The 57,671-nt window shown below is 25.2% G+C and carries 60 protein-coding genes (1 of these 60 only partly in view); 58 read left to right on the top strand and 2 right to left on the bottom strand.

The window, feature by feature from the left end; translation table 4 throughout:
* The 16 genes from AAHM92_RS03645 to AAHM92_RS03570 all read left to right on the top strand — a co-directional run.
* Positions 1-1,483 carry the 3' portion of a cysteine peptidase family C39 domain-containing protein gene (locus AAHM92_RS03645; protein ID WP_500222057.1) on the top strand. The gene continues 539 nt to the left of window position 1, outside the view, so the window shows 1,483 of its 2,022 coding nt (coding positions 540-2,022); the start codon falls outside the window, past its left edge; the stop codon is at positions 1,481-1,483.
* 19 nt (positions 1,484-1,502) lie between these two features.
* A complete protein-coding gene (locus AAHM92_RS03640) occupies positions 1,503-1,865 on the top strand; it encodes a hypothetical protein (RefSeq protein WP_023789746.1) in 363 nt (120 codons plus the stop codon).
* A gap of 25 nt (positions 1,866-1,890) precedes the next feature.
* A complete protein-coding gene (gene ybeY / locus AAHM92_RS03635) occupies positions 1,891-2,361 on the top strand; it encodes an rRNA maturation RNase YbeY (RefSeq protein WP_500222055.1) in 471 nt (156 codons plus the stop codon).
* 21 nt (positions 2,362-2,382) lie between these two features.
* Positions 2,383-2,787 (top strand): diacylglycerol kinase family protein, encoded by a 405-nt coding sequence (locus AAHM92_RS03630; RefSeq protein WP_023789742.1) that lies wholly within the window; start codon positions 2,383-2,385, stop codon positions 2,785-2,787.
* A 12-nt stretch (positions 2,788-2,799) separates the two neighbouring features.
* A complete protein-coding gene (cdd, locus tag AAHM92_RS03625) occupies positions 2,800-3,204 on the top strand; it encodes a cytidine deaminase (protein WP_500222053.1) in 405 nt (134 codons plus the stop codon).
* A gap of 88 nt (positions 3,205-3,292) precedes the next feature.
* Positions 3,293-4,030 (top strand): hypothetical protein, encoded by a 738-nt coding sequence (locus tag AAHM92_RS03620; protein ID WP_500222052.1) that lies wholly within the window; start codon positions 3,293-3,295, stop codon positions 4,028-4,030.
* An 11-nt stretch (positions 4,031-4,041) separates the two neighbouring features.
* Positions 4,042-4,755 (top strand): hypothetical protein, encoded by a 714-nt coding sequence (locus AAHM92_RS03615; RefSeq protein ID WP_500222050.1) that lies wholly within the window; start codon positions 4,042-4,044, stop codon positions 4,753-4,755.
* Between the two features lie 125 nt (positions 4,756-4,880).
* Positions 4,881-5,552, top strand: a complete 672-nt coding sequence (locus AAHM92_RS03610; protein ID WP_500222049.1) for a hypothetical protein — start codon at positions 4,881-4,883, stop codon at positions 5,550-5,552.
* 11 nt (positions 5,553-5,563) lie between these two features.
* Positions 5,564-6,703: a hypothetical protein gene (locus AAHM92_RS03605; protein WP_500222047.1), complete on the top strand. Its 1,140-nt coding sequence runs from the start codon at positions 5,564-5,566 to the stop codon at positions 6,701-6,703.
* Between the two features lie 19 nt (positions 6,704-6,722).
* A complete protein-coding gene (era, locus tag AAHM92_RS03600) occupies positions 6,723-7,625 on the top strand; it encodes a GTPase Era (RefSeq protein ID WP_023789730.1) in 903 nt (300 codons plus the stop codon).
* Between the two features lie 9 nt (positions 7,626-7,634).
* On the top strand, positions 7,635-8,417 hold the full coding sequence (gene recO, locus AAHM92_RS03595) for a DNA repair protein RecO (protein ID WP_500222046.1): 783 nt from the start codon (positions 7,635-7,637) through the stop codon (positions 8,415-8,417).
* A gap of 118 nt (positions 8,418-8,535) precedes the next feature.
* Positions 8,536-9,903: a glycine--tRNA ligase gene (locus AAHM92_RS03590; RefSeq protein ID WP_500222044.1), complete on the top strand. Its 1,368-nt coding sequence runs from the start codon at positions 8,536-8,538 to the stop codon at positions 9,901-9,903.
* Positions 9,904-9,917: 14 nt separating this feature from the next.
* On the top strand, positions 9,918-11,840 hold the full coding sequence (dnaG, locus tag AAHM92_RS03585) for a DNA primase (RefSeq protein ID WP_500222042.1): 1,923 nt from the start codon (positions 9,918-9,920) through the stop codon (positions 11,838-11,840).
* A 2-nt stretch (positions 11,841-11,842) separates the two neighbouring features.
* Positions 11,843-13,246 carry a sigma-70 family RNA polymerase sigma factor gene (locus AAHM92_RS03580; RefSeq protein ID WP_500222040.1) on the top strand — a complete coding sequence of 468 codons (1,404 nt, stop codon included), beginning with the start codon at positions 11,843-11,845 and terminating at the stop codon, positions 13,244-13,246.
* A 1-nt stretch (position 13,247) separates the two neighbouring features.
* A complete protein-coding gene (locus AAHM92_RS03575) occupies positions 13,248-13,937 on the top strand; it encodes a tRNA (adenine(22)-N(1))-methyltransferase (RefSeq protein WP_500222038.1) in 690 nt (229 codons plus the stop codon).
* Entirely contained in the window at positions 13,937-14,731 is a 795-nt protein-coding gene (locus tag AAHM92_RS03570) for a Nif3-like dinuclear metal center hexameric protein (protein ID WP_500222036.1), read from the top strand. Before AAHM92_RS03575 ends, AAHM92_RS03570 begins: the two co-directional genes overlap by 1 nt.
* Before the next feature lie 84 nt (positions 14,732-14,815).
* On the opposite strand, the gene ispH is transcribed toward AAHM92_RS03570, so the two are convergent.
* Complete coding sequence (ispH, locus tag AAHM92_RS03565; RefSeq protein ID WP_500222035.1) at positions 14,816-15,685, bottom strand: 4-hydroxy-3-methylbut-2-enyl diphosphate reductase; 870 nt, start codon at positions 15,683-15,685, stop codon at positions 14,816-14,818.
* Positions 15,686-15,796: 111 nt separating this feature from the next.
* On the opposite strand from ispH, the gene AAHM92_RS03560 reads away from it, so the two are divergent.
* From AAHM92_RS03560 to AAHM92_RS03505, 12 genes are all read left to right on the top strand, one after another.
* Entirely contained in the window at positions 15,797-16,534 is a 738-nt protein-coding gene (locus tag AAHM92_RS03560) for a hypothetical protein (protein WP_500222033.1), read from the top strand.
* 81 nt (positions 16,535-16,615) lie between these two features.
* Complete coding sequence (locus tag AAHM92_RS03555; protein ID WP_500222031.1) at positions 16,616-18,964, top strand: hypothetical protein; 2,349 nt, start codon at positions 16,616-16,618, stop codon at positions 18,962-18,964.
* Between the two features lie 479 nt (positions 18,965-19,443).
* The gene (locus AAHM92_RS03550) at positions 19,444-20,298 is read left to right on the top strand and encodes an HAD-IIB family hydrolase (RefSeq protein ID WP_500222030.1); all 855 of its coding nucleotides are present in this window, start codon (positions 19,444-19,446) and stop codon (positions 20,296-20,298) included.
* Between the two features lie 5 nt (positions 20,299-20,303).
* The gene (locus AAHM92_RS03545; protein WP_500222028.1) at positions 20,304-21,404 is read left to right on the top strand and encodes a nicotinate-nucleotide adenylyltransferase; all 1,101 of its coding nucleotides are present in this window, start codon (positions 20,304-20,306) and stop codon (positions 21,402-21,404) included.
* Positions 21,404-22,081 carry a 5'-methylthioadenosine/S-adenosylhomocysteine nucleosidase gene (gene mtnN / locus AAHM92_RS03540; RefSeq protein WP_500222027.1) on the top strand — a complete coding sequence of 226 codons (678 nt, stop codon included), beginning with the start codon at positions 21,404-21,406 and terminating at the stop codon, positions 22,079-22,081. The genes AAHM92_RS03545 and mtnN overlap by 1 nt, the downstream gene beginning before the upstream one ends.
* A gap of 90 nt (positions 22,082-22,171) precedes the next feature.
* Positions 22,172-22,906, top strand: a complete 735-nt coding sequence (locus AAHM92_RS03535) for a class I SAM-dependent methyltransferase (RefSeq protein WP_500222026.1) — start codon at positions 22,172-22,174, stop codon at positions 22,904-22,906.
* A 38-nt stretch (positions 22,907-22,944) separates the two neighbouring features.
* On the top strand, positions 22,945-25,932 hold the full coding sequence (locus tag AAHM92_RS03530) for a DEAD/DEAH box helicase family protein (RefSeq protein ID WP_500222024.1): 2,988 nt from the start codon (positions 22,945-22,947) through the stop codon (positions 25,930-25,932).
* Between the two features lie 103 nt (positions 25,933-26,035).
* Positions 26,036-27,358 carry a DNA (cytosine-5-)-methyltransferase gene (dcm, locus tag AAHM92_RS03525; RefSeq protein ID WP_500222022.1) on the top strand — a complete coding sequence of 441 codons (1,323 nt, stop codon included), beginning with the start codon at positions 26,036-26,038 and terminating at the stop codon, positions 27,356-27,358.
* A complete protein-coding gene (locus AAHM92_RS03520; RefSeq protein WP_500222021.1) occupies positions 27,351-27,662 on the top strand; it encodes a hypothetical protein in 312 nt (103 codons plus the stop codon). The genes dcm and AAHM92_RS03520 overlap by 8 nt, the downstream gene beginning before the upstream one ends.
* Positions 27,652-28,140: a GmrSD restriction endonuclease domain-containing protein gene (locus tag AAHM92_RS03515; protein ID WP_500222019.1), complete on the top strand. Its 489-nt coding sequence runs from the start codon at positions 27,652-27,654 to the stop codon at positions 28,138-28,140. Before AAHM92_RS03520 ends, AAHM92_RS03515 begins: the two co-directional genes overlap by 11 nt.
* Positions 28,127-29,821 carry a GmrSD restriction endonuclease domain-containing protein gene (locus AAHM92_RS03510; protein WP_500223120.1) on the top strand — a complete coding sequence of 565 codons (1,695 nt, stop codon included), beginning with the start codon at positions 28,127-28,129 and terminating at the stop codon, positions 29,819-29,821. Before AAHM92_RS03515 ends, AAHM92_RS03510 begins: the two co-directional genes overlap by 14 nt.
* Positions 29,808-30,464, top strand: coding sequence for a hypothetical protein (locus AAHM92_RS03505; RefSeq protein ID WP_500222017.1), 657 nt, complete (start codon positions 29,808-29,810; stop codon positions 30,462-30,464). The genes AAHM92_RS03510 and AAHM92_RS03505 overlap by 14 nt, the downstream gene beginning before the upstream one ends.
* A gap of 62 nt (positions 30,465-30,526) precedes the next feature.
* Here the strand turns inward: AAHM92_RS03505 and glnA are convergent, their stop codons facing one another.
* Positions 30,527-31,873, bottom strand: a complete 1,347-nt coding sequence (glnA, locus tag AAHM92_RS03500) for a type I glutamate--ammonia ligase (protein ID WP_500222015.1) — start codon at positions 31,871-31,873, stop codon at positions 30,527-30,529.
* Between the two features lie 913 nt (positions 31,874-32,786).
* Between glnA and AAHM92_RS03495 the strand changes: the two genes are divergently transcribed.
* The 30 genes from AAHM92_RS03495 (at position 32,787) to AAHM92_RS03350 (ending at position 57,585) form a co-directional block, all read left to right on the top strand.
* Complete coding sequence (locus AAHM92_RS03495; protein WP_500222013.1) at positions 32,787-33,146, top strand: hypothetical protein; 360 nt, start codon at positions 32,787-32,789, stop codon at positions 33,144-33,146.
* Complete coding sequence (locus AAHM92_RS03490; RefSeq protein ID WP_500222011.1) at positions 33,139-33,768, top strand: AAA family ATPase; 630 nt, start codon at positions 33,139-33,141, stop codon at positions 33,766-33,768. The genes AAHM92_RS03495 and AAHM92_RS03490 overlap by 8 nt, the downstream gene beginning before the upstream one ends.
* Before the next feature lie 17 nt (positions 33,769-33,785).
* Positions 33,786-34,529, top strand: a complete 744-nt coding sequence (locus AAHM92_RS03485; RefSeq protein WP_500222010.1) for a ThiF family adenylyltransferase — start codon at positions 33,786-33,788, stop codon at positions 34,527-34,529.
* Entirely contained in the window at positions 34,510-35,028 is a 519-nt protein-coding gene (locus AAHM92_RS03480; RefSeq protein WP_500222008.1) for a hypothetical protein, read from the top strand. Before AAHM92_RS03485 ends, AAHM92_RS03480 begins: the two co-directional genes overlap by 20 nt.
* On the top strand, positions 34,994-35,416 hold the full coding sequence (locus AAHM92_RS03475; RefSeq protein WP_500222006.1) for a hypothetical protein: 423 nt from the start codon (positions 34,994-34,996) through the stop codon (positions 35,414-35,416). Before AAHM92_RS03480 ends, AAHM92_RS03475 begins: the two co-directional genes overlap by 35 nt.
* Positions 35,400-36,053, top strand: a complete 654-nt coding sequence (locus AAHM92_RS03470; RefSeq protein ID WP_500222005.1) for a hypothetical protein — start codon at positions 35,400-35,402, stop codon at positions 36,051-36,053. The genes AAHM92_RS03475 and AAHM92_RS03470 overlap by 17 nt, the downstream gene beginning before the upstream one ends.
* Positions 36,054-36,097: 44 nt before the next feature.
* Entirely contained in the window at positions 36,098-36,508 is a 411-nt protein-coding gene (locus AAHM92_RS03465; protein ID WP_500222004.1) for a hypothetical protein, read from the top strand.
* Between the two features lie 4 nt (positions 36,509-36,512).
* Positions 36,513-37,283 (top strand): ParB/RepB/Spo0J family partition protein, encoded by a 771-nt coding sequence (locus tag AAHM92_RS03460; protein ID WP_500222002.1) that lies wholly within the window; start codon positions 36,513-36,515, stop codon positions 37,281-37,283.
* 1 nt (position 37,284) lies between these two features.
* Entirely contained in the window at positions 37,285-37,533 is a 249-nt protein-coding gene (locus AAHM92_RS03455; RefSeq protein WP_500222001.1) for a hypothetical protein, read from the top strand.
* Between the two features lie 287 nt (positions 37,534-37,820).
* Positions 37,821-38,213, top strand: coding sequence for a hypothetical protein (locus AAHM92_RS03450; RefSeq protein WP_500221999.1), 393 nt, complete (start codon positions 37,821-37,823; stop codon positions 38,211-38,213).
* A gap of 150 nt (positions 38,214-38,363) precedes the next feature.
* Positions 38,364-40,310: a type IA DNA topoisomerase gene (locus AAHM92_RS03445; protein WP_500221998.1), complete on the top strand. Its 1,947-nt coding sequence runs from the start codon at positions 38,364-38,366 to the stop codon at positions 40,308-40,310.
* Complete coding sequence (locus AAHM92_RS03440) at positions 40,297-40,665, top strand: hypothetical protein (protein WP_500221997.1); 369 nt, start codon at positions 40,297-40,299, stop codon at positions 40,663-40,665. The genes AAHM92_RS03445 and AAHM92_RS03440 overlap by 14 nt, the downstream gene beginning before the upstream one ends.
* A gap of 298 nt (positions 40,666-40,963) precedes the next feature.
* Positions 40,964-41,827, top strand: a complete 864-nt coding sequence (locus AAHM92_RS03435) for a hypothetical protein (RefSeq protein WP_500221995.1) — start codon at positions 40,964-40,966, stop codon at positions 41,825-41,827.
* A 120-nt stretch (positions 41,828-41,947) separates the two neighbouring features.
* Positions 41,948-43,549 (top strand): relaxase MobL, encoded by a 1,602-nt coding sequence (gene mobL / locus AAHM92_RS03430; RefSeq protein WP_500221994.1) that lies wholly within the window; start codon positions 41,948-41,950, stop codon positions 43,547-43,549.
* Positions 43,550-43,995: 446 nt separating this feature from the next.
* Positions 43,996-46,221: a type IV secretory system conjugative DNA transfer family protein gene (locus AAHM92_RS03425; RefSeq protein ID WP_500221992.1), complete on the top strand. Its 2,226-nt coding sequence runs from the start codon at positions 43,996-43,998 to the stop codon at positions 46,219-46,221.
* Positions 46,222-46,267: 46 nt separating this feature from the next.
* Entirely contained in the window at positions 46,268-46,825 is a 558-nt protein-coding gene (locus AAHM92_RS03420; RefSeq protein WP_500221990.1) for a hypothetical protein, read from the top strand.
* A 142-nt stretch (positions 46,826-46,967) separates the two neighbouring features.
* On the top strand, positions 46,968-49,655 hold the full coding sequence (locus AAHM92_RS03415) for an Mbov_0397 family ICE element conjugal transfer ATPase (RefSeq protein ID WP_500221988.1): 2,688 nt from the start codon (positions 46,968-46,970) through the stop codon (positions 49,653-49,655).
* Positions 49,645-50,283: a hypothetical protein gene (locus tag AAHM92_RS03410; RefSeq protein ID WP_500221987.1), complete on the top strand. Its 639-nt coding sequence runs from the start codon at positions 49,645-49,647 to the stop codon at positions 50,281-50,283. Before AAHM92_RS03415 ends, AAHM92_RS03410 begins: the two co-directional genes overlap by 11 nt.
* Entirely contained in the window at positions 50,273-50,515 is a 243-nt protein-coding gene (locus AAHM92_RS03405; RefSeq protein ID WP_500221985.1) for a hypothetical protein, read from the top strand. Before AAHM92_RS03410 ends, AAHM92_RS03405 begins: the two co-directional genes overlap by 11 nt.
* 36 nt (positions 50,516-50,551) lie before the next feature.
* Positions 50,552-51,019, top strand: a complete 468-nt coding sequence (locus AAHM92_RS03400; RefSeq protein WP_500221983.1) for a hypothetical protein — start codon at positions 50,552-50,554, stop codon at positions 51,017-51,019.
* Between the two features lie 24 nt (positions 51,020-51,043).
* Positions 51,044-51,754: a lipoprotein gene (locus tag AAHM92_RS03395; RefSeq protein WP_500221981.1), complete on the top strand. Its 711-nt coding sequence runs from the start codon at positions 51,044-51,046 to the stop codon at positions 51,752-51,754.
* Between the two features lie 267 nt (positions 51,755-52,021).
* Complete coding sequence (locus AAHM92_RS03390) at positions 52,022-52,291, top strand: hypothetical protein (protein ID WP_500221980.1); 270 nt, start codon at positions 52,022-52,024, stop codon at positions 52,289-52,291.
* A gap of 28 nt (positions 52,292-52,319) precedes the next feature.
* Positions 52,320-52,781, top strand: a complete 462-nt coding sequence (locus AAHM92_RS03385) for a hypothetical protein (protein ID WP_500221978.1) — start codon at positions 52,320-52,322, stop codon at positions 52,779-52,781.
* Positions 52,782-52,959: 178 nt separating this feature from the next.
* A complete protein-coding gene (locus AAHM92_RS03380) occupies positions 52,960-53,832 on the top strand; it encodes a hypothetical protein (RefSeq protein ID WP_500221977.1) in 873 nt (290 codons plus the stop codon).
* 49 nt (positions 53,833-53,881) lie between these two features.
* Positions 53,882-54,082 carry a hypothetical protein gene (locus AAHM92_RS03375; RefSeq protein WP_500221975.1) on the top strand — a complete coding sequence of 67 codons (201 nt, stop codon included), beginning with the start codon at positions 53,882-53,884 and terminating at the stop codon, positions 54,080-54,082.
* A gap of 217 nt (positions 54,083-54,299) precedes the next feature.
* Positions 54,300-54,725 carry a hypothetical protein gene (locus AAHM92_RS03370; protein WP_500221974.1) on the top strand — a complete coding sequence of 142 codons (426 nt, stop codon included), beginning with the start codon at positions 54,300-54,302 and terminating at the stop codon, positions 54,723-54,725.
* A gap of 143 nt (positions 54,726-54,868) precedes the next feature.
* Entirely contained in the window at positions 54,869-55,105 is a 237-nt protein-coding gene (locus AAHM92_RS03365; RefSeq protein ID WP_500221972.1) for a hypothetical protein, read from the top strand.
* A 24-nt stretch (positions 55,106-55,129) separates the two neighbouring features.
* On the top strand, positions 55,130-55,438 hold the full coding sequence (locus AAHM92_RS03360; protein ID WP_500221971.1) for a hypothetical protein: 309 nt from the start codon (positions 55,130-55,132) through the stop codon (positions 55,436-55,438).
* 15 nt (positions 55,439-55,453) lie between these two features.
* A complete protein-coding gene (locus AAHM92_RS03355) occupies positions 55,454-56,959 on the top strand; it encodes an Mbov_0396 family ICE element transmembrane protein (protein WP_500221969.1) in 1,506 nt (501 codons plus the stop codon).
* 74 nt (positions 56,960-57,033) lie between these two features.
* Positions 57,034-57,585 carry a hypothetical protein gene (locus AAHM92_RS03350; protein WP_500221968.1) on the top strand — a complete coding sequence of 184 codons (552 nt, stop codon included), beginning with the start codon at positions 57,034-57,036 and terminating at the stop codon, positions 57,583-57,585.
* The last annotated feature ends 86 nt before the right edge of the window (positions 57,586-57,671 follow it).

Below are 57,671 nucleotides of genomic sequence, written 5' to 3'. Positions count from 1 at the left end.
TAATTTTTTAAAAATTTACTCTTTAAATATAGGTCTAGAGGATTTTGATGATCTTAAAAAAGTTTTTTTGGCATTTAGCCTTTTGTTTGTCTTTCAAATAGTTATTAATTTTGTGGTAAATAAAATAATTTTTTATATACAATCCGACCTGAATAAGCGAATTTTCATTTTTTATAAGGATAAAATATTAAGCATTAACATAGAAGATTTTGGTTCTGTTTCGAAAGAAGAATGACTAAACAAACTTAAATATATAAATGTAATGTCGTCATTCATTGTGCAAACTACATTGACTATCCCAATACAGTTTGTTCTCTTCTTTATGTCACTAATAATGCTTTCTATGATTTCAAATTTATTATTAGCAATCATTTTACTAGAAAACTTGGTATCGGTATTTTTATCCTTTGTTTTCTTTTACTTCATTAGAGATACTAGTATTAAGGCTAAGAGAAAGAATATAATTTTTGGATCAATGTTTAGAGAAATTATTGATGGATATAACGAGATAAAATTTAAAAAAATGTCTTCATATTTTTCAAGAAATATTGAAAACAACTTCAGCGAAGTTAATAACATAAGTAAGTTGTCTAATAATCAAACGAGTTTGAATAGTCTGACATCCAGCTTATTAAGTAAGTTTTTCTTTCTTGTTATTTTTTATATTTCTGCGTATATGATAACAAATAATGTGTATAAGTTTAATGAACTTTTGTTTTATATCTCTATTTCGCTTTATATAAATAGTTTTACTAATTCACTAGCAGGATTAATATTCAACTATCAAGAGATAAAAATTGCTTCTAGTGAGCTTAAGTTCATTTTTGATAGAAGTATTGACAAGAAAATTGAGAGCTTAAATAGTAAAATAATTTCAATTAAATGTGAAAATATTTACAAGTTCAAAAATGAGTCCTGTTTGATCAAAAATGTTAGTTTTGAGTTTAATAAAAATACTTTTATAAAAGGTAATTCAGGATCAGGAAAGACTAGTTTACTCAAATTAATTTCAGGTAATATTCAAAATTTTGAGGGCAAGGTTTCATATAACAATGTTAGTCATTCTCTATTAAATGAAGAAAAATTAACCTCAAAAATTTGTTACATAGGACAATATGACTATTTATTCAATGATACAGTTTGAAAAAATCTACAGTGTTTTCAGAATTATATAAATATCGACTACTTTAAGGATATGAATTTTTTAGGAATTTTAGAATCTCATAATATTGACATCCACAAAACAATAGTTGATAATGGGAGCAACTTGAGTAAAGGTCAAAGGCAAATGATTAATTTTTTAGGTTTGTTTTTTGTGGAGAAAGAGGTTTATTTGATAGATGAACCTTTAAGTAATGTTGATCGTAAAACAGCAAGAGTGTTGTTAGAAAAATTTATAGAGTCTAAAAAAAATAGTTTAATTATAATGACAGATCATAATCTTGATTATCAGAATTTATTTGAAGAAAGTTTGGTGTTGTAATATCTCTAATAGGGTTTTAATGTATTTATATTTATCAATTGTAGTTACAATAAGTTTAATTGGAGTTTTATCTTTTATCAAAAAAAGCGATGTTTCTTTAGCTACTATTTATATCAAAGAATCAATGAAAGAAACAGGTGAAGTAGTCCAAGAACCATATATTTTAACAACAGAGAAGATTAATATTTCAAATATTAAATCGGTAAAAGTGGAATTTATGAATGGTTACCAGAACTTTGGTAATGAAGTTTTAAAGTATAAAGATGGTTTATTAACAATAAAAGAAGAGGTTGTAAGTAATATAAAAAAACTGAATGGTAAAATTTGGTTATACAAGGAAAAAATATCTTTGCTAAAATACCTATTAAATAGTTTCTTTTAATTGATATAATTTATTTGGTGACTTTATGGACGATTTAAATTTTATTTATGATGATAATAGCGAAGAATTAAAATACTATGAATCTGTATTTTCTCAGTTAGTGAGAATCACAAAAGATGTTCTTAACATTAATAATAGTTTAAGTATGTCTATTAATTATATAAAAGATGAAAAATCACTTGAATTGAATAAGAAGTATCGTAACAAAGATTATATTGGAGATGTTATCTCTTTCCCGATTGATGATGATTATGGATTGTATGAGCAATTAGATTTTAGGGAAATTGGTGATATTTTTATAACTTATCAAGAGGCAAAAAGAAAAGCTGACCAATACAATCATGACATTAAAACTGAAATGTGTTGATTATTTGTTCATGGATTGTTACATATCTTAGGCTATGATCACGAGTTGAGTGATAAAGATGAAAAAATTATGTTTGCGCTTACGGATAAAATATTAAATAAAATAAATGTTAAATATAAAATAGTATAATAAATTTCATAGGAGATAATTATGTCGAATAAAATTAAGAAAAAATCCAAAGTTGGAATAAGAGTTAAAAACAAATTTGGAAATGCAGCAAGAGGGATTGCTACTGCATTTAAAGAAGAATCCACTTTAATTGTGTACTTATTCGCTATTTTGTTCTGTATAGGATTTGGAATTTGATTAAAATTAAGTTACATTCAGTGGTCTATAATTTTGATTACAATCGGTGTTTTAATTGGTTTCGAATTTGTTAACACTTCTATAGAAAATTTTGTAGATTTACTAAGCTTTGAATATAATATACAAGCAAAAAAAATAAAAGATATATGTGCTGCTGCTAGTATAATAAATGCATTTATTTCGGTTGTTGTAGGATTTTTGATTTATCTACCGATGTTAATTGAAAAAATATCAAGTATGATCAATTAAAAGGAGTAAGTTATGAGTTATACATTCGACAAAGTATATGAAGAATTAAAGGAACTAAGGGTCTTTTCGTATTCTCCATACTCAAATTTTAGGGTTTCTTGCATCATTTATTTAAAAAATGGCAAAAAAATAAAAGGGGTTAATGTTGAGAATGCTGCATATAACCCATCTATTTGTGCAGAAAGAACAGCAATTTCACAACTAGTTACACAGGGTTATAACAAAAATGATGTTGATTTTTTAGCATTATACACTGATTCTAAGGGTTTTGGTTCACCTTGCGGTACTTGTAGACAAACATTGATGGAGTTGCTTGAACCAGAACAAAAAATGTGGGTTTATAATGCTGATAATTTTTTAGGTGAATTTACATTGAACTCGTTTCTGCCTTATTTTTTTTCAAAAAATAGCTTGTAAGTTAACATTTTAACTAAAAGTCCTATAAAATAAATTAATAATTAAATTTAACTACACTTCAGTGTAGTTTTAATTTAACGGAGGAAAAATGGCTACTAAAACTTTAAATCTCTTTAAAAAACCTATTGTTTGAAATGAAATAGGCGCAAGAGCAATTAGCGGTTATGCTATGATTTTGGGAATACCTTGCTCATTTCAAGAAATTAACGATTTTATAATTAATAGAGAATTTTTAGACCCAAATGAAGATCATGGATTTGAAGATGAAATTGTTAATATGGCAAAGTCTTGGGAATCTTTAAAAGAATTAATATTGGAAACTAAATACAATATTGAAAGTAAAAATGTGGAATCAACAATTGAAATTAGTCAACTTTTAGACGTTTATACAAAATTAGATCCAAAAAAAACTTATAGAGATTATTTTTTAGGTGAATCGGATGAAAGCAAAGAATTCATCCAGTCTATCAATGATGTCTTAAAACATTTATCAATTGAAGAAAGTCATGAATCTACTTTAGAATATATGGCAACTTTTTTTATCGAACAATGTATCAAAAAACCATTAGGTGAGTTTACGGACCCATTTATTTTTTCACTTATTGAAGGACTATTGATATTTAAAGATGTATCACCGCTAGTCTTTATAGATGAAGACGAGTTTTTTAATGAAATATATAATCAACATACTAAAACAGTGGAGATTTGCTCAACTATACCGCAAAATCGATGAATTGAAAATACGATATTCAGACAATATGTTAATTTATGAATTAATAAGTCAGAATATTATTTAGAAATTAATAAAGAAAACTTTGATTTTTAGTGGAGGTCTTAATGAGTAAGAATATTTATGATATACCTTGAGATAAAATTGACAATAATATTTTATGCAATTTGTCCTATTTAGAGGGTAGAACTTTCTTGTGAGAGGAATTCGAAGACTTCATTTCTAATAATACTGGCATACAAGATGATAAAGAAGATTTGTTTGAAGAAGAAATTTATAATTTATTAAATTCTTGAACACTTGTAAAAAAACTAATTATTTTTGAGATTGAAAACAAATTAAATTATAAGTATAGAAAAGTAAGATTGATTCATGATATGCGAAATGTTTACTCCAACATTGATCCTTCAAAAAGAATGATTTATAGATTTAATATTCTTAAGCCCTCTGGTTATAAATTTTTGAAGGACTTATTTAAGCTATTTAAAAAAGTAAGTAGTGGAGATAATTATTTTTCTACAATTCAAACATTACTATATTTTTATATTGATAATACAATGAATCACACATTTGGTAAGTATTCCAGAGAATTATTTTGTCTTCTTTTCGAAGCTTGCTTATTAATAAAATTCAAAACACCATTGATATTCAGTCAAGACGAAGTTAAGGCTTTATCCGATATATGTGAAATTGTCAGAAAAAAATGTTTGTGCATTGAAAAAAGACATTGAAGTAACCTGATAGAATTTAGACAACTATTGAATACATTAGTTTCAACCTACGAGCTCAATAAAATAAATTATGTTCTTGGTGAAAGTTAATTAACATAATCAATATTATTACTTTAAGATAACTAAATATCAAATAAGAATAAAATAACTAAGAATTTTCTTAGTTTTTTTTATATAATGAATAATATGTCACTCGTAAACAAGGAGAAATTATAATGTTTCAAGAAAATACAATAGTAACAGATATTTTGTCAATTATTGGCCTTGTTATAATAGTTTTATCACCATTTTATTTCTCAATGTTACATCGTAAAATACTAAATGGTCGTTTACACACGAAAGTTGATGGCGAAAAACTTTTTGAAAAGTTGAAATATGATTTAAAATTATCAAAAATAACAGGTGTAGATAAAAAAAGATTATACAGAGATGTTGATTATGCAAAAACTATATTCCGAGGTGCAATGGAATATAACTCAAGAGAATTAGTATTATATTTCAATGAGTTATTTGCAAAAAGGTTCATACACAAAACAATCAATAATAAGTCGTTAGTTCACTTTTTGATATGGATTGTAACTATCGGAATTATTATGGGTGGATCTCTATTTGATCTTTGATATTGATTAACTAATATGAAGTCTATGGATAAATCTTCTGGGATTGTTTCAATATGAGTTATGTTTTTTATAGCTTTTATTGGTACAGGTATTAATAAATTTTTAGAATTTTTCAAAGTGAAAACTGTTGTTAATGATGAAGTACGAAGAATAAATTTAGCTAAAAAAGAAAAAGTATGAAAGGATTATGTGATTGTATTTTGGTGTTCAATCGGCACTGGTGTTTTTGGTTTTTTACTTATATTCATCAATATATTCATCACGTAGGAGGATAAAATATGGGACATATGAGTAAAAATATTGAGGGTAAACTTGGTGAAGTTTTCACAAAGAGATTTTTAAAATCAAAATATGTAAATATGGTCTCAGAAGGAGATTATTTAGCTAGATTAAGTAGTTGTTGTAAGGCTACTTGAGCTATGATATTTCAATGTCTTTGAATTGCATTCTTTTTATATGCAAGATTTATTGTTGGTAAGCAATATAATAATTCGCTTATAAGTAATGAGGCTATGTCTTGACTATATAAAGAACAATTATCAGTCTTAAATAGTTATATATACATACAAATTTACCATATATTTATATTATCAACTGTTCTAATTGTCATGTTGAATATGACTATGGGTGTTGGTACAACTATTTACACCGTCTTTTTTAACCTACTATTTATTTCAGAAGCTTTATTGTATGGAAGTTTTATATTTATATTAGATTGAACAGGTTTACTTCATTCATTTAAAAATATTTCTTTCATTTGGGAAGTATTAAAAACTCAATGGTTATGATTGCTTTGCATTTTTATAGCAGTTTGATCATTTATTCCTATGTGTTCTATATTTAAGGATGTTAATATGCTTAATAGAGAATGAATTAGGGTAGATAGATATAGAAAAACAGAGGATAAAGAGAACGCATTTGTATTTAAAACATGAGTTACCCCAGGAGAAATCAAATCTAGAAAAGGGATGATTATTGCAGGGTGATTCGCTATCTTAACGGCCTCAATTTTCGAACTATGTGATGTGTTTATTGATACTAATTTTACTGTAATGAAATATATTATATTGATTTTCGGGTATGTAGTTTTTCTAGGTGCCTATGTAATACCATATAGTAAAATAAGTTTAATTTTTTATTGAGTTAATCAAACATTTTTGTTATGTTTATTTATTTATAGCTTATATTTGGTACAAAATAAGGCTTACATTAGTGGCTATAGATATTATTATGCATATCTTGCGATCTTTATACCTTGGTTTTTAAGTTTTAAAGCATCGATTCGTTACACATGAACTATCAAAGATAGGGAAGAAATTAAAGCAATAGTTCTTAATAGTTTTGAAAGTCAAGATGAATTTGAGGAATTTTTAGAAGAAAGAAATAATAAATTAAAAGAAGCTGCCACAACGATTTAGCTTCTAAGGAGAAAAAAACGTGGACAATATTAAATCAGGATTCATAGCAATCATAGGTAGACCAAATGTTGGAAAATCTACCTTACTTAATACTTTATTATCTAAAAAAATAGCCATTGTAACAAATAAGGCACAGACTACTAGAAACAGAATTAATGGAATTCTAACAAAAGAGGACTGCCAATATGTATTCGTTGATACACCAGGGGTTCATAAACCTCACAATGAGTTGGGTAAATATATGAATAAAGTAGCTTTGCAAACTACTAAAGGTGTAGACCTAATATTGTTTTTAGCACCTTCGGATGAATTTATCGGAGAAAATGATAGATTTGTACTAAACGCTCTTAAAGAAAGAGATCTACCAGTGTTTTTGATTATAACTAAAGCAGATTTAGTTGATGAAAAAAGTATGGACATTAAAATCAAAGATTGAAAAAACCAAGGTTTTAACTTTGCTCAAATTATAAAAGTTTCTTCTACTATGAACTTCAATTTGGATGTTTTACTAGAAAAAATAAAAGAAGTTTTACCTGAAAATGGTGTTAAGTTTTACCCTGATGACCAATATACAGATCAACCCGAAAGATTCATGATACGTGAAATAATAAGAGAAGAAATATTGCTCCAAACTGAACAAGAAATTCCACATAGTGTTGCTATATTAATAGATAAGTTTGAAGAAAATAAAAATATTATAAAAGTGATTGCATCTATTATATGTGAACGCACTAGTCAAAAAGGAATTATTATTGGAAGCAAAGGATGCAAAATCAAGTCCATTGGTATTGAATCTAGAAAAAAATTAGAAGAACTTTTTACAAAGCAGTTTTATTTAGAGTTGTTTGTTAAAACTAAGGAAAAATGAAAACAATCTGCCTCCTTATTAAAACAACTTGGTTATGATAAGGATAGCTATTAAAAACTTCAAATGAGTGCTATTAAAATAGATGCTTTTGTAATAAGTAACGAAGATTATGAAGAATTTGATAAAATTTTGATGGTTTTTACGAGACAATATGGAAAACTTAATTTATATGCTCCTGGTGTTAATAAAAGCACCTCTAAAAACAGCTACTCTGTTCAAAATTTCTCGTATAGTCATTTTGAAATATTCAAATCCAAGAGAAGCGATAAGTATAGTAAATTAAAAACTGGATACTTAATAAAAGATTATTATGCTATAACAAAAAGTTTCACCAATTATGTCTATTGTTCAATAATTATGAAAGTTACAGAACAAATATTCGAATTTGGTCAAAAAAACTACAAGTTTTTTGATGCATTAGTAATTTGTATGGAAAATATGGAGTCAAACAGAGATGCATTTAAAAACTACTTAATGTTATTGTTTTTTCTACTTCAAAATAGCAGGTATAAATTTCATATTTCAAAATGTAGTAGATGCAGAAAAACTAATAATCGCTTTGTTAGGTTTGAACATTCTAATAAAACTTTAATTTGTTATAAATGTATTTGACCCGAAGAAGTTAAGCAACCTATATCTTTCATAGATTTAATAACAACTTTCGATAGTTTGTCTTTTTTTGAAATCATACAAAAGAAATATAACCCACATGATTTAATTGTTTTACACAATATATTATTGGATTATTTCGAGTATGATTTAGGCTTTTATATACCACCTTCAAAATTATTGAAGAACACTTCCGCTACGAACTTAAACCAGAAGTTCATCGATTTATATAAATAACACTTATAGTAGGTTGACAAAAACTAGGTATACATAGACAATCAATAGGGTACAAATAGTGTGTAAATCAACAAACGATATCAAGTTTGTTTTTTTATTTGTAAGGAGTTTAAAAGAAATGAAATTAGAAATTGATAAATTAATAGCACATCTAAAATCGCAAGGATTTGTGTTTCAAGGCTCAGAAATTTATGGAGGTTTAGCTAATTCATGGGATTATGGACCGTTAGGTGCAGAAATGAAAAATAAACTAAAAAAAATGTGATGAGATTTTTTTGTTAGAAGAAATCCTCATAATATTGGATTAGATTCTTCAATTATTCTTAATAGTAATGTTTGAAAAGCTAGTGGTCATTTAGGTAACTTTAATGATCCTTTACTTGATTGTAAAAATTGTAATTCTAGATGAAGAGCTGACAAACTTATTGAAGAAAAGTTTCCAGATATGAATGTTGGTGGTTGGAAAAACGAGGAGTTAGAAAACTTTATACAAGAAAAGCAAATAGCTTGTCCAAAATGTGGTAAGTTAGATTTCACAAATATAAGACAGTTTACTTTAATGTTTAAAACTAATCAAGGTGTTGTTGAAGATGACTCTTCAATTGTTTATCTTAGACCAGAAACTGCACAAGGTATTTTTACTCAGTACAAAAATTGTCAAAGGTCTTTAAGAATGAAATTACCATTTGGAATTGGACAAATCGGTAAATCTTTTAGAAATGAGATAACACCAGGTAACTTCATATTTAGAACTAGAGAATTTGAACAAATGGAATTAGAGTTTTTCTTTTCTCCTGATGATAGTTTTGATTGATTTGATTATTGACAAAATAAAGTAGTTTATTTTTTGGAAAATAAAGTTCAGCTTAAAAAAGAAAATTTCATTTTAAGAGCACATAGTGAAGATGAACTTTCACATTACTCAAACAAAACTACTGATATTGAATTTAAATTTCCTTTCGGAGTTGGTGAATTATGAGGAATTGCTCATAGATCAGATTATGACCTTTCTCAACACCAAAAGTTTAGTGGGGAAGACTTGTCATATTTAGACCCTTTAACTAATAAAAAAATAATACCACACGTTATTGAGCCAAGTGTTGGTGTGGAAAGACTAATGCTGGCTATTTTATGTCAAAGTTACTATGAAGAATCTTTAGAGTCTGGAACAAGAGTTGTTTTAAAATTACCTTATGCATTAGCACCATACTCATTAGCTGTTATGCCTCTTCAAAAACAACAAAAAGAAGAAGCTTATAAATTATATGAAAATCTTTTATTGGATTTTGATGCAACATTTGATGAAACAGGTAATATAGGTAAGAGATATAGAAGACAAGATGCAATAGGTACTCCATTTTGTATAACTATCGATTTCGACACTGAAAATGATGGTTGTGTAACAGTACGAAATAGAGATACAATGGAACAAGAAAGAATTAATGTAAAAGATTTAAAATCATACTTATTGAATAAACTTTCTTAAGAGGAAAAAGATAAATGAAAATCTCACAACAACAGATTGACAACATTATACAATTAACAGATATCAGTGAAGTGATTGGTAAATACTTAGATTTACAAAAAAAAGGTAGAGATTACAGGGCTGTTTGTCCATTTCATGATGATTCATCTCCATCTTTAATGATATCTAAGGAGAAAAAAATCTTTAAATGTTTTGTTTGCGGCACAGGTGGCAATGCAATAACTTTCTTACAAGAATTTAATAATATAAGTTTTTATACGGCATTATCTTTACTAGCAAAAGATTTAAACATAGTTATCGAGGGGTTAAATAATTTAGAAGATAAACCAAAAGTCTCTTCTTTCGAATCAAGATTATTCGATTTGAATAAAGAAGCCGCTAAATTTTTTAATGGATTATTACTTACTAGTGAAGCAAAAAAAGCTCGTAACTATCTTACAAATAGAAATATATCTTCACAAGAAATAGAAAAATTTAAGATTGGTTACTGCCCAGGTAATTCAAATTTGTATTCATTTCTTAAAGGCAAAGGTTTCACAAAAAAAGAAATAGAAATATCAGGACTTATTTATACTCAAGGAGTTAATCAAGTACCGTTTTTTAAAGATAGAATAATTTTCCCTATTACAGATATAGATTCTAATATTATAGGTTTTTCTGGAAGAGTAGTAGATCCAAATGATACACCTAAATATAAAAACAGTAGTGAAAACAATGTATTTAAAAAATCTCAGTTAGCTTATAATTTAGAAAATGCAAAAAAAGAGATTAGAATCAAAAACGAGATTTTAATATTGGAAGGTTTTATGGATGTTATAAGTTTAGAAAGAATTAATATAAAAAACTCTATTGCAATCATGGGAACAACTTTCTCAAACTTTCATCTAGATTTGATAACAAAAGTTACTAAAAACATAAAACTCTTTTTAGATGGTGACAAACCAGGAGTTATGGCCGCGCTAAAAATCGCAAAGTTTCTTATGTCAAAGAGGTTAAATGTAACAATAATTCAAAATGATACATCTAAGGACCCTGATGAATTAGTTACAGCAGGTGAAGTAAATTTAATTAATCAAATGATAGCTAATTCAAAACATCCAGTAGACTTTGCAATTGACTATTTTGTTAAAGAAACTGATTTGAATGACACATTACAAGTCGATAATTTTATTAAAAACGTTATTGATGTTTTACAATATGAAAAAAATGAAATTATTTCAGCTAAGAACATCAATAAAATTTCTGAGTTAACAAATATAGATAAATCTCTTATAGAGAAAACTTTAGCAAAGACAACTCCAAATATATTTGTTAAGGAAGAGAAACCAAAAGCGGAATTCATTCCTCCATATATTATTGGTAATGAAACACAAGATAATGGATTTTTTATACCAAATTATGAATTGCAAGAAAAAACACTAAACTTAGTTACTAAAAAAAGTTTTGATAATAACTTAAATAAACGGGATTTTAATAGGATTAAATCTGCAAAAAATAAAGCTGAGTCGGCAATAATTTTAGAACTTTTAAGAAGTGATGAAAATGCTAAGGTTATTGAAAAAAAATTAAATTTATTTGAATCCAGTTCATTACGAACGATAGCTAAGTTTATAATAGAACAATACCGAGAAAATAAATACAATGGTAATGATTTTGAAATAATTGCTAACGCGGCTTCACAAATAAGCCGTAAATTTCAAGAAATTCTATATAATATAAATAACTTGAACTTTGCTTGAGTTCAGAATAGGTTATCGGAAAAAGCAATAGAAGATATTTTTGATACAATCGAGATTTATCGTTTAAAATTAGAAGAAGAAAATTATATCAATAAATTAAAATCAACTAACAATTATCAATTAAAGAAAGACCTTATGTTGCAAATTGACAATATTAGAAAACAAATACAGGTTGTAGAAAAAAAGAGAGGAAATTAACAATGGCATTAAATTTAAAGAAATTTGAAACAATGGAGGAATTTAAGGAGTATCTTTTTAGTTATTTAGAAAAAAATGATAATGAAATTGCTCAAGAAGAAATACAAGAAGTCATCTTTAAAAAGTTCAAAGATGTAGATGACGATGAAATTGGAGAATTGTTTCAAGAACTAGCTTCTAGAAATGTAGTTTTTACCGATGAATTGATAGAAGAAGAGGATTTAGAAAAATTAACTTCGAACCTTGAAGAAGAAGATGGTGAATCAGCTTCTGATTTAGCTGAAGGTTTTGCAAAAAGAAAAAAACAACAAAAAGATATCAAAAGCGCAAACCAAAACAGCGGTCCTGTAAAATATAGGGTTGGTGGTATCAGTAATGAAACAAAAATACAAGATATCATAAAGTCATACTTTAATCAAATTGGTTCATCTAAGATTTTGACAAAAGATGAAGAAGTTATATATGCGAAAATGTTAGAAGATGATGATCCAGAAATCAGAAAAGAAGGTAGAGACAAACTTATAACTTCTAACCTTAAGCTTGTAATTTCTGTAGCTCGTAAACACTTGAATAGAGGTTTAGATTTTGCCGACCTTATTGAAGAAGGTAATATTGGTTTGATGAAAGCTGTTGATAAATTTGACTATACAAAGGGTTTCAAATTTTCTACTTATGCAACTTGATGAATTCGTCAAGCTATAACTAGAGCAATCGCTGACCAAGCTAGAACAATACGTATACCAGTTCACATGGTTGAAACTATAAATAAATTAACAAGAATCGAAAGACAATTAACTCAAGAGTTAGGACGCGAACCAACATCTAAGGAAATAGCAAAAAACTTTGGTAAAGGAATAACACCTCAAAAAGTTGTTGAAATTAAAAAGTTATCAATAGAGCCAGTTAGTTTAGAAAAACCATTCGGTGATGAAGATGATACTCATTTTGGTGACTTCGTTGAAGACAAAGACATTTCTTCTCCTGACGATTATGCAGAAAAAGAAGCACTAAGAGAAGTTATTGATGATGTATTTGCAGAACTGCTTGCACCTAGGGAAGAAAAAGTTATAAGAATGAGATTTGGAATTCTTCCAACTAAACTTAGAACTTTGGTTAGATTGGCAGAGGAGTGCGAAGATGACTCTTATGAACAACTAAAAGAAACTATCAGTGATTTAGATATACACTATGATACTTCGATTGAAAAAATTCAAAGATATAGACATCCGATGATTCAATTGCATTTATCTAAGTATGATTCACCAAAAACTTTAGAAGAAGTAGGTAAGGAACTTAAAGTAACAAGAGAGAGAATACGTCAAATTGAAGCTAAAACTATTAGAAAGTTTAAGCCTTCTGCTTCAAATCCAAAAGCGAAGGTATTAAGAGATTTCTTTAAAGGTTAATATGAATTTTTTACGACCCAGGTTATTAACTATAGCAAGCTTGGTTTCTGATGGAGAAGTTGTAGCCGATATAGGTACTGATCACGCTTACTTATCTATTTATTTAGCAAAAGCAAATAAGGCCAAAAAAATATATGCTACTGATATTGCAAAAAAACCACTAGAAGTAGCTAAAAATAATATTGATAGTTTTAATGTTTCAGACAAAGTTGAAACATTATTAGAAAACGGAATTTCTTGAACAAAATCAAGAAATATAAAAATCTCTTCTTGTATTATTGCTGGGGTAGGTTCTTCAACTATTTTAGATATACTAAAAAATGATAATGACAACATCGATTGTTACATTATTTCTTCTAATACTAATCTAGAACCGATAAGAGAATGGGTTAAGAAGAATAAATATTACGTAGAAAAAGAAGTAATAGTTTTGGATAATGATATTATTTATGAACTAATGAAAGTAAATAAATACGCTGGTCAAAAAATAAGAACAAAACAAGATTTAGTTTTTGGTCCAATTTTAAAAAAAGATAAACAAAATAAACTTTTTTTAGAGCGTTGAATGAAAGAAGAACAAAAACTACATTTACTTCTTAATAAAATTCCAGAGCATACAAAGAAACATAAACAATATAAAAAAAGAGAGCGTTTCATAAAAAAAATGCTAAAGAAGGAGATTAATAAATAATGCCAAAAATTAAAGTCAATAATCTAATAAAATATCTTAATGACATTTTTCCACAAGTAACTGCTGCTGAATGAGACAAGGTCGGTTTTCAAATTGAAGAAGTTTACAATCTACCAAGTCAAGATGAAATAGATACAGTTGTAGTTTGTTTAGATGTTACTAAAGAAGTTATTGAGAAAGCTATTGAACTTAAATCTAATTTTATAATATCTCGACATCCATTTTTATTTAACTCACTTGAAGAAGAAATGAAAAACCCAGCTAAACGTAGAATGCGTAATCTACTTATAGAACACGAAATTCAAGTATTTTCTATTCATACAAACTACGACTGTAGTGTTAGTCAAAATATAATTGAATTATTGTCTACCCAGTTTAATATCAAAAAAGTCGAAAAAGTTGGAGAAACTAATGAAGGTTATAAAATAAATCTATTAAATGACGTAACTCTAAAAGAGTTAGTTGATAAAATGAAATTTATATTCGGCCGCAAACAAGCAAATCTAACAAAAAATATAGACTTAGACAAGTTTGTTAAAAAGTTTTATTTAACTACTGGTTCGGGAGCATCAACCATGAGTTATTTGGAGCTTGAGAACGAAGTATTTATAACTGGTGAAGCAAAATGAGATCAATGGTTATATGCAGATCAAAATAATATTGATTTAATAACTGTTGGTCATTACATGGAAAATCATTTTATTGACGATATTAAGAACAAGTTACTTAAAACATTTAATGATGACTTAAAAATATGTGCATTTGATATTAAAAATACATTCATAATCTATTAAAAAAATAAAAAAACCTAAAATAAAAATTGGTAACCAGAAGCATTCCCTTTTAGTACCAATTAATATTTATAGGTTTTTTTCTTTCTAAAGCTCTTCTAAAAATTTAATAACTTGATTTTGGATTATACTAGATGTAGATGCACCAGCTGTGACTGCTACTGTTTTAATATTTTTTAAGTCATCTAAATCTATATTATTTTTTGTGTCTATTCGTAAAGTTTTTATTCCTTTACTCAAACCCAACTCAACAAGTTTGAGAGTATTGTTACTTCTTTCATCTCCAACAACATATAAAAGGTCAACCAAATTAGAATCTAAATCTAAGACAGCTTGTTGTCTAACTAATGTTGCCTCACATATATCATTTTTATAAAGACATTTATCATACTTACTTTTAATTGCTTTATAGATTTCTTCTGTATCTATTATTGACAAAGTGGTTTGATTTGTAACAAATATATTTTCATTTTCTATGTTGAGATTTTTAACTTCTTCAACGGTTGTTACTAAATGAACTTTTTCTTTATTTATACTTGTTAAAGCAATTGTTTCAGGGTGATTATGTTTACCAATAAAGATTACATCGTAACCTTTACCTAAATATTCATTAATTAAAATTTCGGTTTCTAAAACTCATTCACATTTAGTATCTATCGTGATTAATCCTAAATCTTCTGCTAATTTTATAACCTTTGCATTTGTACCATGCGCTGAAAATACAACCACACTACCTGATGGTATATTTCTTATTATTTCTTCTCTAGGAATTTTTCAGTCATCTATTGCTATGATACCTAATTCGCTAAGTTCATTAACTATTATTTTATTATGCACTAACAAACCTATCATATATACTTTTTTATCTGGGTACATTTTTAACGCATCTTTTGCCATTTTGATAGATTTAACTACTCCTAAACAAAAACCTCTTGGGGTTACTTTAATTACGTTCATTTGTATACCTCGCTAAAATTATTTTATAAGAAATATGTAGATATTTTAGTGTTTATTTTATTAAATGTAAAAAAATCCTTTAAAATATACTTATATTGATTGGAGAAAGTTATGAAGAAAATAATAGATTTTAATACAAGATTAAAACCTTACAAGAGTCTTTATAAAATATTTTGGTTATCATTCACACTTGTTGTCTTATTTCTATTTCAATTAATAATGCTTTCACTTACTATTGTTGTTCCTCATATAAACTCTGGTTTTTTTTATTGATCTCGTGGTGTTCATTCTTTGTTGTTGGATTCTCGTTCAGAACCACATTCTAGTCAAGGATTTATTTTTGCTGCAACTGTTTTAGGTTTATTTCCTTCGATTGCTATAATACCTTTTCTATATTTTATTTCTGCAAACTGATATATTAATGAGAAGTTAAGCGAAAAGTTTATAAACACCCCGAAAGTTAAATATATGAAATGGAGCAAGTTCATTCATTTCGCTATAATAGGAAGCGTTTTTATATTAATTCCAGGATTGATCTCACTAATGAATGGGGGAGGGTTATTACCTCACCATACCTATAAAGCAATAAGTGGTGCGTTTAGTGATGATTTTAAAATAAGAACTGCTGGAATTGCTGCATTTTTATATTATGGTGTTGGTTGTTTATTTACTTCAATAGTGGTTTTTTGAGCATTAGGGATGATTTTAAAATGAATACAAATAAAAATAAGTGCAATATTAGGGAAATGGCTTGAAAAATATCGTGAATGAAAAAGTAAAAAAAGAGACCTGAAAATAAACAAAATAGAAGCTAGAATACAAAATAAAAATAAAAAAAAGAATAACTAGTCTTAATAAATAACACCAATATCAATCTAAAATTAAACATTTAAGATATAATATTGTTAATAAAAAGGAGTTGTTAAATACATGAATAAACTGATAATGTTACTAGGTTCAATTTCTATATCTAGCGCTTCTCTTTTAACTGTAGTATCTTGTGGAAGAACAGGCAGAATGAATGTTATTACAAGTGAACAAGAAAAAATTACTTCATTAACTAGTTTGAAAAAAAGCTCATTAACCGAAAATAATGTAAAATTAGGTGGAAATATCTCAACTGAAGAAATATGAAAATTAGTTGAAGCTCTTAAATTAACTGAAGTAATAAAAAATAATCCCACAGCAACAGCGATGATCGAAAGTCTTCGCTCTTTTGTTATGTCTAATATGTTATTGTCAGAAATTGCAGCAAAAGTACCGGGATTAGGTTGAATTGTTCAAAAATTACAGTGACAAAATTTAAATTGAGGTTTTAATCAACTTTACGATGTAGATAACGAAAAAAGTGCATTTGCAAAAAATGCAAGTGGATGAATGGAAAATAATGACCAATGAAGTATATCTGTAACATTTTTGAATGAAGACTTAACAGGTTGAGTAGGAATAAATAATCCTGTATATGCTCGTATAAACATCAACCAAAAAGTAGGAGTTAATGATGACGGAACAGTAAATCTAGAAAATTCTAATCCTGATGCAGTTTGACCAGACGAAAATAACAAAATTGATGGATCTAGTGCATTTTTACCGATTGCTTCATCTACAAGTGATCAAACAAAAAAACGTGGTTTTATATATCAAGGATTTGTTAACTCATCTGAACTTATAAATTTGACAGACATTTATGATCCGAATAAAACTACACTCCCTAGTGGTTCATTAATTTATACTCCATCTGCAACAGATTTTGTAAACAACTCTATATTACAAGGTGATATCGTTAATGAATCGCTTAAAAATGCTAAAGATGAGATAAAAAAAGCAATCGAAAAATATTTATTAAATGACCCAATATTTATAAGCGATAATATGAATGCAGATCACATTCAAATAAGAATAAAAAATCAAATTTATGCTGTCTTATTTAAAGAACTTTTATTAAGAAGGAAACGAGACTTTAAGGAAGAACAGTTGGTATATTCTAACTCATTAATTACAATGTATTGAAACTCGATAATAACAAAGGCAAAAAGAGTGCGTGATTCAGAATATATCAATTCTGATGACTATAATACTATTAATAATATAATCGAGGACTTCATCAATAAAAAAGATAAAGATTTATCTACTGACTTTTCTAAGGATGGTGGTCTTTCTGAATCTGAAGCAAATACTGTATATGAAAATCTACTTAAAATTATCAAATTTAGTAAAAATGACAATGATGTTTCTAAGACAGAAGTTGATTTTGCTGAAAAAAATATAACAACAGAAATGTATAAAAGAAACTATGATTTCTCAAGTAATTCATTCAATAATGGTAATGATATTCCGCTACTTAAACCAGAAAATTACGAAGATTTTGGTCTAAATGGTAGTTATCAATTTAAAGTAATATATTACAATAAACCAATTGCAGAAAGTGATCGACCAGACTTCACTTATTTGTCAGACGAAAATAAAACTCCATTTAAAGATGATTTTATTTCTGATCTTGGGTTTAAAAATGTATTTACTAAACCAAGATTTGAAACATTACTAAAAACGTTTAATAAAAAAAGCAACATGAATAATCAAACATTAATAGACGATTATAAAGATAGTGAAGTGAATGTTATTGAACCATTTAATCTAAGCGAAGTTGATGATAATAATGTAAAAAATCCATCATGGTTTAAAGATGCAGGTTACTTAAAACAATGATTAGGTGATAATGCTGATGATTCTGATTGAAGAATTAAGAATCTTTTGGGTGTTATAAATAAAACATCAAAAGAAAGATTAATACAGATTTTCGATACAAGTTCGAAAACACATGAGAATATTACCAATTATAATTTATCAGCTAGTAATCTTGTCTTTGGTGAATTAACCAACCATTCAAATCCGTCAAGTCCTATAAATGGAAAATCTAATGATGATGAAGCATTTGCAAAACTTATCTCTAATAAGAGTGGAAATGAATTGCCATTCCACATTGTAGACGTTGATAAAAACGGTAACTCTGATTCAAGAGATTTTATACATGAGGCTGGACTAGAAAATTTACAACCATTTAACCTTAGACTTATGGTTGGTACATTGGATACCTATGGTAAAAAAGTCGATACATTAGATTATTCACAATGATGGTATAATGACTTATACGATTTATCATCTACAAAACTTGAAGTATGACTTAATATTTATAAATCTGATTCAATATATCAAGCGTTTGTTAATTATTGAAATGACAATGTTAAAAACAATGAAAACAATCCTGATAATAATATTTAGAAACAAAAAAAGACGTTCGAAACGTCTTTTTTTTATTATGTAAAATGTAGTACATACATTTATATATAGTTGATTTGTTAATAATTAAAAAATATGAATGAGTAATGAATAAGACTTATAATAACTCGTAAACTTATGGAAAGTGATTATAAGTCAAGTCGAAAGAAAGGATGTTATAAATAAAACTATCAACAACCTTATAATGAGGCTCGAAAGTGATGCGAAAGAGCTTATCATTAACAGTTGTTTATCCATAAGTTGTCTAAATTGACAAAATAAGAATAACAAATATTTTAATGAGTTGCAATAATTTTTCATTTTTTTTTAAAAAGTTATTGATTTTTCTTTACCATAAAACAAATGAAATTTATTTTCAACACAAAAAACTTAAAATATTTTTTAAATATAGTATAAGGACAAACTTTATTTAATGCTAAAATAAGTTTAGAAATCAAAAAATTATAGGAGAGATATTTATTATGGCGATGCCTTTTATAGCTTGTGACCTAGACGGTACAATTGTTAGAAATGAAGATTTCAAGATCTTAGAATCTACAATAAATGATATATTAAATTATCAGCAAAATAGCGGTTCTAGGTTCTTTATTGTAACTGGAAGATCGTTTGAAACAACTAAAATGTATGCTAAAGAATTAGAGGTCAAGTTACCAGTAATTGGTTGCAATGGTGCAGTAATAACAGACCCCACAACTGGCAATGTTATATTTGAAGATGTAATAAATACCGAGATAAGTGTTAAATTAATAGATTTCTCTATTGAAAATCAACTTGACTTAGCTTTCTATACTTCATCTGCTATGATTGCCTTGACATTCTCTGAAAGAGCTAATTATTTTAAAAAAGCTTATGCAGATATCGACAATCATATGAAGCCAAAAATTGTTTTTACTGATAGTCTTGAAGACATGAAAGAAGCAGTCATGAAAAATATCCATAAACCTGTTAAATTTTTGTTCTCGTTTCCTCAGGAAGGAAATGGAAAAATAGTTGAAAATACTAATAATCTATTATCAAACCTTGGTTTAAATCACCCCATAACTTTAATGAATAATAGAATACTTATTGATGCGATGAATTCAAATATCAATAAGGCAACTGGTTTAAAGAAATGAGCAGATTTAGTTGGGGTTGATGTTGAGCTGATCCATACAATTGGAGATAATAACAACGATATTGAAATGACAAGGCAATCCAAGTTTGGATGCGCTGTCGACAATGCTGTCCCTGCACTTAAAAATACAGCTAAAACTATCTTAAAATCTATTGAAGATAATGGGGTTGGATTGTATCTTTCAACTTTATTAGAAGATTAATGAGAATGAAAAAAATAGCTTTATTCGGTGGAAGTTTTGACCCAGTTCATACTGATCATGTCAATATTGTAAAAACTTGTCACTCGTATTTAGGATTTGATGAAGTTTGAATTATACCTGCATATGTAAATCCTTTTAAGGTTTTGTCTAGTTCAAGTGTAAAACAAAGACTTGAGATGCTTAAATTAGCTACCAAGAGTCTTGACTTTGTACAAATTAAAACTTTTGAAATTAGAAAATCTACAAAAAGTTATACATATGATACGGTACGTTATTACAAAAAGGAGTTTCCTGATTATAAATTTTCATTTATAATGGGTTCTGACCAATTGGATAATTTTGAAAAATGAGATCATTTTGAAAAATTGATTAAAGAGATAGATTTTAAAGTTTTTTTAAGAAATAAAATTTTTAACAAAGATGTTATCAAAAAATATAATATTGAAACTTTCGAATTTGAAAATAATTTTCTTAGTTCCACAAAAATTAGAAATTTAGAAGATTTACATTTACAAATTAAAGAAGTGAATGATTATGTCAATTCAAAATTAATGTATTTGTATGAAAGACTTGAATCTAAAGTTGATGAAGAAAGATATTTTCACTCATTAAATGTTGGAAGAGAAGCTTTAATGTTAGCTAACCTGAATAACTATGATTTGAACAAGGCTTTGATTGCGGGTACACTTCATGATATTGCAAAACAATGAAGTGATGAAGCAATGATAAATGCATTAAGTTCTTTTGATAAGACTTTGCTAAAAGAACCTAAACCTGTATGACACTCATTTGCTGGTGCAATCCATATTAAAAACGATTGACTTATGGATGACGAAGATATATTTAGTGCAATATTTAAACATACGGTTGGTGATAAAAAAATGTCAACCTTGGATATGATAGTATTTTGTGCTGATAAAATCTCTTCGGAAAGAAAATATAAGGACGTCGATAAATATCGCGCATTAGTTTATTCTGACTTGAAAACGGGATTTATAGAGTTGTTGAAAAATCAATTTGAAGTTGCTGTTTGAAAGCATGGGATGGATTCCATCGGGACTAGGTTAAAAGAAGCTTATTCATATTGAGTAAAAGGTGTTAAATAATGAATGTTTGTATAATTTTTGCAATGAAAGAAGAAGCGCAATCGTTATTAAACGATTGTGAAGCAAAACAAATATCAAGTTGGCCCTTTAAAGTCTTTCAAAAGGATAATATTTTGATTGCAATTAGTGGTATTGGTTTAGTAAATGCCTCTAGTTGTCTAACATTTTTAGAAACTAATTATAAAATAAATTTTTACATCAATTGTGGGCTTGTTGGATCTGTTAATGATGAATATAAGTCATTAGAATGTCTAGTTATAAAGAAAACTTACTTTAGCACTGCCAATGCTACTGGGTTTGGATATAATTACGGTCAAATTCCTCAAATGCCAAAATTCTTTTCCTCAGATTTGAATCTGATAGACCAATTTCTTAAAACAAATAAAGATATAAAAATATGTAATATTGCCTCTAGTGACATATTCATTAACAGCCTTGAAAAAAAAGAATCATTTATAGTTCCTATAAAAGACCAAATTGATGTTGTAGATATGGAGTATGCTGCTCTTTGCCAGGCCGCGTACTTGTTTAAAAAACCCATTTTTTCGTTTAAAATAGTTAGTGATAAATTCACTAACAAAACAAATGAACAGCAGTTCAAAGAAATTCTTGATATTGCCAGTCAAGAAATTAGTTCTAGAATGATTGTTTATTTGAAAGATATAAATTTAATCTAAACTTACCTTACGGTAAGTTTTTTTATCATCAATCTATTTAAAATATTATAAAATTTGTTTATTGTATAATTATTAAATTGGAGATAAATTATGGAAAATAAATATTCTAAATACAGTTGTATTCTTTATAATGAAACTAAACCACCTGGAACTAGTGTTGATGGTGATTTGGAGTTCTATAAAAATTTATTGTTGCCAGTAGAAGGTTATATATTAGAAGCGGGTGTTGGCAATGGAAGACTTTTAATACCATTATTAAGATACAAACTCAATGTTATAGGAGTAGATAAGTCTTTGGAAATGATTGAAATCTGTAAACAAAATATGAATAGGGCGGGTTTAAATGCTAGTATTATTCATACAACCCTTGAAAATTATGTCGAGAACAATTTTTTTGAATTTATTATTATGCCGAATGCTAGTTTTTGTTTGTTAGAAAATAGAGAAAAGGCAAATATAGTCTTGAAAAACTTTTACAGTAACCTTAAATCGGGGGGTACTTTGGCAATAGATTTAATTTTCCCAATAGACTTTAAAGCAGGTGCTAAACATTCGATGGAACATAAATTGAATAATGATCATGTGGTTGTAGAGAATTACTCTAAAGAGATCAATTGATATGAACAGTATACAATCAATGAAATTAAATACTATGTTGACCAAAATCTTTGTGAAACACAATTAATGAAATTACGATGATATGGTGTTAAAGAATTTGAAGAAATGCTAAGTAATATAGGCTTTACAGATATTGAGGTAATCAAAAATTATAATAATAAAAGAATTCTCAATCTCAAAACAATCACAATCATAGGTAAAAAATAAGTAAAAATTCTGTTAAACTGAAAATGAGGTTAACCAAAATGAGTAATTTTAACAATGGAATTTATGAACTTTTATTAACAAGATTAGAAGCGGATGCTTTTAAGGAAGACGAACTTGATATATTAGAGGATGTTGACGATGAATGATTAATTAATCAGTTCTCACGTTTTCTTAAAGAAAAATTAAAACAATTTCAAGAGAAAGCAGATAAAATAAATTATTTGAATAATTTTTTAAAAAATGATAAATTGTCTGAATTAGTTGCTAACAGAAAGAATCTTGAAAAAAAATTTTATATTCATAATTTAAGTCAAAATAAAATAATAACGAGAAATCTTGATAAAGAAATGCATCAAGAGTTTTTTTCTTGTGATAGAATCAAAATTATTTGTCCTTTCCTAACAAAATGAAGTGTAACAGAACTAAGAGAAATAATTAAAGAAACTGATGAAAGCGTTATGATAAAAATTATTACAACTACTTACAATGGAGAATCTAATTTTTTGGATATTGAAGGCTTGCAAAAATTAGTAGAAGATTATCCTAGTCGTATTAGAGTGAAAATAGAAAATCTTTTTAGCGAAAATGTAAATAGATTACACATCAAGTCTTATTTATTTGAAAGAGATAGTGGATTTTCTTCTCTTTACATTGGAAGTAGCAACTTTACCAAAACAGGTTTTGTAACAGGTAAAGAATATAGTGTTAAGATTAGTGAATTTAGAGAAAAAGAAATTATCAAACAAGCAATAAATGACTTCGACAACTTATTTGAAGATAATTTATTTATCGATATTTTAGAGAAAGAAAAAATAACTACCATAAAAAACTTAATGTACGATAATTTACCTATTGAATATTTAGATAGAGTGAATAAACTTCAAAAAGACTATAAACCATATGATTATCAAAAAGAAATTCTTGTTAATTTTGAGAAAAAGCTATTAAGTGGTATAAAAAAACACTTATTAATTATGGCGACAGGAACAGGTAAAACAGCAACCTTAGCTTTTATTTATGGAATTTTGCAAAAGTGATCCAATAACAATGAACCGTCCTTATTATATATAGCACCATCAACAGAAATATTGAAACAAGCAAAAGAAACCTTCCGTAATATATTAAACATAGACGACTTTGGTGTTGATTTATACGATGGCATTAATCCAAATTTAAATATCAAGAAAGAAAAAGTAATATTTACTACTAACTATACAGGTAATAATAAAATAGAACAATTTAAAGATACTTATTTTGATATCGTTGTATTTGACGAAGCTCATCACTTAGAGGCAACCACTTTCTTAAATATTTACAATGCTGTAGTGAAAGAAGATAATTTCGTATTTGGTCTTACAGCAACACCTGAAAGAACTGATGGTATAAATGTATTGAAATACTTTGGGGATGAACCCTTGGTAGATATCAGATTATACGATTCATTAGAAAAAGATTTTCTTTGTGATGTAGATTATTATTTCATCAAAGATAATTCTATTGATCTTAGTGGATTTGATATTTTAAAACGTGAAGGTGAATACTTAAAAACCTTAAGTTCTAATAAAAGAAATGATTTTATTTACAAAACAATCATGGAGCATCTTGGTCAAAATAATTCTCATATTAGAGCCATAATGTTTTGTGAAAGTGTTGAGCAAGCGGAAACTTTAGACATATATTTGAAAGAACATGGAGAAAAAAGTGCGCTACTGGTTTCTGAAAGTAAGAAAATGAAAAAACCTCCAAAAGAAGTTATATCCGATTTTAGAGAAGGAAGAGTAAATTATTTGTGTGTTAGAGATATGTTAAACGAAGGTTTTGATGTTCCAGAAGTGAATTGTGTATTTTTTCTAAGACCAACAACATCAAAAATATTATACTTACAACAACTAGGTAGGGGTTTGAGAAAACATTTGGATAAAAAACTTAGAGTTTATGACTTTGTTAATAATATTGATATGAAGGTAAACAAGAGATTTAACCCATTGATTCCTATACAAGTACTTACTAAAAATTTAAACTTACAAGAAATTGTTAAGAAATTTAATTATATAGATACTTACTTACCAGGAAACACAAGAATTATAATGGACGAATATATTAAGCAAGACTTGATCTCAAAGTTAAAAACATTTGAGTCCAATAATCTATATCATGAGATTATGGAAAGTTATGTTACTGGAATTTTCGAAGACTACGAGTCGTTCTTTAATGATTATGGTATCAATATAATAAGCTTTTACAAAATGAGATCTTTCTTTAAAGAAAATCGTAACCGTCTAACAATATTCAAAAAGTTCTCTTATATAAATTTAAGAGAAGTCTTGGAAGGTTTTTATTACATTCTTGAAAATAAAAAGTTTGTTTCAAATAGTAGAATAAACTTTCTATTTTTAAACAGTTATTTTTATAGCATAAACAAATCTAATCCTCTTTATAACGATGTTCAAAAAGCTTTAGAAAGTATTTTTGAAGATGATAATAAGGCTTTTATAAGAGAACTTACATATTTAATAAAATATAAGCTAAAAAATGATAAAAGTTTATTAAACAACATTGTCGATGAAAGTATTGAATCATTCAAAAATATATATTTAAATGTTAATCAAGCAAAAGCATTGCTAGGAAAAATGGTTAATATGCAATCTTTTACATCTGATACACAAAATAAAGGTATTGTAAGATGTCTTAACAACGAGTTGCTAATTGATTGTAGTTCTGAGACAGCGTTAACTAAAGATGGTCATAGAAATAGCTACGACTATAAAAATAAATTTTTATATTGGGAGTCACCAAACGGTTGAACCACAAATGAAAATATGAAACAAAAAAATCAGTTAGAGATGGAAGATACAAAAAATTTCAAAACCTTTGTTATATATCAATCAAAAGATTTAGCAGAATTAAAAGAAGACTTAAAGCAATTAGTAGGTATAGTTGATAAAGTCCATAACAGTAAGCAAGTACAAATATTAAAAGATGGAAAACTAATAATTAAAGTTCAATATACTTTGGAAATTAAATAAAAAAAGCAATTTCAATTGCTAACCTCTTGCAAAAAAAAAAAAAAAAACTATAATTACTCTCATAAGAGATCGCAATCTCTTTCTAGATAGAGTAATTTTTTTTATGAATAAAATAAGAGTATTTGAAACATTTGCAGGAATTGGCGCACAACACAAAGCCATCTCCATTTTAAAAGAATATTTAAAAGATGATTATCAATTTGAAATTGCTGGAACTAGTGAATGAGATATTTGAGCAAACATTAGTTATAACGCAATTCATCATAACAATAAAAATATAGCTAAGAATTTGAGTGAAGATGAATTAGATGAGTTTCTTCTGAAGTTTGAACACTCAAGGGATTCTAAAAAACCTATGTCACCAAAAAACGTTATTGGGTTACAAAGAAATGTAAAAGAACTTCTTTATAGTTCTATTGTTAATTCTAAAAATCAAGGCAGCATTACAAAAATTAAAGGCGAAGATTTGATAAAGAACATTGATGAATTTCAAATGTTAACTTATTCCTTCCCGTGTCAAGATCTTAGTGTTGCTGGTAGTTTCCACGGATTTAACCAAGGTATGGCCAAGGGTTCAAATACACGAAGTGGATTATTGTGAGAAATAGAAAGATTATTAATTGAACTTGATTATATAAAAAAACTACCAAAATATTTATTACTAGAAAATGTGAAAAATATGATTTCTAAAAGACATAGAAAAGATTATGAAGAATGACTTGAGTTTTTATCTAGTCTTGGATATAAAACACAAACTTACGTTTTAAATTCCTTAGAGTATGGTGTCCCTCAATCTCGGGAAAGAGTTTATGCTCTAAGTGTAAGGGATGCCGATGATGGTGTTTTTCATGATACATTTAAAAAAAATGGATACATAACGGAAAAAAATAAACCAAAAGATATATCAAGTGAGATTAATATTTCACGTAAGTTAAATGAACTTTTACATATTGATTACGATAATGTTAATGATAAAAATGAAGCTCTAAAAGCAATACCAAACAGGACCGTTAGTAGAAAACGCATGTATGATGACAATAGATTATTATTTACACTTAGAAAAACAAAAAAAAACTCTCGCGAGCAACAAGCTAAGTATAAATATTATGAAGTGGATAATAAATATTATTTAACTCATTGTAGCACAATAACAACTAAACAAGACCGGCACCCTAATGCAGGAAACATAGATCTGAAAAATACAAAATTAGGTGGAGGAAAAAAAGCGCGGTATAGATTTATAACACCAAGAGAGGCGTACCTGCTAATGGGTTTTCACGAAGCTGATGTAGATAAAATTTTTCAAAATGATTTTTTAAAAAAAGAAGTTCTGTATAGGCAGGCTGGAAATTCCATAGTTGTGAATGTCTTAGTAGCAATTTTTAACAAAATAATTAAAAAAAGAGGAGATTCTAAAAATGATTAGTAAAAACTTTGAATTTTTGAAAGACTATCATAAATACAAATGAGTTTATGAAAAATTATCTATTATAGAAGATAGTCTTTTAAGTGATGACAAATATACTTTACAAGTAGATTCAGCTAAATTGTTAGAAAAACTTTTAAAACAAGTGATGAATGAAGAAGAAAGAATAAAAAAAACATTAGGAGAGTTAATAAATAATTTTAACTTATTTTATAAACTCAAAAAAAGTGATGCCTTACCATCAAATATTTTAGCGTCTTTCAAAATTATTAAACTCTATAAGAAGTGAAGGTGTGCATCATAATGATTTATCTTATGTTGAATATCAATTATCATTTACCTCAAAGGTAAATTTCATTTTAACTTTACGTAAGATTTTACATTTTATTATTTATAGTTTTGAAGACACAAAAATAAACTTACCGGATTGTGATGATGATATTTATTATAATACTTGCAAACTGGCGAAGAATTTAAAAGACAAAAAAGATTTTGATTATGAGAATAATCAAATAATGACAGAGAAATTATCTATTGGAGATTTCGTTTTAAATAACAAGATTCGTTTTTTCATACCTACTTATCAACGGGACTACCGATGAACTACCGAAGAGTGTGAAGAACTAATTGAGCAGTTATTTGATAAAAAAGATTCAAACGAACAAATATATTTTGGAACAATGGCATGTAGAATGTTTCCTAGCCAAGTTGGTAACTTTACAAAAGAAGTAAGATTAATGGGATGGTCAACAACGTGTAACAACTTCATTAATACTTTTTAAAGCTATATTCGATGTTATTAAAGATAAACAAAAAGAGCTGGATGATTTTTCTGAATCCATTCCAACAGAGTTAACAGACTTATTTGATTACAAAATAAATGATTTACATTCAGATGCCTTAATAAAAATTAAATATGAGAATAGTACTTCTACATCAGAAAATAATATATACAGTTTATATAAGGTTCTTACAGGATATAATATTGCATCCAAGTTTAAAAATGATTTGAAGCTACTCACACGAAGTCAAGTTATAACAAATTATGAGTATTTTTACAGTGTGTTTAAAAACTATACCATAGAAAAAAATTTGGATATATATAATTATTATGCAAATAATTTTATTGTCTCTTGTATAAGGTTTAATGATGATGATATAAACGAAATGGAAGTGTTCGAGAATCTTAATTCGAAAGGAAAAGATTTAGATACCTTTGATATGTTGAAAAATTATATTTATAATATGGTCGATCAAAAATTATTTAAGGAAAATTCAAAAAGAGTTGTAGATGAGTACAACAAGTATTTTAACTTGAGCTTAGTTCCCAAGTTTAAAGGTAAAGAAGATGAACAAAATAAAAAATATGAGGCTTTCTTTTACAATTTTTTGACGTATAAGATTGCGCTTAAAGGTACAACAAACATTGATTTAAAGCAAAATAAAAAAAGTTTATTAAAAGCTTTTAAAAAGTTTTACAATGAAAAAAATATTACTTTTGATAAGTACGCTTCTATTTGCAGTGAGATAGGTCGTTATTTTTATATTTATAAAAATGTGAAATTAGTTAAAGATTATGAAAATATTACAAGTGAGTTTTATAAGTTTAGAACAACTCTTTCCAACATAGACGAAAAAGACTTCTCAATATGTTTATTCTATTTATTTGATGTTTTTTCTGACAATTCTTGAAGCTCTGCTGAACGAAAACTACATCTATTTAATGAGCAACTTCTTGAAAAATGTTTGTTCCAAATTGAGAGATGATTTATTATGTTATTGCAAGTTAAAGGTACAGGTCAATCATTAAAAGGCGCTGTTATGATAAAATTGGTAAGATATTTAAAACTTTTTGAAAATTATTCTAACTTCAAACAAGATTTACCTCAACATTTACAAGAATGATTTGCAGGAAAAACAAAAATAACTAAAGAAAATGAAAATCTACTAATACCGTTGGAAAATAAGTTGCCTTCAAAAGACGTTGCGATTGATTCATTAAAAAATAGGGATGTACAAAATAATTACATGAAAGTAATATTTTTAAAAAGATTAGAAAATTACTGATTAAATTTAAGTACAAAAGCTTGTCAAGAAGTTATATTCAAAGTATCTACAGTAGAACATATCATGCCTAAAACTCCAAATCAGGAGTGGTGAGAAATGTTAAACGAAAAAGAAAACCTTAACAGACAAGAATTAAAAGATAAGCACGCTGCATTTTTAAATAGAATTGGTAATCTTTTGTTGTTGGATTCTAAAAATAATTCAGAATTAAGTAACTCGCCCTTTAAAATAAAAGTTAATAATTATATTGCAAGTGATTCAAGGTTAGCTAAAATACCTTTCACAAATAAAAACGAAAGCTTAGTTGATATTGACCACTTTGATTTTAAAATGATAGATGATCGAAGTGCAAAGTTAGCTAAGATATTGGTTAATGATATTTATGAAATTGAATAAAGTACAAAGAATTCTTAACTTATTTAAAGATAAAGAGGATTATAAATTTTGAAACGTCAAAACTAAGATAACAACAATTATAGATAAGACTTATTTGCATTTTACATCTATAGAATCAAGTAAACGCATACCTTTCATAAAAGTAGAAAAGTATACAGACAATCAATATAGTCTAGTATGTAATGAAATTAAAATTACGCCAACCGATAAGAAAATGCGAATAGTTAGTCTTTCAGCAATCAGACAATACTTAGATGTACTAGAAACTTTTCGAATAATAAAAAGAACAGATAAAATATCAAACGAATATAAAATTATAAATGAAGAGTTTTTGAATTTCGATACAAAGTTTGATTCTACTCGCTTGTTTGAAATTCTTTATAGAAACTTTAATAAATTATCAAAAAAAGGTAAAGAGCTTTTTTATAGCACTGTTGTTTCTTGACTTGCTATTGATTATTTAGATAATTATGATACATTAGAAATCATTTATGGTAAAGACAAAAATAAGAAAGTTACTTGTGACCAAATTTACAAAATGGCTAAAGATTGTGGTTATGATCTTATAAAAAATGATGCGGGTATTCTGGGTTATGATTTAGATGATATATATCTAACTTTAATAAATTTATTTAAAAAATAATTTTAAAAAATATTTAAATCAAAATGATAAAAAATGCTAATCAATAAAATGATTAGCATTTTTTAATAGTAGTTAAAATACTTTTTAATTTCCCAGTCTGTTATTTCTGAAACGTAATCTTTTCATTCTTTTTCTTTGATAGTTATGAATTTATCAATAATATCATTTCCAAAAACTTTTTTAATTAAGTCCGAGTTTCTAAAAAAATTAAGTGCTTCTTTTAAATCTGTAGGCAAATTTTCTATACTTAAGTTTTTTCTTTCTTTTTCTGAAAGGCTAAACAAGTTTTTCTTGATTGATTGGTGAGTAGTTTCTTTTGTTAATATACCATCTATTCCGGCCATAAGTATTGCGCTTAAAGCTAGATAAGGATTGGAAGTTGAATCTACCGAACGCACCTCAACTCTTTTTGCTTTATCATTGGCGGCTGGTATTCTTATCATTGTTGACCTATTGGAATCACTTCATGCTATATAACATGGAGCTTCATATCCAGGAACCAATCGTTTAAATGAATTTATTGTAGAGTTTGTTAATAAAGATATATCTTTTGCATGTTTTAATACACCGTTTATAAAATGTATAGCCAACTCACTTAAACCGTTTTCCTTAGATGAATCATAAAATAAATTATTACTATTTTTATCAGCAATCGAGCAATTTACGTGCATCCCATTACCATTCATACCTTTTAGAGGCTTAGGCATAAAACTTGCATGCATATTATATTTTTTTGCAACAGCTTTTACAAGTACTTTGAAAGTTTGTAATTTATCACATGTTTCCAAGGCATTTGAATATTCAAAATTAACTTCGTGTTGAGATCTTGAAACTTCATGGTGAGAGACTTCCATATTAAATCCTAACTTTTGCAGTTCGTACATTATTTCTCTTCTGACTAAAGAAGATGTATCAATTGAAGGCGTACCAAAATACCCGCTATCATCTGTATGTTCTAAAATTGGAGTATTATTTTCGTCAAGTTTAAATAAAAAAAACTCTGGTTCTAAACCTACATTGAAATCTTCTCCTATTTTTAAATCTCTCATTTTTTGTATGCAATTTTTTAAAATACTTCTTGGATCACTTTCGAAATGTGTTTTATTTGAAGTGTAAACATCACATAAAAGTCTTCCTACTTTATATTCTTTTTTAGATTCCATCTCCAAAATCAATCAAGTATTCAAATCGGGATAAAGATACATATCTGCATCATTTATTTTAGAAAATCCTGTTATCGAAGATCCATCAAATATTATTTCATTGTCTAATGCTTTATCAAGTTTCTCAGCAGGAATTTCAATACTTTTAAGAAACCCCAGCATATCAGTAAATTGTAATTTTATATATTTAATATTCTCTGAGATAATAATTTTTTTTAATAGTTCTTTTGTCATTTTTTTCTCCATATAAAATATTATATAGAAAAAAATAATTTATTATTTATTTGATAGAATATTAACATTCTTGGAAAAAACATTTTCAATTATAAATAAAATAAAAATAGTTTTTTTAAAACTATTTTTATTAGCTCAATTAAAAAACTTAATATATTTTTATGTTTAATTCTATTTTTAAGAACTAAAACTGTTTTTTAAAAGACAATAAGTTTTATTTAGATTATATATTTTAAAATACTTTGATAAATAAAAGATTATTTATTAGTTTGCTTTATATGAAATCATAATTTAGTCATTAAATGATTTCAAATTAAAGAAGTTAACTTTCCTTATTTAGCAGTTTTATCTAACTTTTCTTGTATGTGATAATCAATAAGAAGAAAAGACATCGCATTGATGGATATAAAAAGAAATTTATTAACTTAAAAAACTTTATAGTAATTCATTATAAGTAGCCTTATACACGGGCGAGGGAAAAAATAAGGGGGTAAGAAATAGATCAAGTAAATATTTAAAACTGCTGTAAAAGCAGTTTTTATTTTGATTAAAAAAGAAATAAGGTGATTGAACGAGCAAATACGCAAATACTAAAACAAACATAAATTAAATATGCTGTGCGCTATCTTACTAAAAATAAAAAAAAAAAAAAAGTCATGACTAACTTAAAATAAATCAACAATTGCTAAATAAAAATATATGCAATTTAATTTTTTGTATTGCTTAAATGAAAATTTTGAAAAAATGAACGATTATAATCACAGATTATACTCAAGAATTATTTATAAAAAATCATTTAAAAATATATCAAATAAATTAAAACTTATAAATTAACATTAAATAATTAATAATCTTTGATTATAATCAAACGATTATAAAAAAAGAAAATAAAAAATTTTCCCCGGGGAAAATAGAAAGGACATCTATGGGGGTTAAAAATAAAAAAATATGGTTGCTAAACCATTGATTTAAAGGATGAAATATTAATAAAACAGCTTTTGCAATTCAGAGTCCTTGAAATACAAATGGATTAATTTGAATTTATAAAAATTATTATTTATCAAGTAAATACAAAAACTGATTTGGTATTGAAATAAATCTTCGAAATTATAAAACAAATGAAATTCATTATTATCAAGAAATAATATACTCTTTATCCGAAAAACAAGTTAATCAAGTTTCGGGAGAAACGTTAGCTCAATTCTTTGAAGAATTAAATGACAAAAATTCTCAGAAATATCGTGATTTTGTAAGTAATTTTATTGGAGAAAAAATATATGATTAAAACTAAATTGAATATAGACCATGATCTTGAGTATGAAAAACTTGATTATTTAATCAATAAAAATTTAAAAAATAATAAATTTAAAAATACTGGCATTTTTATATACGGAAAACCGGGGGTTGGTAAAACTACTTTTTTAAAAAAAATTTGTCAAAAATTATTAAATGAAAAAGTTCAAATACAAGGATATAAAATTCCTAAATATAAATTAATGTTTTTTAACTCAAATGATTGAATAAGAGATGTTCAAAAATCATGGATAAAAGAACTTGAATTTTCTACAGCAACAAAAATTGATACTTCCGCTAATATATTATTGATTGACGATTTTGGAAGCGAATTTACACACAATTCTACATTACCTTATATATTAAATTTATTTGAATCAAGATTTGAGTTTATTAAAAAACAAGAAAAAAATACAATTACAATTATTACTTCAAATTATAGTATTGAACAGCTTAAAAATAAATATTCGAAAGTAATTAATGATTCGATGACAATTGAAAGATTATTTTCAAGAATACAAGGAATAATAAATTTAACTATAGAATTTGAAGGCGTTGACAAAAGGCACCCCAACAAAATTGAAAATAAAACATTTGAATATGTGGATTTGTAATTGTCCTTACAAAAAAAATGAGTAAAATAATATTTTTAATTGGAGTTGGAGGAACTGGAGGACTTCTTGCTGGAAAACTAGCCAAGTTTTTGAGAAATAATGATAATTTAATTTTAATTGATGGAGATAAGGTAGAGTATAAAAATGTAATTCGCCAACCTTTTCAAAATCACGATGTTTATAATTATAAAGCTGAAAGTTTAGCTAAAAAAATAAATAGTATAAGTAGATTTAAAAATTGTTATTCTATTAATAAATTTTTAAATAAAGAGAATTCTTTATTTAAAATAATTAAATCTTTTAATAATTCTTTTAATAAAGTAATAATAATAAGTTGTGTCGATAACCATAAAACTAGAATATTTATTGAAAAATCTACAAACATGTTTAAAACCTGACTGGCAGAAAAAGATTTTAGTTGATTTGGTTATTCAAAAAATTCAGATATAGTTTATATAGATTCAGCAAATGAAGATGTAAATGGTGACATTATTGTTAACGAATTTAGAAGTAATATTTACAATTTGAAAATTGAAAAAGATACTGAATTAAAAATTACAGAAGAGAGTTGCGAAGAGTTAATAAATGATGGCGTTGTTCAACAATTTGCAACAAACGATCAAGCTAGTAATTTAATTTTAAAAGTTTTATCAAATATTGATATCTTTATAAAAGAGAAATATCATATTAAGTTTTGAGAGTTCAACTCTAAATTAGAAAAAATTAAAGGAAATAATAAAAATGGACATACACCAAATTAGTATATTCTTTAGTAATTTAAAAATTATTAAAGAATGTAATATTGATAGACTATATTTTTTGAAAAAAAATATTATAAACAAAATTTATTTATTAGCATGACAAAGAGATAAGTTAATAAAAAATATTGTAGTTTATAATGAAGTACTTATTTCTAACTATGATAAATTTGATTTATATGAAACAATTTTACTTAATATAAACCAAAATGCATCAGAACCTAACTTTATTTTTAAAAATACTAAAAATAGAGTATTTGTAATAACAAAGTACTTAACTAAAATTCCTAAATACCAAAAAGAATATTTATTAGAAAACTTTAAAAGTTCAAAAAATATAAAAATCCTAAGTTTAGAAAATGAACTATTTTTTGAAATATTACCAATAATTGACAAAAATAAAAATCAAGATATTTTGTTTTTAATAGAACTAGAAGAAAAACGAAAACAAATTAAGGAGCTTATAGATGAATCTAAATTTAAAAGAAATAAAAGAAATTAAACTTTTAGAAAATAATCCTGTTAAAGAGAAAAAAAGTTCTGATAAAAGTAAATACAACGAGTTTGTTCAAAAAAACGAAAATAACTTTAACATATTAAAGATTATATATTCAATTAAAAAAATATCTAAAACATGATATTTATATGAAAAACTTAGAGTACAAATCTGTGAGTGAAATGAATTAGATTTGAATTGAGTCATTAAAATTAAAGAAATACTTGATCAAAATTCAAGTTTTTTGACACTTAATTTAAAAGAATTCTATAGTTTTATTCAACTAAAGAAACAAGTTGAAAAAGAAACAAGAATTTCAACTTTGCCCGAAAAGGAGATAACTTGTACAGAAATTATTTTTGAAAGGGTTGATGACTATGAAATCCTTTTCTAAACTTAAGTTGGAATTTAATAAAAACGATAGAGGTTATTGCAAAGTAGAATTAGAAAATAAGAGTGGAGTTAATAAATCTGGATGAATTAAATTTAATGAATTTTTAAATTGATTATTTATTAATACAAAAAATAATGTAGATAAAATTGGAAGTATTAGTTTTTCAGAAAAACTAATTACTATAAAATCGAATGAATATTATGACTTATACTACTTTTATTATGAACCTTCCATTAGAGATATTCTTGCTTATAGCAAAGGTAGATATGTTCACAAAACAATATTTTTACCACAATTGATCGCAGAAGTTAGATTAAATAAAAAAAATGATTTTAACAATTGAAATATTAGGTTATTTGCTTTTACCGGAGAATTAAAAGCAAAAACTAAATTTTTCTCGATGTGTTTACCTCATTTCTATGATGATGGATCTTTGTGTTTAGGAAACTTAAATACTTTTAAAAAAATAAAAGAGTTAAAAGAGTTAGATAATCTTATGAATTATATATTTTCTACAAAATTCAGTCATGAATGAAATGAAATAAATGAACAATTTACAAAACCAATGCATTTTTTAAAAGGATTAGAAGGTTTAAAACAATATAAAAAAATCGATGAAAAAATACTTTTTTTATAAAAAATTAAAAATTTTCCCCGGGGAAAATAGAAAGGAAATGAAATATGTCAATATTTAGTGAAAATAAAGAAACAAAAGTAACATGACCAGCTTTTAAATTCAAAACTGGTAAAAAAATCAAACAAAAAATTGATGCCAATAATTCTAATGAAAGTGAAATGGAGGAAGTGGTTAAAAAAACAAAAGCTTCTAAAGAAAATGAAAAAGTGGAAGAGATTGAATTAGATGAAATTATAGATATTCCAAAAGGCTCTATTTTAAGAATAGACGGTGAAGAATTTCAAATACATATATCTATTAAAGAAGATGCTGTAATTGATCAAAATTTTATTCACAAGAAAGTTATTAATCCAAATGGAATTATTAATAAATGAGAGTATAAAAACGGTGAGTTAAAATACGATAAAGAGGATAACATATTTTATTATGTAATAGAATCTCCAAAGAAAGGATAAATAAATGGCAATAAATAAAATTGAAAAAATTGAAATTGAACGAATCCTTCCAAATCCGTTTCAACCAAGGAAAAACTTAAATAAGGAAAAAATCGAAGAATTAGCAAACTCCATAAAAAAAGTTGGTTTGTTACAACCTATAATTGTAAATGTGAATGATAAGAATGAGATAAAACTTATTGCAGGGCAAAGAAGATTAGAAGCATTTAAGTTATTAAACAATCAAACTATTGAATGTCTTGTTTTAGTAGGAAATGCAACTGAAAAAGATTTCAGACAAGCATCAATTATAGAAAATATTCAAAGAGAAGAAATGACAACTTACGATTTAGCAGTTTCAATTAAAGAGTTGAAAGAATTAGGTTTAAGTTTAAATGATATTAGTAAAAATATTGGTAAATCTATTAGTTGAATATCAAAAGCATTATCAGGTCTTAATTTAAGTGAATTAGATAATGAAATTAAAAACTATATTGAAAATGGAGAGTTAGAAATTTCTAAAGCTGCATTAATAGCAACAGATAAAACTCTAAATAATGATGAAAAAAAAGTTTTAGTTAAAGAAGTTGTTGAAAAAAATATATCTAAAAATAATTTAGAAAAAAAACATTTAACAGTAAAAGATAATTCTAGAAGTGATGAAATTATAAATCTAGAAAAAAAATTTAGTGAAATTTTAAAGGCAGAAGTAGTTATTGATAAATCAAAATTAAGTATAAAATATAAAACTTATGGTGAATTAGATAATATTTTAAATTTGATTGAGGGTAAATAAAATGGCTTATAAACTTTTAAATAAAGAGCACTATTTATGACTTTTAAACATTTCAAAATATCATAATTATGAAGAAATTCATCATGCATTAAAAATAATTAGGCAACAAAAGAAAATTATTGATAATAAAGATAAATGAATTAATAAAACTACTTTGAGCAGAAATAGATATTGAATACTTTCTACATTAATGGACAAATACAATTACAATGATGTTTTAAATGCTTTGAATCAAATATTTTCAATATAAATAAAAAAAATTCAAGATGAGAAAAGAAAAAGATATGATAAAAATAAATTAATACCATAATTAACTTAATAATGTTTAAATGCAAAAATATTGAATTATATTGATTTTAGAGTAGAATTTCTATTAAAAAAGTATAAAAAGATTGTAATTTTAACTATTTATGATAAACTTAAATCATCCTAAATTAAGGAGAGTTTAGGCCTATTTATAATAGGTAGGGTGTTCCCTTTAAACAAGATGAAAAGCACATTGTGTGCTTTTTTTTATAAACAAGAAAGGTGATGAAATTGTCTAAATATAAAATTGGTGAATGGGTGGTATTATATAGCCCTATAAAAAATGACAAGAAGAAGACCGGCAAAGGTCAAGAAACTAGATTTGGTTTTATTTATAAAATCAATATAACTCACAATAATAATCAATATTTTGTACAAATGTTATCTTCTAAAGATAATGAAAATACAAATTGAGAATATCAAAGAAGTGACGGAACGTTTATAAGAGCAAGAAACTATTATAATGTAAAAGTTAAAGAAAAATATATTATTAGAAAAATAAACAAATTTAAGGAACTTAATGAAAAAGAATTAAAAGAATTAAGGAACACGATTAATATAGCTAAAATAAAAGAAGTCTCAAGAAAACAAGAAAAAAATAATACACTTGAATTTGAAATGTAAGATCCATGTTATTATATTTATAAGGTAAATAGAGCACTAGCAGCGCTAGGACTCTATTTTTTTGTTTAAATTAATATTTGTTACTAGCTACTGCTAGTTTTTTATTTACCTATTTTCCCCGGGGAAAATAGAAGAAAAGAGGTATTGAAATTGAGAAAATTAGTAATCCTAGAATCACCAGGTAAAATTAAAAAAGTAAGTCAATTTTTAAAAGAAATTGACAAAAATAACAATTATATTGTTAAAGCTTCAATTGGACATGTTAGAGAGTTTTCAAATGAAAATGACTTTAATATGGGAATTGATTTAAAACAGATGAATCCAATTTATAAAATTTCAAATGACAAAAAGCAAGTTGTAAATGAGTTAATTGAACAAGCTAAAAATGTTCAAGAAATAATTATTGCAACAGACCCAGATAGAGAAGGAGAAGCAATTGCTTGGCATTTATATGATATTTTAAAAAAATATAATAATAATTTTAAAAGAATGAGACTAAATGCTATTACTAAAGAATGTATTCAAAAAGAGTTAAATAACTTAAATGAAATAAATCAAAGTTATGTAAATAGTGCTATTACAAGACAAATGTTAGATAGAATGGTTGGGTTTAGAGTCTCCCCAATTTTACAAAAAACAATTGGAGGGGCAAGTGCAGGAAGAGTGCAAAGTGCAGTGTTAAAAATATTGTGTAATAGACAAAAAGAAATTAAAGCTTTTGATAAAAAACAATACTTTTATATACAAGATAAAACTGTTAAAGACATTATATTTAAAAACTACGTTTATAATAAAAATAACAAATTAGTAATTAATAAATTTTATGATAAACAAAAAGCCCTAGATTTAAAAAATAGTTTAACTAGTAGTTTTATCATAAGAGATATAAAAGAGAGCGAATTTGAAGAAAATAACTTTAAACCATTTTCAACTGCAGACTTATTAAAAGCTGCTAAATCTAAATTAAAGTTAAAAACTAAAGAAACTACACAATTAGCTCAAAGTTTATATGAGAAAGGTTTAATTACTTATATTAGAACTGATTCTAATAATTTAGATTATGAAACTGAACAGAATTTAGTTAAATTTATTATTAATTACTTTGGCCAAGATAAATTAGGTAAACTAATTAAAACCCAAACTAAAGAAACAGATCAAGAAGGACATCCTGCAATTACACCAACTCATTTTGAATGACTTGTTGAAGATATTGATAAACACTGTAGTGAGCAAATAAACGATAAAGAAAAGAATTTATATTGATTAATATGACAAAATACTATAAATTCGATTTACCAAAAACCTAGCGGTATTAAAAAAGAAGTTTTTTTAGAAAATAATGGAAGTATTTTTTATACAAATTTAAAGCAATATATTGTTAAAGGATATTATGAAATTGATAAAAGTTTAGAATTACCTAAAAATATTGAATTTAATTACTTTAAGGATGATGAATTGAATGTAAATAATCTAGAAATTATTGAAGATTATGATAAAGCTCCTAGTAAACTAAATGAAGTTAGTTTAATTGAACAATTACAAAAGTTAGAAATTGGTCGACCTAGTACTTATAAAACAGCAATAGAGGTAAATGTTTTAAGAGGTTATGTTGAATTAGAAAAATCAAAAGCTGAATCAATGATAGTTAATGAATTAGGTTTAAAAGTTAATGACTTTTTAGAAGAAAACTTTAAAAGTATTATAAATTTAGATTTTACTAAAGAAATGGAAAAAGATTTAGATTTAATAGCTAATAACAAAATAGTTGATTATAAGCAATACTTGAGAGATTTTTATTTAAAATTAGATAATTTATCTACTAATTACAATTTTGATGGTTTAAAGTGCTCAAAATGTCAAATAGGCTATATTCTAGAGAGAGTTAGTAAAAAAGGAACAAAATTTAAAGGTTGTTCAAACTATCCAAATTGTAATTTTATTGAATTTAATCAACCAGATTATTCAAATAAAAAATTATGTGAAGTTTGTAAAAATGGTTATATGGTTGAAAGAAATTATACTGATAAAAAAACTAAAAAAACTAAGAAATTTATGGGTTGTTCAAACTACCCAAGTTGTAAAAATGCAGAATTTTAAAAAAGAGGAGAATACAATATATGGCAAAAAATATAAAGTTATTATAAATGTGCAAGATATTATTTTTAATGATATTAAGAATAAATATTTAAAAATTGAAATAACAAATAAGAATTATATCTTAAATTTAATTTCAAAAGTTAAATATGTCAATATTGATACTAACGAAATTCTCTATGCTAAGTTATCACCAAATTCTCTTACAACATATGAAATTGGTGTTGATGTAGGTTTAAATTTATCAAAAAATTGTTTTGGATCTAAGGACAATGTTTATAGAAAATTAAACAACCATTTAAAACAAACATACCAAAAAAATGAAAAACTATTTTTATATGATATAAAACTTATATAAAATTATTCTTTCATTTTAAAATAAGTTGAGTATTTTCAATCATTATTAAAAAGACAATTAAAAATAATTGTTACAAGCGGATTTTAATTAACTAAAATATCTTTGATTTCTAATGATATATTAGAATTACTAGGTAAAGCAAAAACTAATTTTTCTTGACTAATAATAAAAATTAACATATTAGTAAAAAATTAAGAATTTTAAGTACTTTTATTAATTTTTAAAACTAAATAATATTCAAATTACTGCAATAAAAATTGCAGTTTTTATTTTATAATTTTAATGTAAAGGTAAAAGAATGGAAGCAGCATTAAAAATTTTAGAAAAATATAATTTTGAACAAATTTTCAAAAAACTAGATTTGGTTTTTGAAAAGTCACTTTTTAAAACAATAAAATATATTATAAAAAATAAAATAGAACTTATTAATCCGAATATATTTGAAATTTTAATAAAAGAAAATTATACAATCGATTATGATAATCTTAAACTTAACGAAGATAATTTTAATTTTATCGATTTTTATCGTATTTGTAAATATTTGTCTGAAAAAGAAATATATGGTTTTAAAAAATACAAAAGATTTTTTTTGAAAATTAATGAATTAAGGAGTTTAATTAAATGAATTAAAAATAAGGATGAATTAGATTATATTGAAGACATTTTTTATTTTGATGTTCCTGATTTTATTATTCATTATAAAAATAAAATATTAGGGTTAGAAATAAGTTCTATTTATTATCAAAATACAACAAGTAAGCATAAAGAATATGAAGTTAATTTGTTATTACCAATAAAAAAGCTCAATGATTTTGCACAAAAAAATGGAATAGAATCATTGGAAAGTATGAATAGAAAGAATACCCTTATTTCTATTCATAGTATTTATAAAGAACCTAATTTATTGTCTTTCAAAAAACATATAAAAAAAGAAAAAATTGATTCTTACTATAAGAATTTAAAAAATAAATATGTACAGAAAAATAAAATAGATTTAGAATTATTCTTTTATATTGATGAATATGCTGGAGAAATTTACATAGATGAACTAGAAAGAAAAAAAATTAATGATGAAATTAGATCAATTTTAAATAAATTACAGAATAAAGATTTTAAAATTTGTATTTATTATGAACATTCAGATGTGTTATTATATTTATAAGGTAAATAGAGCACTAGCAGCGCTAGGACTCTATTTTTTTGTTTAGATTAATATTTTGTTACTAGCTACTGCTAGTTTTTTATTTACCAATTTTTCCCGTGGAAAATAGAAAGGAATAATATGAAAAAAACTCCAGGAGTTATTTTTAAAATATTGAAATTTAATCAACCAATTGATTCAGTTACCAAAGAAATAAGAAATAAAAGTAAAAAGGCTAGAGATAATTATTACAAGTCTGGTGACTATTTAAACTATATTTCTAGACCAGATGCTGTTTTTAATTTAAATATAGATGATGAACAAGTAAAACTATTAAATACTTTAAGAACCGGTTCAAGAGAAGATAAAAAGAAATATAATAAAATGCTTGAAGAAATAAACAAAAATTTTAAGAGTACCGGAATATATTCAAAAAATGGAGTAATGAGTATAGAAGAAGTTAAAGAACTAAGAAATGATATGAAAAAATTAGATGATAAACAAGTTTTTTGAGATACAGTAATATCATTTTCTGAAGAATTTATTAAAGAAAATAATCTCTATACACCAGAAAAAGTACAAAAAGCGTTAAACGTTGAGCTTAAGGGTTTTTTTGGCGACAACGGCATGGATTATGAAAAAGTAAATTGATTCTTTTCAATGCACACAAACACAGATAATAACCATATTCACCTAGGTTTTTTTGAAAAAGAACCTACTAGTTATGAATATGTTTTAGATAGTAATAAAAATAAGGTTTTAAATAAGTATGGAAAACCAAAAAGGAAAAGGATATGAAAACAAAACGGAAAATTATATTCAAAAATTGATTTTAGAGCAGGGCTAGATATAAACATTAGGAATCAACAAAAAGAAAGTATTAATTTCTTAGAAAGTCAACATAATTTAAGAAAAAAATTTGAAATATCATGAGATAGTTTTTCTAAGCCATCTACAACTTCTTGAAATGATGCAAAACAAATTTATGTTGATATTAATAAAAGTAAAATTAACCTGATTGACAAGATTGATTTATTTTCTAATCAATTAAAACAAAAACTAAAGTTACATTTTGGAAGTTTTAAAGATATCCCTTTAAAAAAAATCACCTATGGTTCTAAATATATAACTGATTTAGATAGGAAAAAGTTAGATGAAATTACTTTAGATTTTATTAAAAGTGATCCAAACTTAAAAAATGCGTACGATGAATTTATTGAGGAAAATGATAAAAAAGCAGAAGAGTTTTGTCGAATTTATTCAAGTTATGAATTAGAAGATGTTGACTTAAAAATAGAAGAAAAAAGTTTGATTTTAACAACACAAGACTTATTAAAAGAGGAAAAAGATTGAAATTTAAAAGATCCTATAGAAAAAATTAAATATAAAAAATTAAAGTACAAAAACGAACATATCAAGTCATTAAATGCTCAAGGTTTTTATCAAGGAATACTACCTGCATTTGGTAACAAAATATTAAAAAAAATCATTTGAAATTGAAAAAAAGAGAAATTTAAATCTAAAAGAAGTTTTGTAGGTAACAATTTATTCAATCCTAATGGAGTAATTAGTAATAAAAAGTATATTTCATCAATTTTATATATGCCAAGAAACTTATTTCAGATGATTCAAAAAGAAAAAAGAAAAGCGAAACAATCTGCAATGAATATTTTAAAAGAAGAAAATAAAATTAAAAATAAGTTAATTAAAGAAAGAAGGTCTTACAATGGAATTGACTATTAAAATATTGTCATGTTTATATGCATTGTTTTTTGTAATTTCAATTTTTTATTTTTATAAATATATATACCTACTATATAATTTTAAAAAGAACAATAAAGATAAAGTGGATAATAATGATTTTAAAATAAATTATAAAAAAATTAAAAGAAAAGCGTTAATTCTTTGGTTAAGTTTTTTACTTTTATTTTTGATTACGGTTATAACTACCTACATTTTAGTTTATGCGTAAAAAAAGTTTTAAATGAATAAATAGTTATAGGAAATTTATTTTAATTTCATTATCTATAATTTCAATTTTTACTATTTCTTTATTAACGATTGCTATCTTATTTATTTTAACTTTAATTAAAACTAAGTTTAATTTTTTATTTACAATTGAAAAAATTAAACACTTTAATTTTAGGGAGGAAAAAAAGACACTCATTTATATTATTTTATTTTTGACTTTGATTCATATTATATTTATCATTTTATTTGCTCATTTAAAAGGTAAGCAAACTTCTAAAAATTTAGTAAATGAAGCGAAAGAAAAAGCGTTTGGTAAAGCAAGTTGAGATGTAAATGAGTATGAATATCCAATAACTAAAAATCAACAATTATTGAAATTTGAAAATGTTTATAATAAAAATTTTGTTAATCCAAGTTTTATCACAAGAAGTGAAATTGATATTAAAAATAAAAATCTTAACGTTTGAGGGATAGAAGTTAAAAAAGCTGTTCACACTATCACAATTGGTTCTACTGGAAGTGGTAAAACCGAAAGAATAATTTATGTTTCTGCCTTTGTTAATTGTCAACTAGAGTTTGACAAAAAACCATGTATGGTATTTTCAGACCCAAAAGGAGAGCTACATGCAAATTTAGCATCAATATTAGAAGAAAACGATTATGAAATTTTGGTGTTGAATTTGAGAGACCCTATGTATTCTCAAAGTTGAAACCCTTTATCAAATGCTTATAAATTTTTAGTTCGTGGAATCAATTATGTAAAGGATTATGTTCTTCAAAATACATTTTACTCGAAAGTATTATTTGAAGATTATATTAAAAAAGTAAAATGCAGGGTTCATAAAGTTAAAAATTGTGTTATTTGTAAAGAAGAAATATTTGCAAATATGAAAATTGATAATAATATTGAACCAAATCCAGAAAAATATGAATTATCTGTAGTTTGAAAAGATTTATTAGTATATGAAATCGATAGTTATTGAACTTATGATGAAATACTTGCTAAAGAATTAATTTCAGGAGAAGTAAACAAATTAAAAAATTTAGCTTATGAAGAAATTAACAATTTAGCCTCAATTTTATTGAATCCTGGTGAAGATTTAAAAAACAAACAATGATATGATGGTGCTCAAGGACTATTTAAAGGTTTTATATTTGCTATGATGGAAATGATTGAAGAAAATATAAACTCTATTACAGAAAATCAATTTAATATTGTCACAGTTACAACTCATTTATCAGACAAAGAAAAAATACAAAAGTTTTTTAAAAAATGAAGTGTTGGAAGAGAAACAAATCAATCTGTGATCGCTGCAAATAAGGTTTTAACAAGTTCTAGTCAATCAATCGGTAACTTTTTTTCAATCATTTCAACTTGTTTACAACTTTTCGAAGGTAATGAACTAAGAAGCTTGCTATGTAAAAATAATATAAATTTATTTGATTTTGTGTCTAGTGGTAAACCCAAGGCAATTTTTATGATTGTTCCTGATGATAAAGAACAAAAACATCCATTAGCTAGTTTGTTTATTAGTCAACTTTATCAAGCGAATGTTTTCAAAGCAGGACAAAATTTAATTAAATATGGTAAAGAGCAATTAGAAAGGGATGTAATTTTTTATCTAGATGAGTTCGGTAATTTCCCAGCAATTACAAATTTTGCAACCATATTAACAGTATCTAGAGGAAGAAGAATGTTTTTTAATTTAGTATTGCAGTCTTTTGAGCAATTAAGTTCAAAATATGGAACTGATACTGCAAGTACAATAATGGCTAACTGTTTACTTACTGTTTATTTAAAGTCAGCATCAACAAAAACTCACGAGCAAATCTCAAAAATGTGTGGTGATACTACTGTAGAGGTAAAAAATAGTAGTCCAAATATTGACAAAAACGGTAAAAAAACATTTTCTTATCATTTACAAAAAAAACCTTTGATTGAACCAACAGATATTAGATTAATATTTCCTCCCGATAAAACTCAAAATAATAAATATGCTATTGTAATATACCAAGAAGCAAACCCAAATATAGTAACATATGAATATTTTTACAAAATTAAAGAGTTTTTTAATATAAGAATTAAAGATAAAGATATAAATTTAAATAGGTCCATTAATTTTGAAAAAGACTACTTTATAAATTTGTTCAATTTAGATATAAAATCTAAGGTTATTAATGAAGAAATATTAACCGATGATGTAAATTTAAATGAAGCTTTTAAAAAGGAAAAAAATACTACTAGAGAAGATATATTTTCAATTTTAGAAGACACAAGTAATCAAGATATTGATAAATTATTGGATTTAAAGACTAAAGAACGAAATATAAGAAATGATTTGTACATATTACAATCTAAATCAGAAGATTTATTATCAAGTGAAGAAAAAGAAGAAATAAAAAGACTTCAAAAAGAATTAAGGGCCTTAATAAAACAAATTTAACACCTTTTATGGTGTTTTTTTGATATTATATTTTAGAGGTTATGATATGAATTCACAAGTACTAATATCAGCAATTTCATTAACTATTTCTATTTTAATTGCAATAATTTCCTATATTTTTATTCCGTTTTTTAAATATAAAAGAAATTTTATCAATAGAGTAATAAAATTCTTAATAAAAGAAAATGAGTGTTTGAATAATAATTTTAGAGAAGTAATTGATTCTTTGTATAGTATATTTATTGTTAATTTTTTCAAAAAGTTTAAATTATTTTGTAATAAAGCAATAACAACAAATAATCATGTTGAAATTGAAGCAATTAACAGGCTTTTTATTAAAATATATTTTAGGGTAAAAAAAAATCTGTTATGAGCTATTAAAAAAAATATTAATGTGGAATTTAATTTTTTTGAAAGTTTTATTATCTATAAAAATGTTGGTTTTATAGACTGTACGGAAAAAGAAAATGAAGCTTTTTTAAATTTGAGTTTAGAAGAAAAAAAATATTTTTTTGATAGAATATTATTTATTAAAGAAGATGGTAAAAGTTTTTATTTATCTTCAAATATAAAAAATAAAATAAGATTAAAAAATAAATATTAGGTGTGTTATTATAATAGTAGTAAATAGAGCACTAGCAGCGCTAGGACTCTATTTTTTTGTTTAAATTAATATTTGTTACTAGCAACTGCTAGTTTTTTATTTACCAATTTTCCACGGGGAAAATAGAAAGGAAATAATATAAATGAGTGCTATAATTCCCAAAAAATTAGGAACACAAAAATTAAAAATTATAGGCAATATTACAATTATTGATTTTCTCAGTTGTGTTTCTTTTATTATAATTGCTACTATAATAACAATACCTTTAACCATAATTGGAGTTATAGGACAAATTATAACCGCAATTTTTATTTTTGGATTTCTAACAATTTTTTTATTACCTAGTGGTAGAAGTGGTATGAGAATTTATTATGTTATTTATTTATTTTTTAAATATAAATCATCAAATAAAAAATATAATCATGATAGCAAAAATTATCCTACGAGTTTACTAATACCATACAAAGAATTAATGGGAAATATTGATGAATTAGGAATTATTAAAACCGATAAGTTATTCGAAAACAAAAATTTTTTTGTTTGTGCTGTTGAATTAGAGGGATATAATCTTTTAAATATGAGTTATGATGAACAATTAAAAAAAATAAACATCTTAAAATTTTTTTGATCAAGTATTGAGGTTAATTGTTCGTTAGTAAAATTAGAAAAAAACTTTAATAAAATTAAGGGTACAAAGTATCTAAATACAAAAATAAATGAATTAAAGGATATGAAACTAAATGAAAAACAAATTAATTCCAGAATTAAACAATTAAAAGATAGTTTACAACTTTTTGAAGATAATGGAGAATTAGGAAAAGATAATTTTCAACATAAATATTATTTATTTTTATACTGTGATGAATACAAACAATGTAAAGAAATCATAAATGGTGTTGTTCAAAAAGGCCAAAATGCAGGATTAAACGTTAACTCATTAAATGGCTATGAAATTATAAATGCAATTAAATATTTATTAGATCCTAGCGAAGAAGAATTTAGTGACGAATTAATTTATAAAAATAAAAATAACTTAAAAGAAATTATGATGTTTGATAACTGTTTTTTTAAAAAAGATTCCTTTAGCTCAGGAGAATTGGAATATAATATCAGCACAATAAGAGAATTTCCAAAGTTTCCTGAACGTTGTTGAATGTTACCATTAATGACAAGTGATTCGAGCGTTGTTATAAACATCGGAATTTTAAATAAACAAAAAGTGGTAAAAAAACTTCAATCAACTATATTAAATTTACAAAGTAATATGTATACATTATCAAAAAAAGAGTTAATTGGTGCTAGAGAAATGCAATTAGAATTAGAAATTTATAATGAAGTAGCTGATTCTATTGGTTATGGTGATGAAACAATCAAATCAATGAATATTTTTTTCATAAATTATGGAGTTGATAAAAAAAACTTAGAAAATAAAACAAGAAATTTGAGCAACACACTAAAAGATTCTGGATTTATTTTAGATAATTTATATTACAGACAATTTGAGGGATTATCTTCAGTTATATTGAAACCAACTGACCCTTTGAGTATTGCATTTTCAAGAGAAGTACCTTCAATTACGTTAGCAGAAGGTTTCCCATATTTAACAAGTGAATTAAATGATTCTAACGGATTTAGAATTGGAGAAAATATGCTAGGAAATCCAGTAATTTTAGACCAATATAAATTAACAAAAGATCGAAAAAATCACAATATGGTAATTATGGGAACAAGTGGAAGTGGTAAAACTACATTAGCAAAACTTTTATTGAATTATCATGCATCCGTGGGAAGAAAATTGATAGTCGTAGATCCAGAAAGAGAGTATAGAAATTTATGTAATTATCATAATGGAAATTGAGTTGATGTAGGAAATGCAACTTTTGGTAGAATTAATCCGTTACAAATTTTTACTACTTTAGATGATGAAATAAAACCAAATAATAAAACAGTCATTTCCAATCATGTTGCCTTTTTAACCGGTTGATTTGAAATTTTATTTAGTGATTTAGATAAAAATATAGTTAGGGCTTTTAGTTCTAGTTGTGCTGAATTATATGAATCTTGATTAGGAGATTATGCAGATATAGTTAATATGAAAAGTACTGAATACCCGATATTAAGCGACTTGATTAAATTTATTAGTAAAACCAAAATTATTAAAGAAAATAATGATGTGCAAGAAAATTTATTAAGTTTATTAAAATCAGAATTTGAAAATTATGGGCAATATACCAATTTATATAATGGACATTCAACATTGGTAAAAAGCGATAATCCTTTTATAGTTTTTGATATTAACACTTTATTTGAAAAAGGGCAGCAAAACATTATTCAAGCTCAGCTTTATTTAGTAACTGCGTTTATTGGAAATGAAATAAATACAAATTATTTAAAAACAAATAAAGAAACATTTGTTTTGATTGATGAAGCCCATTTGTTGGTTGATAAAGATAAGCCAATTGCTTTAAATTTTATTTTTCAAATGGTTAAAAGAATTAGGAAAAGACGTGGTGCAATGACATTAGTTACACAAAATCCAGATGACTTTCTAGGGAGTGAAGATGTTAAAAAGAAAACTATGGCAATGTTAAATAATGTACAATATTCCTTATTGATGAATTTATCTTCAAAGAATATTCAAGATATTGCTGAATTATATAGTAATTATGGCGATGGATTAAGTAATGAAGAATTAAATTTCATATCTTATGCGAAACAAGGAGAAGGATTATTAATGGTAACTGGATTTGACAGACACACAATTTCTATCAAAGTAACTCCAGAACAATTTAAAGCATTTAATAATGAGGTGATTATAGATGTCCAATAACAAGCAAAAACAAATTAATATTAGAATAACCAATAAAAAAAATCTTGATATTTTCTCTGAATGAGAAGGCAAATATCAGTCTAGTGAATTAGATATAAGTAAAAATAAAACACTTGAAAACTTACTTATAAACTCGATAAATTATGATTTGTTAGAGAATAAAACTGATTATTTGGAACAAAAATTTCAAAATATATTTGAGAAAAATATAAATCATATTTTAAAAAGGGTTTTTGCAAGACAAGATTTGATTACTTTGAATCTAATAAAGTTTTTAAAGATAGATGAATTAAAAAGTAATTATTTATTAAGTCAATTATTTGAATCTGGAATTATTAAGGATAACGCTTTTACTGACCCACACAAACAACAATTGAGTGATGCTCCTTGAGTTAGAAAACAAAAAAATAATTTAGATTCAGAATTCGCTTATTTACAAAAAACTGAAATAATTAAAGATTTTGCATCAATTGGAAAAGAAAGCTTTGTGTTACAAAAAGAATTAGAAGATGACTTAAATAAAACTATTGAACTAATAAATAAAGATATTGATAATAAATTGAAAAAACATAATTTACAGTTAAGTAAAAAAATAACTAAAGAAAGAAGGAATAAAAATGACAATTAAAGATTTAACAGATTTATATGATGAAAAATTTTATGCTATAGAGCTTATATCAGATGAAACACTTGAGACATTAGAACCTTTCAAGTCCGATTTAGATAGCAATAAATTACAAGTATTAGCATTTAGCACTGATTTTGATGATAAAGAAAATGTAAAAGTTTTAAAAATTGTAGTTGATTGTAAACAATATATTGAACTTAAAAATTGATTAAAATCTAATAAATTAAGTTAAAATATTCATAATTATTCATAAATTAGGAGGAAAAAAATGAATAAAATAAAAGAAACATGATCTAATGATGTAAACAAAATCTTAGAAGAGCATTTTGGATTTGAAAATGTAAAAATTGTTTTTAAAGCAAATGAAGAAACTAATAGATTCTTTTATAATACAGCAAATGAAAATGATTATTTAATGGGTGATGTGGTTTATTTAATTAATGATTCAGTTTATTATGTGTTTAAGTTTTTTACAGATGATAAGTATGAATGTAGATTCTCTTCTAAAAATAAGTTTTTTTATAAAATCAATAGAGAAACCAAAGAAAGAACACAACATAATACTAATTGAATAGATATTTTCGAAAAAAATAAAATTAATTTAGATAAATTTAATGGTCAATATAACAATTTCTTTTTAAAAGCAAATTACATAAACTTTGATGGTGCAGGAAAAGGAATATATGGAGTAAATGATAACTCCTTAAAAAAATTGTTAGAATTTAAACCTAAATAGAAATTTATAGAAAGGAAGCAAATAATGAAAAAATTATTAGGATTATTTGGTGCTTTGGTATTTATTGTTAGTGGAGGAACAACTTCTATTTCTTGTAGTGGTTGATCACCTTCGGGTAGTATAAATGAAGGTACTTCTGGTGATAGCGATAAAAACCCATATAGTATTATAGATATTTTAAAAACACCAAAAGAAAATTTGGATGTATTTGCAAAAACAAAAAAAGATTGAAATTATATTAATAATCTTTATTCAAGAGAAAGAGATAGAACAAAAAAAGGGGTAGAAGAGTTTAAAGAATGAGAACAATATTCCTCAGGAGAAGTAAAAGAAAATTATAAAAAATTACGATTGACATTAGAAGTTTTATACTTATGATATTCAATTATTGCACAAGAAGCGGATTTTTATTTATATTTATATGAAAATAAAATAGATATTGATTATGAAAAAGACGAAAACTTATTAAATAATATTTTGATAATTAATGATAAAACTAAATTTTTAGAAGTATCTAAAAAAACGTCAAATTTATATAGAGATATTAATAACTTTAGCAATACTCAAGATAGTTGATGGAATTATATAAGTCATGACCCTGATTTTGATTCTAAAAAATATGAAAAAGAAAAAGAATCTTGAGAATATTTGAAAAATCCGATAATGTCTTCAAAAATAGATAAATATACTAAGTTTACAAATAAAATTGAAGAATATTTAAATAATATGGATTAATTTTAAAAAAATGATAATATAAAAGTGCAACTTATGCTAAATAATAGTATAAGTTGGTTTACATAATAGTTTATTGAAACATAAACAATAAAAAGAAGTAATTATTACTTCTTTTTATTTTTAATGCTATACTTAAATTAAGGTAAATAGAGCACTAGCAGCGCTAGGACTCTATTTTTTTGTTTAAATTAATATTTTGTTACTAGCTACTGCTAGTTTTTTATTTACCAATTTTCCCCGGGGAAAATAGATGAGAAGAGGAATTAGATGGAAACTAAAATAACTGTATATGATTTGACTAATTTATTTAAAGAAAAATTTTATTCAATACAATATATTGATTTTGAGACTGGCGAACAATTAGAACCATTTGACTTTAGTAATGTAAATGATTTATTAATAGTTAAAGGTTTTAAAGTTTATTTTGATGAATTTGAAAGTATAACAAACTTGTTAATAGGTGTTGATAAAAAACAATATATATCATTGAAAAATGATCCTAATATTGGTGCTAATTTAAAAACAAAAGTTGTTTAGTGTTAATATATTAGTGAGGTTTTTATATATGAAAGAAACAAAGAAGAAATGAATAGAAAAAATAAATAATATTTTTATTGATTTAAAAATAAACCCAAAAATCATTTTTATATCAAGTGATGAAACAAATAGATATTATTTTGATAAAAAGGATAGCAGTAAATTTATTATGGCAGATTGCATATTTAAAATTAATAGCAAATTAATTTCAATACAAATGATGGTAAACCCAAATAAAGAATATAGATTTTCTCCTGACTTAAAACATTTTTGAGAATATGATTATCCTAATGGAAGTAAAACTAAAAGAGATGTTAATTGACCTTCTATCTGAAACTTTACAAAAAAGTATTGGGATATTTATAATAATAATTATAATTTATTTATTTTGTTAGCATATCATGCTAATTTCAAGGGATCAAAAAATGGTATATATGCCATAGAAATTGATTATATAAATGATTTTTTTAAAAATTTTAATTTTAATTAATCTAAAATTAGGTTTACTATCAAACTTTTACTTTAATAAATATGATATTATATAAATAGTAAATAGAGCACTAGCAGAGCTAGGACTCTATTTTTTGTTTAAATTAATATTTTGTTACTAGCAATTGTTAGACTTGATTGTTGCTTAATTTTTTAAGGGTTTAGAAAGGTGATGAAATATGAATATTTATAATTTAAAAACTATATTTCCAGGAGATTTTCATCTAAATGATGATAAAAATGGAAAATATAAACAGGGTGATTGAAAGATAAGAAAAGTGGTAGAAATTGAAAAAATAGATAAAAATTGGGTTATTGTTGGTATTTTAAGTAATAAATATAAAAAAGAAAAAACTATAAAAATAAAAAGCAGTAATAAAATTTATAAAAACGGTATTTTAGTAAATACTCATAATTTACAAATTGATGATATTTTTATTGTTAATAAAAAAAGATTAAGAGAGAAAGTGGGGATCATTGATGAAAAAGACATAGAAAAAATAAAGATGGTATCAAGAAAATATTTATCTAATTGTAAAGAAAAGTTTTCATTTTTAGAAATGATTCAAAAGAAAAAAATATATAGATTAAGTTTTAATGAACCAGTAAATTGAGAAACTGTAAAACAATTTAGTAAAGTCAATAAAGATAAATATTTTAATGTTAATAAAATGATTTTAAGAAATGAAATAATCGATAAAAGACAAAAAGAATTAAATAAAGATATATTATCAGTTACAAATCAGCTAATTATTTTTACTAAGAAAGCTAAAGAAACAATTGAAAAAATTAATTTATTAAATAGTAAGAGTTTTTTGGACAACAAAGATAAAAACTTGCAAAAGCTTTACTTTGAATTAGCAGATGAAAAAGAAAAATTAAAAATTGAAGTTGATGTATATAAAAAACAATTAAATTTGCTTAAATTAGAAAAAGAAGATAGAAGTGAATATATTAAAAAACTAAAAAATAAAATTAAGGAATTAAAAGAAAAAAATGAAATTTATAAAACGCAAAATAATAAGAATTTTGAAAAAAAAGAATTTGAGTAAAGTATTTTAGTTTAGAATTTAATTGAATTTAAAATAGAAAGGAAGAATAATGAATAAATTAGAAAAATTAGAAGGATTGAAAGTTTGCATTTATGTAGAAACTGAAGAAGGAAGATTAAATTTAGCAAATAAAGATGATTTAAAAAAGTTTAAAAAATATAGTGCAAATTGATCAGAAAAAGAAATAAATGATTTTATGAGTAATATAAAAGAATCATTAGATAAATTAGAAAATGAATTTGATAAATAAAATCAAATAAATAATGTTATTATATTTATAAGGTAAATAGAGCACTAGCAGCGCTAGGACTCTATTTTTTTGTTTAAATTAATATTTTGTTACTAGCTACTGCTAGTTTTTTATTTACCAATTTTTCCGGGGAAAAATAAGAAACGTATAAAACTTAAGAAAATCATTATGAGCATGATTTTCTAAAATATCGTTGATAAGATAGAAGGTGAAAAAAATGAGAAGTATTATTATTACTGTTGAAAATATAAATAATGAAATTATTGTTGGTGTTTCTTGCAAAGGTGATTCGCCTAAAGAAGTTAAACAATTTTTAGAAGGTTTAAATTTAACAAATAAACAAAAAATTAAGTATAATAAAGACATTGTAAATTGTATTAAGGAGTTTAAATTAGAGATGTCAAAATGTAGCGTAGAAATTGAAAAAAATAATAAAATTTGAGAAGAAAAAATCAATAATATTTTGCTTGATCAACAAAACAAGTTCAAAGAACAACAAAACAAGTTCAAAGAACAACAAAACAAGTTCAAAGAACAACAAAACAAGTTCAAAGAACAAGAAAACAAGTTCAAAGAACAAGAAGAAAAAATCAATAAGCTTCAAAGAGTTTTAAAAGATAATGAAATTGACTTTGAATTTTAATAACTATGCTATACTTAAGTTAAGGTAAATAGAGCACTAGCAGCGCTAGGACTCTATTTTTTTGTTTAAATTAATATTTTGTTACTAGCTACTGCTAGTTTTTTATTTACCAATTTTCCCCGGGGAAAATAGAAAGGAAAATTATGGATTATTTACAAAATTTAATCAAAATGTATGAAGAAAGACTTGAGTGTGCAAATGAAAATATGAAAGAACTTAATCAGGAACTAGAAAAAAATGATGGTAGTTACCCAAATATTGAGTTTGGACAAGAATACGAATCTGAAGAAGCTACTCAATGTTGGTTAGAGACCTTTTTAAAAGATTTAAAACAATTAGAAAAAGAACTAGAAAAAAATGAAGTAAATTTTGAAATTTAATTTTAAAAAAAGGAGATGATTTATATGAAAAGTTTTATAACAAATTTAAATATGAAAATACTTGCAGATGCACCCGATTTCAAACCTATTACTGATTTTATATGAGGTTATGGACTTGCGGCAATAACAGCGGTTTGTAGTCTTGTAAGTTTGTTTCTAATATTCGTTTTAGTAAAAATAGGTTTTAGAATTTCTAAAGCATCAAGTGATGGAGATATTGAAGGAAGAAGTGCTGCAATTAGAGATATAATTTGGGCATCTGTAGGGGCTGTAATTGTGTTCTCTGCAACCATTGCAGTAGGAGTGTTTTCATCAATATTTTTAAAAGGTTAGAAGGGAGAAAATAATATGGGTTTTATAGGAGAAGCTATTTGAACGGCTATACTTAAAGTTATTTGATTCATTTTTATTCAAGGACCTTTACAATTAATTTCTGTAGTACAGGGAGTTTTTGAGTATTTAACAACAGGCATCATTTATGATGTAATTTTTAATGGTCAAAAAGACTTTAGAATCGAAAACATTCCGCAAAGTTTTTGAGCATTTTGTATAATTGGTGGATTTGTTGCTGTTTTAATTTTTATAATTCAGTATATGACATACACTTTTAATGAAGATTTTGACTGAAAAACAAGAATTGTAAAATCTTTGAAGTCAACTTCCATTTCTATAGTCTTTGTATTTTTTATACCAATAGGATTTTATGGATTAACTTTTTTAATAGAATTTCTACAAAAAGCCTTTCAATTAGCTTTCGGTCTAAAAAATGCAAATTTAGCAGATTTATTATACAAAATGGGAGACCCTGATTGAAAGGGGGTTTTAGAAAATATCCCTACTGATTATTCAGCTCCCCCAAATATTAAAAATTACAACATAGTTGTAGAAATACTTGCAGTTGCATTTTTGCTTTATACATTAATAATGTTATGTATGGCAATTGTTCAAAAAAGTATTGAACTATTTTTAATGTTTTTAATTGGTCCACTTGTTGCTGCATGAATGGTAAATGATCACGGTATAAGAATGAAACAATGAAAAGATATGGTTTTGGCCAAAGCGCTTGTAAGTATTGGAAACATTCTAAGTTACATAATAATGATTAATTTTTTAATGTTATTTATTTCAAAATCAATAACTAAATTTGAATTTACCACAAAAATGTTTTTACTAATTGTTGTAATTCTCGGTGTTTCAACATTTGCACTTGTTGCTCCACAAATTATAGGGAGTTTCACAGGCGGAGAAGGAGTTACTCATAGTGAAGGTCAAAATGCCCTTTTAAGTGCAAAACACGGGAAAGGTATATTTAGTGCCGGAGCAAAAGCACTTGGATGAGCAGCTGGAGGAGCGGGATTGATGGCCTTATTTAAAAGCAAAGGTTCGTCTAGTTCGTCAAAGGGAGCGTTCAACAGTATTTCTGATAAGTTTTCTAATAATATGCAAATGCAAAACTTCTCTGCATTAGATCCAGATGGTTCTATTGCTGGTGGTAAACAAAATTTACAAAATTACCAAAATGGAAGAAAGAAAATGTCTGGAATACCAAGTGTAATAGGAAGAGTTGCAAGAATGGCTGCTGTTGGAGTTGCAGTTGGAGGAGGATTGTTTTCAAGAAAAGGTTGAGTAAGTATGGGAGAATCTGTAAAAAATTATACAAGTGGAGTTGCTTCGAATATTGGTAAAACCGTTAAAGAAAACACAAGTTCAATTTATAAAGCTAAAAATGAAAAAGTAACTGATAATTATAGAAGTGTTCTAAAAAGAGGCGAAACCAAGAGAAATACTAAAATTGAAGCACTCAAACAAAAAAAACAAAATTTAATATTAAAAATAAATAAAGATAAGAAATAATTAAAAAGTATGTCATAAGGACATACTTTTTATTATAATAAATTTAAATATATCTTTTAAGAAAGGGAAATATTATGTCAGTTTTTAGAGCACTAGGATGACTGCTGGGTATTCCTCCAGTAGAACAAAGACAACAATCAAAATTGCTAAAAGAAGATGAAAGAAAAAGCATTTCAAAATTAGATGATAAAGTTTATGAATATACTGAAATCAAGGAAAAAATTTTTGAGGGGTTAGGTGTTTATTGACGTATCGACGATTTAATTAATAGTTTTCCAATAACTTATAATAGTCAAGGAACAAGATTAAGTATTAATTCAAATTCATACCAAATGTTTGAAATAATAGTTTTTAAATATATAAATGATTTATATGAAGAATTAAAATTCGAACAAACCCAAGATATTGAATTAAAAAATGCTGAAAATATCGCCAAAAAACATTTTGAAATATGAAAGAAAAAGAAAACCGTAGAAGAATTACAAGAAGTTTACGATTTAGCTGTTTCAAAAGAAAAGAATAATGACGTTGATAAAATTGTAATGCTTGAAAAAGAAAAGAGAATATTAGAGTTAGAAAAAGAAATTAGGGAATTGAAGGCTAATAATAAGGAAAGAGATAGGTAAAATATAAAATATTAAAGTTATTATATAAAAATGTGATAAATAATGTTTATTTATTTTATTTTTGATATTATTTTATATATAAATAG

The organism is Spiroplasma endosymbiont of Melanargia galathea (assembly GCF_964031075.1).
GTDB lineage: Bacteria > Bacillota_I > Bacilli_A > Mycoplasmatales > Mycoplasmataceae > Spiroplasma_A > Spiroplasma_A apis.
Note: the sequence above shows the minus strand (reverse complement) of the source record. Positions and strands in the feature narration are given on the sequence as shown.